The 51,294-nt window shown below is 73.8% G+C and carries 43 protein-coding genes; 31 read left to right on the forward strand and 12 right to left on the reverse strand.

Annotated elements, in window-relative coordinates:
* The 6 genes from ACFVVX_RS34275 to ACFVVX_RS34300 form a co-directional block, all read left to right on the forward strand.
* Positions 1 to 546: toprim domain-containing protein (locus ACFVVX_RS34275; protein ID WP_387951528.1), on the forward strand; the 546-nt coding region annotated here is incomplete at its 5' end.
* Positions 547 to 700: 154 nt separating this feature from the next.
* Positions 701 to 1,186, forward strand: a complete 486-nt coding sequence (locus ACFVVX_RS34280) for a DUF1453 domain-containing protein (protein ID WP_387951530.1) — start codon at positions 701 to 703, stop codon at positions 1,184 to 1,186.
* A gap of 129 nt (positions 1,187 to 1,315) precedes the next feature.
* A complete protein-coding gene (locus ACFVVX_RS34285) occupies positions 1,316 to 2,434 on the forward strand; it encodes a sensor histidine kinase (RefSeq protein WP_387951532.1) in 1,119 nt (372 codons plus the stop codon).
* Positions 2,404 to 3,141: a response regulator gene (locus ACFVVX_RS34290; RefSeq protein ID WP_387951534.1), complete on the forward strand. Its 738-nt coding sequence runs from the start codon at positions 2,404 to 2,406 to the stop codon at positions 3,139 to 3,141. Before ACFVVX_RS34285 ends, ACFVVX_RS34290 begins: the two co-directional genes overlap by 31 nt.
* Before the next feature lie 124 nt (positions 3,142 to 3,265).
* Positions 3,266 to 3,823 carry a DUF485 domain-containing protein gene (locus ACFVVX_RS34295; RefSeq protein WP_387951536.1) on the forward strand — a complete coding sequence of 186 codons (558 nt, stop codon included), beginning with the start codon at positions 3,266 to 3,268 and terminating at the stop codon, positions 3,821 to 3,823.
* Positions 3,820 to 5,499 (forward strand): cation acetate symporter, encoded by a 1,680-nt coding sequence (locus tag ACFVVX_RS34300; RefSeq protein WP_387951537.1) that lies wholly within the window; start codon positions 3,820 to 3,822, stop codon positions 5,497 to 5,499. The genes ACFVVX_RS34295 and ACFVVX_RS34300 overlap by 4 nt, the downstream gene beginning before the upstream one ends.
* A 57-nt stretch (positions 5,500 to 5,556) precedes the next feature.
* Here ACFVVX_RS34300 and ACFVVX_RS34305 read toward each other — a convergent pair whose 3' ends face one another.
* On the reverse strand, positions 5,557 to 6,246 hold the full coding sequence (locus ACFVVX_RS34305; protein ID WP_387951539.1) for a response regulator: 690 nt from the start codon (positions 6,244 to 6,246) through the stop codon (positions 5,557 to 5,559).
* Entirely contained in the window at positions 6,246 to 7,943 is a 1,698-nt protein-coding gene (locus tag ACFVVX_RS34310) for an ATP-binding protein (protein ID WP_387951541.1), read from the reverse strand. Before ACFVVX_RS34310 ends, ACFVVX_RS34305 begins: the two co-directional genes overlap by 1 nt.
* Positions 7,944 to 8,402: 459 nt before the next feature.
* Here ACFVVX_RS34310 and ACFVVX_RS34315 point away from each other — a divergent pair, with 459 nt between their 5' ends.
* Genes ACFVVX_RS34315 through ACFVVX_RS34325 form a run of 3 tightly spaced genes read left to right on the forward strand, consistent with a single transcriptional unit; the run spans position 8,403 to position 11,185 of the window.
* Positions 8,403 to 9,212 (forward strand): ABC transporter ATP-binding protein, encoded by an 810-nt coding sequence (locus tag ACFVVX_RS34315; RefSeq protein ID WP_387951543.1) that lies wholly within the window; start codon positions 8,403 to 8,405, stop codon positions 9,210 to 9,212.
* Positions 9,202 to 10,071, forward strand: coding sequence for an ABC transporter permease (locus ACFVVX_RS34320; RefSeq protein ID WP_387951545.1), 870 nt, complete (start codon positions 9,202 to 9,204; stop codon positions 10,069 to 10,071). The genes ACFVVX_RS34315 and ACFVVX_RS34320 overlap by 11 nt, the downstream gene beginning before the upstream one ends.
* A 34-nt stretch (positions 10,072 to 10,105) precedes the next feature.
* Positions 10,106 to 11,185 (forward strand): ABC transporter substrate-binding protein, encoded by a 1,080-nt coding sequence (locus tag ACFVVX_RS34325; protein WP_387951547.1) that lies wholly within the window; start codon positions 10,106 to 10,108, stop codon positions 11,183 to 11,185.
* 46 nt (positions 11,186 to 11,231) lie between these two features.
* On the opposite strand, the gene ACFVVX_RS34330 is transcribed toward ACFVVX_RS34325, so the two are convergent.
* Both ACFVVX_RS34330 and ACFVVX_RS34335 read right to left on the reverse strand, forming a co-directional pair.
* A complete protein-coding gene (locus tag ACFVVX_RS34330) occupies positions 11,232 to 12,134 on the reverse strand; it encodes a sucrase ferredoxin (RefSeq protein ID WP_387951549.1) in 903 nt (300 codons plus the stop codon).
* Positions 12,135 to 12,262: 128 nt separating this feature from the next.
* Positions 12,263 to 14,713, reverse strand: a complete 2,451-nt coding sequence (locus ACFVVX_RS34335) for a DNA topoisomerase (ATP-hydrolyzing) subunit A (protein ID WP_387951551.1) — start codon at positions 14,711 to 14,713, stop codon at positions 12,263 to 12,265.
* Between the two features lie 228 nt (positions 14,714 to 14,941).
* On the opposite strand from ACFVVX_RS34335, the gene ACFVVX_RS34340 reads away from it, so the two are divergent.
* The 3 genes from ACFVVX_RS34340 (at position 14,942) to ACFVVX_RS34350 (ending at position 19,226) form a co-directional block, all read left to right on the forward strand.
* Complete coding sequence (locus ACFVVX_RS34340; protein WP_387951553.1) at positions 14,942 to 16,285, forward strand: M16 family metallopeptidase; 1,344 nt, start codon at positions 14,942 to 14,944, stop codon at positions 16,283 to 16,285.
* A complete protein-coding gene (locus tag ACFVVX_RS34345; protein ID WP_387951554.1) occupies positions 16,282 to 17,673 on the forward strand; it encodes a M16 family metallopeptidase in 1,392 nt (463 codons plus the stop codon). Before ACFVVX_RS34340 ends, ACFVVX_RS34345 begins: the two co-directional genes overlap by 4 nt.
* Before the next feature lie 359 nt (positions 17,674 to 18,032).
* Positions 18,033 to 19,226 (forward strand): RtcB family protein, encoded by a 1,194-nt coding sequence (locus ACFVVX_RS34350; RefSeq protein WP_387951555.1) that lies wholly within the window; start codon positions 18,033 to 18,035, stop codon positions 19,224 to 19,226.
* Positions 19,227 to 19,315: 89 nt separating this feature from the next.
* Here ACFVVX_RS34350 and ACFVVX_RS34355 read toward each other — a convergent pair whose 3' ends face one another.
* Complete coding sequence (locus tag ACFVVX_RS34355) at positions 19,316 to 20,797, reverse strand: hypothetical protein (RefSeq protein WP_387951557.1); 1,482 nt, start codon at positions 20,795 to 20,797, stop codon at positions 19,316 to 19,318.
* Positions 20,798 to 20,817: 20 nt separating this feature from the next.
* On the opposite strand from ACFVVX_RS34355, the gene ACFVVX_RS34360 reads away from it, so the two are divergent.
* The 4 genes from ACFVVX_RS34360 to ACFVVX_RS34375 all read left to right on the forward strand — a co-directional run bounded on the left by ACFVVX_RS34360 (position 20,818) and on the right by ACFVVX_RS34375 (position 27,708).
* Positions 20,818 to 25,365: a hypothetical protein gene (locus ACFVVX_RS34360; RefSeq protein WP_387951559.1), complete on the forward strand. Its 4,548-nt coding sequence runs from the start codon at positions 20,818 to 20,820 to the stop codon at positions 25,363 to 25,365.
* A 223-nt stretch (positions 25,366 to 25,588) separates the two neighbouring features.
* A complete protein-coding gene (locus tag ACFVVX_RS34365) occupies positions 25,589 to 25,885 on the forward strand; it encodes a WXG100 family type VII secretion target (protein ID WP_387951561.1) in 297 nt (98 codons plus the stop codon).
* Positions 25,882 to 27,072, forward strand: a complete 1,191-nt coding sequence (locus tag ACFVVX_RS34370; protein WP_387951562.1) for a hypothetical protein — start codon at positions 25,882 to 25,884, stop codon at positions 27,070 to 27,072. Before ACFVVX_RS34365 ends, ACFVVX_RS34370 begins: the two co-directional genes overlap by 4 nt.
* A gap of 18 nt (positions 27,073 to 27,090) precedes the next feature.
* Positions 27,091 to 27,708 (forward strand): hypothetical protein, encoded by a 618-nt coding sequence (locus tag ACFVVX_RS34375; RefSeq protein ID WP_387951564.1) that lies wholly within the window; start codon positions 27,091 to 27,093, stop codon positions 27,706 to 27,708.
* Positions 27,709 to 27,877: 169 nt separating this feature from the next.
* Here the strand turns inward: ACFVVX_RS34375 and ACFVVX_RS34380 are convergent, their stop codons facing one another.
* Positions 27,878 to 28,159, reverse strand: coding sequence for an HPr family phosphocarrier protein (locus ACFVVX_RS34380; protein WP_387951599.1), 282 nt, complete (start codon positions 28,157 to 28,159; stop codon positions 27,878 to 27,880).
* Between the two features lie 290 nt (positions 28,160 to 28,449).
* Here ACFVVX_RS34380 and ACFVVX_RS34385 point away from each other — a divergent pair, with 290 nt between their 5' ends.
* From ACFVVX_RS34385 to ACFVVX_RS34400, 4 genes are all read left to right on the forward strand, one after another.
* Positions 28,450 to 31,374: a GNAT family N-acetyltransferase gene (locus ACFVVX_RS34385; protein WP_387951601.1), complete on the forward strand. Its 2,925-nt coding sequence runs from the start codon at positions 28,450 to 28,452 to the stop codon at positions 31,372 to 31,374.
* A gap of 94 nt (positions 31,375 to 31,468) precedes the next feature.
* Positions 31,469 to 32,062, forward strand: coding sequence for a DUF5998 family protein (locus ACFVVX_RS34390; protein ID WP_387951566.1), 594 nt, complete (start codon positions 31,469 to 31,471; stop codon positions 32,060 to 32,062).
* 41 nt (positions 32,063 to 32,103) lie between these two features.
* Positions 32,104 to 33,291, forward strand: a complete 1,188-nt coding sequence (locus ACFVVX_RS34395; RefSeq protein WP_387951568.1) for an alkaline phosphatase family protein — start codon at positions 32,104 to 32,106, stop codon at positions 33,289 to 33,291.
* 44 nt (positions 33,292 to 33,335) lie between these two features.
* Positions 33,336 to 33,992 (forward strand): thymidine kinase, encoded by a 657-nt coding sequence (locus ACFVVX_RS34400; RefSeq protein WP_387951570.1) that lies wholly within the window; start codon positions 33,336 to 33,338, stop codon positions 33,990 to 33,992.
* A 21-nt stretch (positions 33,993 to 34,013) separates the two neighbouring features.
* Here ACFVVX_RS34400 and ACFVVX_RS34405 read toward each other — a convergent pair whose 3' ends face one another.
* A complete protein-coding gene (locus ACFVVX_RS34405; RefSeq protein WP_387951572.1) occupies positions 34,014 to 34,763 on the reverse strand; it encodes a VOC family protein in 750 nt (249 codons plus the stop codon).
* 155 nt (positions 34,764 to 34,918) lie between these two features.
* Here ACFVVX_RS34405 and ACFVVX_RS34410 point away from each other — a divergent pair, with 155 nt between their 5' ends.
* The gene (locus ACFVVX_RS34410; protein WP_387951573.1) at positions 34,919 to 35,779 is read left to right on the forward strand and encodes a sulfurtransferase; all 861 of its coding nucleotides are present in this window, start codon (positions 34,919 to 34,921) and stop codon (positions 35,777 to 35,779) included.
* 95 nt (positions 35,780 to 35,874) lie between these two features.
* Here the strand turns inward: ACFVVX_RS34410 and sepH are convergent, their stop codons facing one another.
* Entirely contained in the window at positions 35,875 to 36,960 is a 1,086-nt protein-coding gene (gene sepH, locus ACFVVX_RS34415; protein ID WP_387951575.1) for a septation protein SepH, read from the reverse strand.
* 579 nt (positions 36,961 to 37,539) lie between these two features.
* Here sepH and ACFVVX_RS34420 point away from each other — a divergent pair.
* A complete protein-coding gene (locus ACFVVX_RS34420) occupies positions 37,540 to 38,424 on the forward strand; it encodes a hypothetical protein (protein WP_387951577.1) in 885 nt (294 codons plus the stop codon).
* Between the two features lie 2 nt (positions 38,425 to 38,426).
* Here ACFVVX_RS34420 and ACFVVX_RS34425 read toward each other — a convergent pair whose 3' ends face one another.
* Together ACFVVX_RS34425 and ACFVVX_RS34430 are read right to left on the reverse strand one after the other, a co-directional pair.
* Positions 38,427 to 39,749, reverse strand: coding sequence for a D-arabinono-1,4-lactone oxidase (locus tag ACFVVX_RS34425; RefSeq protein WP_387951579.1), 1,323 nt, complete (start codon positions 39,747 to 39,749; stop codon positions 38,427 to 38,429).
* Between the two features lie 156 nt (positions 39,750 to 39,905).
* A complete protein-coding gene (locus tag ACFVVX_RS34430; RefSeq protein ID WP_387951581.1) occupies positions 39,906 to 41,162 on the reverse strand; it encodes an MFS transporter in 1,257 nt (418 codons plus the stop codon).
* A gap of 129 nt (positions 41,163 to 41,291) precedes the next feature.
* Here ACFVVX_RS34430 and ACFVVX_RS34435 point away from each other — a divergent pair, with 129 nt between their 5' ends.
* Together ACFVVX_RS34435 and ACFVVX_RS34440 are read left to right on the forward strand one after the other, a co-directional pair.
* Positions 41,292 to 42,449 (forward strand): ferrochelatase, encoded by a 1,158-nt coding sequence (locus ACFVVX_RS34435; RefSeq protein WP_387951583.1) that lies wholly within the window; start codon positions 41,292 to 41,294, stop codon positions 42,447 to 42,449.
* Between the two features lie 26 nt (positions 42,450 to 42,475).
* The gene (locus ACFVVX_RS34440) at positions 42,476 to 43,285 is read left to right on the forward strand and encodes an inositol monophosphatase family protein (RefSeq protein ID WP_387951585.1); all 810 of its coding nucleotides are present in this window, start codon (positions 42,476 to 42,478) and stop codon (positions 43,283 to 43,285) included.
* A 163-nt stretch (positions 43,286 to 43,448) separates the two neighbouring features.
* Here the strand turns inward: ACFVVX_RS34440 and ACFVVX_RS34445 are convergent, their stop codons facing one another.
* A complete protein-coding gene (locus ACFVVX_RS34445; protein ID WP_030301315.1) occupies positions 43,449 to 43,634 on the reverse strand; it encodes a hypothetical protein in 186 nt (61 codons plus the stop codon).
* Positions 43,635 to 44,075: 441 nt separating this feature from the next.
* On the opposite strand from ACFVVX_RS34445, the gene ACFVVX_RS34450 reads away from it, so the two are divergent.
* The 4 genes from ACFVVX_RS34450 to ACFVVX_RS34465 all read left to right on the forward strand — a co-directional run bounded on the left by ACFVVX_RS34450 (position 44,076) and on the right by ACFVVX_RS34465 (position 48,182).
* Positions 44,076 to 44,729 (forward strand): response regulator transcription factor, encoded by a 654-nt coding sequence (locus ACFVVX_RS34450; protein ID WP_387951587.1) that lies wholly within the window; start codon positions 44,076 to 44,078, stop codon positions 44,727 to 44,729.
* Between the two features lie 104 nt (positions 44,730 to 44,833).
* Entirely contained in the window at positions 44,834 to 46,162 is a 1,329-nt protein-coding gene (locus ACFVVX_RS34455) for a sensor histidine kinase (RefSeq protein ID WP_387951589.1), read from the forward strand.
* 253 nt (positions 46,163 to 46,415) lie between these two features.
* Entirely contained in the window at positions 46,416 to 47,399 is a 984-nt protein-coding gene (locus ACFVVX_RS34460; protein WP_387951591.1) for an acyl-ACP desaturase, read from the forward strand.
* A 483-nt stretch (positions 47,400 to 47,882) separates the two neighbouring features.
* Positions 47,883 to 48,182, forward strand: coding sequence for a DUF4193 domain-containing protein (locus ACFVVX_RS34465; RefSeq protein ID WP_073924890.1), 300 nt, complete (start codon positions 47,883 to 47,885; stop codon positions 48,180 to 48,182).
* A 296-nt stretch (positions 48,183 to 48,478) separates the two neighbouring features.
* Here the strand turns inward: ACFVVX_RS34465 and ACFVVX_RS34470 are convergent, their stop codons facing one another.
* Positions 48,479 to 48,928, reverse strand: a complete 450-nt coding sequence (locus ACFVVX_RS34470; RefSeq protein ID WP_387951593.1) for a DUF3093 domain-containing protein — start codon at positions 48,926 to 48,928, stop codon at positions 48,479 to 48,481.
* A 202-nt stretch (positions 48,929 to 49,130) separates the two neighbouring features.
* On the opposite strand from ACFVVX_RS34470, the gene ACFVVX_RS34475 reads away from it, so the two are divergent.
* The 3 genes from ACFVVX_RS34475 (at position 49,131) to ACFVVX_RS34485 (ending at position 51,040) form a co-directional block, all read left to right on the forward strand.
* Entirely contained in the window at positions 49,131 to 49,703 is a 573-nt protein-coding gene (locus ACFVVX_RS34475) for a PaaI family thioesterase (RefSeq protein ID WP_387951603.1), read from the forward strand.
* Positions 49,700 to 50,167 (forward strand): dUTP diphosphatase, encoded by a 468-nt coding sequence (dut, locus tag ACFVVX_RS34480; protein WP_387951595.1) that lies wholly within the window; start codon positions 49,700 to 49,702, stop codon positions 50,165 to 50,167. Before ACFVVX_RS34475 ends, dut begins: the two co-directional genes overlap by 4 nt.
* 69 nt (positions 50,168 to 50,236) lie before the next feature.
* Entirely contained in the window at positions 50,237 to 51,040 is an 804-nt protein-coding gene (locus tag ACFVVX_RS34485) for a DUF3710 domain-containing protein (protein ID WP_387951597.1), read from the forward strand.
* Positions 51,041 to 51,294 lie beyond the last annotated feature (254 nt).

The following is a 51,294-nucleotide window of genomic DNA, read 5'->3' on the forward strand; positions in this document are numbered from 1 at the left end:
GCCGAGTGCGCCTCGATCATCCAGGTGATAGGGGCCGGTTCGGGCCGCACCTTCGACATCGACCAGGCCCGCTACGGCCGGGTCATCTTCATGGCCGACGCCGACGTCGACGGCTCGCACATCCGCATCCTGCTGCTGACGCTCTTTCAGCGCTACATGCGCCCGATGGTCGAGCAGGGCCGGATCTTCGCCGCCGTGCCTCCGCTGCACCGGATCGAGCTCACCAACCCCAAGCGCGGCCAGGAGAAGTACCACTACACCTACTCCGACGCCGAGCTGCGCTCCACCCTGCTGGAGTTCCAGCGCAAGGGCATGCGCTGGAGGGACCCGGTCCAGCGGTACAAGGGCCTCGGTGAGATGGACGCCGACCAGCTGGCCGAGACCACCATGGACCCGCGCCACCGCACGCTGCGGCGGATCAACCTGGGCGACCTGGAGCAGGCCGAGAAGATCTTCGACCTGCTGATGGGCAACGACGTCGCCCCGCGCAAGGAGTTCATCGTCGACTCCGCGGCCACCCTGGACCGCTCCCGCATCGACGCCTGAGCGCACCCGGCCGTCGCGGGCCCTCCACCCACGGGTGGAGGGCCCGCGTGCTGCCGGTTCCACCCCCGCTCCACCCCGGCGCCGATCACCGGGCCGGGCGGGATCCGTAGCGTCGGAGAGGTCAGCAAACCCTCCCGTCGGGACGGAGAGACCGATGACCGGCCTCGTCAACGTACTTGTGATCATCGCGGTGATCGCCCTGGTGGTCCGCCGCCAGCTGAGCGCACAGCGGGTGGACACCGACCGCCGCTTCTGGCTGCTGCCGCTGGTCCTCGCGGTGCTCGCGCTGCGCGACCCGAAGCTGATCGACCAGGCCCACCAGGGGCTCTCCATCGCGCTGCTCGCGGCCTCGGTGCTGGCGGTGCTCGCGATGGGCTGCGTCTGGGGGTGGACCGTCCGGCTGTGGCACGGCCCGGACGGCGCGGTCTGGGCGCAGGGCACCAAGGCCACCGTGGCCGCCTGGGTCGGGATGATCGCCATTCGGCTCGGCCTGTTCGGCCTCGGCGCGGCGCTGCACGTCCACCAGAGCGGCAACGCGCTGCTGCTCGGTCTGGCGGTGCTGCTGCTGGTCAGGGCGGTCGTGGTGAACTGGAGGGCGCGGAGCCTGGAGCCCTCGTACCGCGCCGACGTGACCGGCTGACCCCCACGTGGCTGACCCCACCCGGCCGACCCGGGCCGTGTGGCCGGGAACGACCTGCCGGGAACGACCAACGAGGAGGAGGTGCCTGTGCCCGGGTGGAGTCGGACCCGCTGGCCGAGCCGGGAGGGAATGGAACGCGAGGCCGAGAGCCCCGCGCGGCGGACCCTCGCCGCGCTCGGCCGGTCCGTGCTGCTGACCACGGTCGTCTGGGGCACCTTCTCCCGCGGCGAGTACGGCGGTTGGGCCGCGGTGGCCGCCGCCGCGGGCCTGCTGGCGACCGTCGCGCTGGCGGCGGCCTACCTCTGGGCCAGCCGTGAGCAGCACCTGCGCCTCGCCCTGCTGTCGGCCGCCGCGCTGGTGGGCGCCGGCTGGCTGGCCGACTGGGGGCGGGCCCACCTGCTGGCCGACTTCGCCTGGGCCGGTCTGGCGGTCATCGCGCTGGTCCGGCTGCCGCTCCCCGTCGCGCCGGTCGTCGCGGCGGCCGGCTTCGGCTCGTACACGGCCGCCAGTTGGGAGAGCTGGCTGGGCATCGCGGCCACGGTCGGCGGACTCACCCTGCTCGGCTACCTGCTGCGGCTGGACGCGGAGTCGCGCGGCACCGCCCGGCGGCTGCTGGCCCAGGAGCGGGCCGCACGGGCCGCCGAGGCGGAGAGCGCGGCGCTCGCCGAGCGGGCCAGGATCGCCCGGGAGATCCATGACGTACTGGCCCACAGCCTCTCCGCGCAGCTCGTCCACCTGGAGGCGGCCCGGCTGATGCTGGACGCCGGCACCGATCGGGAGCAGATCCGGGACCGGGTGGTGGCCGCCCGGCGGATGGCCCAGGACGGGCTGGCCGAGACCCGGCAGGCACTCTCCGCGCTGCGCGGCGAGTTCACCCCGGTCGGGGAGTTCCTGGTGGACCTGACGGGGCGCGAGCGCGCCCGGCTCGCGGTCACCGGGACACCGCGCCCGCTGGCCGCCGAGGCGGGGCTCGCGGTACGGCGCACAGCGCAGGAGGCGCTCACCAACGTCCGTAAACACGCCCCCGGCGCACGCTGCGCCGTCGAACTGCGCTACCTGCCGGACGCGGTGGAGCTGGAGGTGCGCAACACCCGCCCGCCGCGCGGCGAGGCGGCCGGTGGGCTCGCGGCCAGCGGCAGCGGATACGGTCTGCTGGGGATGCGCGAACGCGCGGAACTGCTCGGCGGCACCCTGCTGGCGGGCCCGGACGAGGGGGGATGGCGCGTGCTGCTGCGGGTGCCGGCGTGAGCGGGCGGAGTCCGATCCGGGTGCTGGTCGCGGACGACCAGACGGTGGTGCGCGAGGGCATCGTGATGCTGCTCGGACTGCTGCCCGGCATCGAGGTGGTCGGCGCCGCCGCCGACGGCGAGGAGGCCGTCGCCCTGGTGGAGCGGTACCGCCCGGACGTGGTCCTGATGGACCTGCGGATGCCGCGGGTGGACGGCGTCGAGGCCACCCGGCGGATCCGGGCCGGCCATCCGGAGACCGAGGTCGTGGTGCTCACCACGTACGCCGACGACGACTCGCTGTTCCCCGCGCTGCAGGCCGGGGCGCGCGGCTACCTCACCAAGGACGCCGGCGGCGAGGAGATCGCCCGGGCCATCGCGGACGTCCGCTCGGGCGCGGCCGGTCTGTCACCGCTGGTGCAACTGCGGCTGTTGGAACGGCTGGCGGACGGGGGGCCGGCGGCTCCCGGGGAGCCCGGTGCAGCCTCGGCGGAGCCCGGCCGGACCTCGTCCGGTGAACTCCCGGACGGGCTGACCGCCCGTGAGGCCGAGGTGTTGGCGCTGATCGCCGAGGGCCTCTCCAACGCCGAGATCGCCCGGCGGCTGTTCGTCAGCCCGGCCACGGTGAAGACGCACATCAACAACCTGTTCGCCAAAACCGCCGTCCGGGACCGGGCGCAGGCGGTCGCGTACGCCTTCCGACACGGGATCACCGGTACGCAGCAGTAGTCGGATGAGTGTCTGTCGGATCATCGATCACCTCATCGAGTGAACGTATCTGCATTGGTCGTTGGGGGTGTTCGCGGGCCACCATCATGGGAGCGGTCAGAGCGCCCTCGGCCCAGGAGCAGCAGTGCCACAGCAGCAGACGAGCGGTCCCGAGCAGGGACAGCGATTCGACTGGTGGGCCGCCGCTCCCGCCACCGCCCCCGTGCCCGACCGGCCGGCCGCGGCCCCCGCGGCTCCCGTCGAACCGGCCCCGGCCCTGGTGCCGCCCGCCGCCTCGGTGCCCGCCCGCCCGGTGCCCGCCCGCCCGGTGCCGGCTCATCCGGTGCCCGTCCGGCCAGCGCCCACCGAGCCGGACCGGGCCGGCAGCCGCAGCACCGTGGTGTACCGCTCCGTCCAGGGCAGCGACGCCTTCCAGGAGATCCGGCGCAGCTACCGGTCCTTCGTCTTCCCCACCAGCGGGGCCTTCCTCGGCTGGTACCTGATGTACGTCGCCGCCCAGGCCGGCGCGCCCGGGCTGATGCGCAGCCAGGTCGCCGGCCCGGTCAACGTGGCCTGGCTGCTCGGCCTGCTGCAGTTCGCCTCGACCTTCCTGCTCACCTGGCTCTACGCCCGCAACGCCCGGACCAAGCGCGACCGGGCCGCCCTCGACCTCCGCTGGGACACCCAGGACCAATTGCGATGACCACCGCCACCCCGCCCCCTGTCGCCCCCGCCGGGGACCACCACGACCTGGCCATCGCGCTGTTCGCCGTCATCGTCCTGGTCACCCTGGCGATCACCCTCTGGGTGGGCCGCCGAGGCAGCGCCGCCGAGGACTTCTACGCCGGCGGGCGCGACTTCACCCCGCTGCAGAACGGCTTCGCGCTCTCCGGGGACTACCTCTCCGCGGCGTCCTTCCTCGGCGTCGCCGGGCTGATCGCCCTGTACGGCTACGACGGCGTGCTCTACAGCATCGGCTTCCTGGTCGCCTGGCTGGTGGTGCTGATGCTGGTCGCCGAGCTGGTCCGCAACGCCGGCCGGTACACCCTGGCCGACGTACTGGCGCTGCGGCTGCGCCGCCGCAAGGTCCGGGCCGCGGCCGGCGGCGCCAGCGTGGTCGTCACCCTGCTCTACCTGGTCGCCCAGATGGTCGGCGCGGGCAGCCTGGTCGCCCTGCTGCTCGGCACCAACAGCGGCGAGGCCCGGACCTGGACCATCGTGGCGGTCGGCGGTCTGATGATCGTCTACGTCACGGTCGGCGGGATGCGGGCCACCACCTGGATCCAGATCGTCAAGGCGTTCCTGCTGATCGCGGGCTCGGTGCTGCTCACCGTGCTGCTCATGGTCCGCTTCCACGGGGACGTGGCCGAGCTGATGCGGCAGGCGGCCCAGCACAGCGGCGCCGGGCAGCGCTACCTGGAGCCGGGGCTCAAGTACGGCAAGAGCGTGACCAGCCGGATCGACTTCTTCAGCCTCGGCCTGGCCCTGGTGCTGGGCACCGCGGGCCTGCCGCACATCCTCTCCCGCTTCTACACGGTGCCCACCGCCCGGGCCGCCCGCCGCTCCACGATGTGGGCGATCGGGCTGGTCGGCGGCTTCTACCTGATGGCCATCGCACTGGGGCTGGGCGCCACCGCGCTGGTCGGCTCGGCGGAGGTCAGGCACGCCAACGCGGCCGGGAACACCGCCGTCCCCCTGCTGGCCCTGGTGCTCGGCGGCGGCAACGGCAGCACCGGCGGGGTGGTGCTGTTCGCGCTGATCTCGGCGATCGCCTTCGCCACCATCCTCGCCGTGGTCGCCGGGCTGACCCTGGCCTCCTCGGCGGCCTTCGCCCACGACATCTGGGCGGGCGCCTGGCGCGACCGGCCCCGGCGCAGGCGCCGCCGGCGTGCCGCCGTCCCGGCCGCCCGGACGGGCCGCGGGGACGGCGGCGAGCGCCAGGAGGTCTGGGTCGCGCGGATCGCGGCGGTGGGGATCGGCGCGGTCGCGATCGCGCTCAGCCTCTTCGCCCAGCAGCTGAACGTCGCCTTCCTGGTCGGCCTGGCCTTCGCCGTCGCCGCCTCGGCCAATCTGCCGGTGCTGCTCTACACCCTGTTCTGGCGCCGGTTCACCGCCCGCGGCGCGGTCTGGTCGGTGTACGGCGGGCTGGTGCCGGCCATCGTGCTGGTGACCTTCTCCCCGGTCGTCTCGGGCAGCAAGGTGGCGCTCTTCCCCGGGGTGGACTTCCACTGGTTCCCGCTGGAGAACCCGGGCCTGATCTCGATCCCGCTCGGCTTCCTGGCGGGCTGGATCGGCACGCTGACCTCGCCCGAGCCGGCCGACCCGGACCGCTTCGCCGAGCTGGAGGTGCGCGCCCTCACCGGCGCCGGCGCCGCGTAGCGGCCACCGCACACGAACCCCGGAGGGCGCCTCGGACCAGGCCCCCGCCGGGGTTCGTCACGTCCGGGCGGCCAGGCCGTAGCGGTGCTCGGGGCGGCCGGTGTCGCCGTAGCGCAGGGTCAGCCGCAGCCGGCTGTCGCGCTCCAGCTGCTTGAGGTAGCGCTGCGCGGTGGAGCGGCTCAGCCCGGTGGCGTCCGCGACCTCCTGGGCGGAGAGCGGCCGCCCGGCCCGCCGCAGCACCCCGAGGACCAGGTCGGTGGTGGGCGCCGAGTGGCCCTTGGGCAGCGCGGTGGCGGGGGAGGCGGCGCTGCGCAGGGTGGCGAACAGCCGGTCCACCTCGTCCTGGCCCGCTTCCCGCGCGGCCGGCCCGGCCAGGGCGTGCCGCAGCTGCGCGTACGCGACCAGCTTGTCGCGCAGCCCGGCGAAGGTGAACGGCTTGACCAGGTACTGCAGCGCGCCGTGCTGCATGGCGGCGTGCACCGTGGAGACGTCCCGGGCGGCCGTCACCATCATCACGTCGCAGGCCACCTGCCGCTCCCGCAGCCGGCGCACCAGGGCGAGACCGGTCTCGTCGGGAAGGTGGTGGTCCAGCAGCAGCAGATCCACCGGACGGCGCTCCAGCGCGGCCAGCGCCTCGCCGGCCGAGTGCGCGGTGCCGACCACCCGGAAGCCGGGGACCTTGGCCACGTACGCGGCGTGCACGTCGGCGACCCGGAAGTCGTCGTCCACCACGAGTACGTCGATCATCACGCCTCCACGAGCGGTGCGGTGCGGCCGGCGGGCGAGGTCCGGGCGGACGGGTCCTGCGCAGCCGGGGGCTGCGCGGGCGGGGTCAGAGCGGGCGGGGTCCGGGTGTGCAGCGCCTCGGGCAGCTCGACGGTGAACCGGGCGCCGCCGAGCGGGCCGGAGTCGAGCACGATCCGGCCGCCGGCCCGTTCGACCAGCCGCCGCACCATCGCCAGCCCGAGCCCGCGCGGGCGGTGCGCGGGCGCCTGCTTGCTCGTCCACCCCTCCTCGAAGACCCGCTCGCGCAGCTGCTCGGGCACCCCGGGGCCGCTGTCCGCGACCTGCACCAGCAGGGTGGAGCCGGCCGCCGCCAGCGTCACCTCCAGCCGCCCGCCCCCACCCGGCGCCAGCGCGTCCACCGCGTTGTCGATCAGGTTGCCCAGCACGGTGACCAGCGCCCGGGCGTCCACCACCGCGTCCGGCAGGTGCGCGGCCGGGGCGACCAGCAGCCGTACGCCGCGCTCGCCCGCCACCGCCGTCTTGCCCGCCAGCAGCGCGGCCACGTGCGGGTCCTGCACCTGCTCGGCGATCCGCGCCGCGACCGCCGCGTGCGAACCGGACTGCTCCGAGATGAACGCCACCGCCTGCTCGTGGCGGCCCAGCTCCAGCAGGCCCAGCAGGGTGTGCATCCGGTTGGCGTGCTCGTGGTCCTGCGCCCGCAGCGCCTCGGTGAGACTGCGGGTGGTGTCCAGCTCCCGGACCAGCGACTCCAGCTCCGTCCGGTCGCGCAGCGTCACCACCGCGCCGCGCTCGGCCGTCGCCATCCGGTTCACCACCAGTACCCGGTCGTCCCGGACGGCCGGCAGGTCGGCGCCGGCGATCCGCCCGGTCAGCACGTCGGCCAGCCGGCCCGGTGGCAGCACCCCGTCGATCGGCCGCCCGGTGCAGTCCTCGGGCAGGCCGAGCAGCCGCACCGCCTCGTCGTTGGCCAGCCGGATCCGGCCCCGCTCGTCCAGCGCCACCATGCCCTCGCGGATGCCGTGCAGCATCGCCTCCCGCTCCACCAGCAGCGCCGAGATGTCGGCCAGCGCGATGTTGTGGGTGCGCCGCTTGAGCCGCCGGGCCAGCACCAGGGTGGCGGCGGTGCCCGCCGCCAGGCCCGCGCCCGCGCAGAGCAGGATCCCGGTGAGCATCTTCAGCAGCCGCCGCCGGATCGAGTCGTCGCTGATGCCGACCGACACCTCGCCGACGATCCGCCCGTCCGCCGCCCGCAGTGGCACCTTGCCGCGCGCGGTGCGGCCCAGCGTGCCCTCCTGGATCGCGGTGACGCTGCGGCCCCCGAGCGCCGGCTCCGGGTCGGTGCTGACCCGCTGGCCGATCCGGTCGGGGTCGGTGTGCGAGAGCCGGATCCCGGCCAGGTCGGTGATCACGACGAAGCTGGCGCCGGTGGCCAGCCGGATCTGCTCGGCGTTGCGCTGCGCGGTGGCGGAGTCGCGGGCCTCGGCGGCCCGGGCGATCACCTCGTCGCCGGCGGTGGTCTGGGCGATCGACAGCGCGCGCTGCATCGCGTCGTGGTCGAGCTCGGAGCTGACCGGTGCCAGGAACAGCCCGGCGGTGACGGCGGTGACGCCGACCGTGACGACGGTCTGGCCGAGCAGCAGCTGGGCGAAGACCCGGCGGGGCCAGTGGGGGCGGCGGGGCCAGTACGGGGGCTTCATCCGGGCCTCCTCTCGGCGGCTGGGTGGACGGGAGCGGGCGGGGAGCGGGTGGGGGGGCTGGAGCGGGCGGTGGACGGGACAGGGCGGAGGGAGGCGGTGCGGTGGCCGGGCAGGTGGGGGCCGCGGGCGCATCGGGCGGTCGGTTGGCACACCCTATGTTTCCGGGGTGTGTCTGTCAGCTGCGTCCCCGCTGTTGTAGCGGAAGCAAAACGAGCAGAACAGCCCTCAACGCGGAGAACCCGCAGTACGCCGACAAGCCTCCCGCCGGGTGCCCGGCCGCTCCTAGCCTCCCGGGGCAAGCACAGACCCGGGAGGTCCAATGAGCGAGCCGAGCGCGCGAACCACGAAGCGAAGCGCGCGAACCACGAAGCGAAGCGCGCGAACCACGAAGCCGAGCGCGCGAACCACGAAGCGGGGCGCGTTGCGCGAGGCGCACGCCGAGCGAACCGGGGCGTGGGCATGAGCACCACCCCGGCGATCGAGTTGACCGGCGCGACCAAACGCTTCCGCACCCCGTCCGGGGCGCTGCACACCGCCGTCCGCGATCTCGACCTGACCGTCGCCCAGGGCGAGTTCGTCGCCGTCGTCGGCCCGACCGGCTGCGGCAAGTCCACCACGCTGACCCTGGTCAGCGGCCTGGAGGAGCCCACCGAGGGCGATGTCCGGGTGTACGGCGAGCCGGTGGACGGGATCAACGACAAGGTCGGGTTCGTCTTCCAGCAGGACGCCGTCTTCCCGTGGCGGACCGTCCTGTCGAACGTCATGGCCGGCCCGCGCTTCCGCGGCGCCCCCGCCGCCGAGGCCAGGGAACGGGCCCGGGACTGGCTGGCCCGGGTCGGTCTGGACGCCTTCGAGGACCGCTACCCGCACCAGCTGTCCGGCGGCATGCGCAAGCGCGTCGCGCTCGCCCAGACCTTCGTCAACGACCCCGGCATCCTGCTGATGGACGAGCCGTTCTCGGCGCTGGACGTGCAGACCCGCGCCCTGATGTCCGACCAGCTGCTGGAGCTGTGGGCCGGTACCGGCTCCTCGGTCGTCTTCGTCACCCACGACCTGGACGAGGCGATCGCCCTCGCCGACCGGGTCGTGGTGATGACGGCCGGTCCGGCCACCGTCAAGGAGGTCTTCACCGTCGACCTGCCGCGCCCGCGCACCGTCGAGGCGGTCCGGCTGGAGCCGAGGTTCATCGAGCTGTACCGCGAGATCTGGGCGTCGCTCGGCGAAGAGGTCCGCATCACCCGGGAGAGAGGAGCGGGTCGTGCCGCTTGAGACCGCAGTGGCCGGCAAGCAGCCGGCGGCCGTCCCCGCCGGCCGGACGGCGGCCCGCGAACGGGCGGCCCGCAACCGGAGGCTGGGGGTCCACGCGGCCCGGGTCGCGGTGCTCGCCGCCTTCCTCGGCCTCTGGGAGGTCTGCGCCCGCACCGGGGTCATCGACCCGTTCAACTTCTCCCAGCCGTCCAGGATCTGGGCGCAGATCTGGCAGTGGATCACCCACGGCACGGCCCAGGGCTCGCTCGGCGAACAGATCGGCTACACCCTGTACGAGGCCCTCACCGGCTGGGTCATCGGCGTCACCGGCGGGGTGCTGCTCGGCATCGCGCTCGGCCGGATCCGCTTCCTCGCCGAGGTGTTCGGGCCCTACATCAAGGTGCTGAACGCCATCCCGCGGATCGTGCTGGCCCCGATCTTCCTGATCTGGTTCGGCCTGGGACCGGCCTCCAAGGTGGCCTCGGCCGTGGTGCTGGTCTTCTTCCCGGTGTTCTTCAACGCCTTCCAGGGCGCCCGCGAGGTGGACCGCAACCTCGTCGCCAACGCCCGCATCCTGGGAGCCGACGGCCGCAAGGTCACCTTGCAGGTGGTCATCCCCGCCGCCACCACCTGGATCTTCACCAGCCTGCACGTCAGCTTCGGCTTCGCGCTGATCGGCGCCATCGTCGGCGAGTACATCGGCGCCACCAAGGGCCTGGGCCTGCTCGTCGCCGCCGCCCAGGGCACCTTCAACGCGGCCGGCGTGTACGCCGCGATGACCATCCTCGCCGTCGTCGCGCTGTTCACCGAAGGGCTGCTGACCCTCGCCGAGAAGAAGCTGTTCCGCTGGAAGCCCGCCGACTCCGGCGACGGCCGCTGACCCCCACCGCACTCCGAGAGAGGCACCCCCACCCATGCGCCCGAACCCGATCGGCAGATCCGCCGCAGCCGCCCTCGCCGCCGTCCTGCTGTTCCCCCTCGCCGCCTGCGCCAACGACGCCGCCTCGACCTCCCACAACGGCGCCGCCCCGGCCGGGCGGAAGGTCGACGGCCCCAAGGTCAAGATCATGGTCGGCGGCCTGGACAAGGTCATCTACCTGCCCGCCATGCTCACCCAGCGCCTCGGGTACTTCGCCGACGCCGGCGTCAACGTCGAGCTGATGAGCGAGCCGGCCGGCGTCAACGCCACCACCGCACTGCTCGCCGGGGACGTCCAGGGCGCCGTCGGCTTCTACGACCACACCATCGACCTCCAGGCCAAGGGCAAGAACGTGGAGTCCGTGGTCCAGTTCTCCCAGGCCCCGGGCGAGGTCGAGATCGTCTCCGCCAAGCAGGCCGACGCCATCAGGTCCGGCGCGGACTTCAAGGGCCGCAAGCTCGGCGTCACCAGCATCGGCTCCTCGACCGACTTCCTCACCAAGTACCTGGCCGTCAAGAACGGCACGGCGGTCAGCGACTTCAGCCCGATCGCGGTCGGCGCCGGCCAGACCTTCATCGCCGCCCTCCAACAGGGCAGCATCGACGCCGGCATGACGACGGATCCGACGGTCGCCGCCATCCTGGACAAGGGCCTCGGCAAGATCCTCTACGACATGCGCACCCCTGCGGGCTCCCGCGAGGCACTCGGCGGGCTCTACCCCTCCTCCTCGCTCTACATGAACACCGACTGGGTGGAGAAGAACAGGGACACCACCCAACGGCTCGCCGACGCGCTCGTGCGCACGCTCAGCTGGATGTCCACCCACAGCCCGGAGGAGATCGCCGCCACGATGCCCGCCGACTACGCGCAGGGCGGCGCCGAGCAGTACGCCGCGGCGATCAAGGCCACCCTGCCGATGTTCACCACCGACGGCGTGATGCCCGCCGACGGCCCGAAGACCGTCCTCGCCGTGCTCGCCGCCTTCCACCCGGACGTCAAGGGCAAGGAGGGCACGATCGACCTCGCCCGCACCTACACCACCGAGTTCGCCGCCAAGGCCGCGGCCAAGGGCTGAACCCCGTGCCGACGGTCCCGCGCCCACCCCCACGGGTGCGGGGCCGTCACCGTGCGCGCAGCGCCGCCACGTCCATCCGCGACGGAGTGGCGGCCGCCTTGCCGCAGCTCTCCGGGCGGGGCGGCTCGCTCGCGGCCTCGACGACCTCGACCTCCCAGGCCCGGCCGTCCCGGTGCCGGACGGCCACCAGCCAGCGGCCCCCGCCCACCGACTCCTGCACCAGCGTCAGCACGTCCACCCCGGTCTCCCCGGTGGCCAGCCGCACCGCGTGCTCCGCGGCCTGGCCCGGGCGCTCCCAGCCCGAGCAGCCCCGCGACCACTCCGGCACCACGTGCCCGGACGCCGTCGCCGCCAGCACCTCCTTGGCGCTCTCCGGCGTCAGCCGCCCGTACGCGTAGCCGTACGGCAGCACCAGCATCGTGGGGGAGAAGCGGTGCCCGCCCAGGTGCGTCACCTCCCACACCTCGCTGTGCCCGGCCGCCGCCAGCTCGGCCGCCAGCGGCCGGCCCAGCAGCGCGCAACAGCGGTCCCGGCGCCCGTTGGTGCACACCAGCGCCACCGGCCCGCCGACGTGCTCCGCACCGTAGCCGCCGTGCTCCCCGCCGCCCAGCGCACCGAAGTCCAGACCCAGCAGCTCCGCCGGATCCGCCACCGACCCCCGCCGCACCCAGCCCCGCCCCGGCACCGTGTGCGCCACGATCACCTCGTGCCGCGCCGCCTCCAGGCAGTCCGCGTGCCGACCGGGCCGACGGATCAGCGCGACCCGCACCCCGGTACCGGCGGCCGCCGCCTCCAGAGCACGCCCGACCGCGGAGTCCAGATGGCTCTCCGTCGCCGCCTTCGCACCCCACGGCCCGTTCTGCTCCAACAGCAGCCAGGTGGCGGCCGTCGCAGCCGTGGCGGCCAGCGGCTCGGACAGTTCACGCGACGCGGTCGCACAGGTGCTCACACAGGCAAGGCTACCCTTCGGCCCCCACCCGCCCGCCAGGCCGACACCGGCCGCGGCGCAGACCTCCACGAAGCGCGGAAAAGCAGGCGGAGGGGTACCGGACCGGTACCCCTCCGCTCGGCCGACCGCTACGCCGGGCCGGCCACCACCGTGATCGCGGCCGTCACCGGAGTGCCTGAACCGTCACGGCGCGGGTCGCGCTCCGGGAGCTCCACCGGGACGCCCTTGTCCGCGGCCGCGCGGGCCGGCGCCGCACCGGCCCAGGCGAAGGCCAGCGCGTCCTCACCGCGCAGGAAGCGCTGGCACCGCACACCGCCGGTCGCACGGCCCTTGCGCGGATACTGCTCGAACGGCGTGACCTTCCAACTGCTCTGGGCCTCGCCGGTCAGCGTGCCCGCGGCACCCGCCACCGAGACCACCACCGCGTCGACGGCCGGATCCACCGCCGTGAAGGACAGCACCCGCGCGCCGTCCGTCAGCTTGATGCCCGCCATACCGCCCGCCGGGCGGCCCTGCGGCCGGACCTGGCCGGCCGGGAAGCGCAACAGCTGCGCGTCCGAGCTGATGAAGACCAGGTCCTCCTCGCCGGTGCGCAACTCGACCGCGCCGACCAGCTCGTCACCCTCCTTGAGGGCGATCACCTCGAACTCGTCCTTGTTCGCCGGCCACTCCGGCACCACCCGCTTCACCACGCCCTGCACCGTGCCCAGCGCCAGACCCGGCGAGGACTCGTCCAGCGTGGTCAGCGCCAGCGCCCGCTCACCGGCCTCCAGACGCAGGAACTCGCCCACCGCGGCCCCGCCCGCCAGCGTCGGCGACGGAGTCGGCGGCAGCGCCGGCAGGTCGATCACCGCCAGCCGCAGCACCCGGCCCGCCGACGTCACCACACCCACGTCGGCACGGGCCGTGGCCGGCACCGCCGAAACGATCACATCGTGCTTCGACCGCTTCTCCGACAACTCGAACGGCTCGCCGTCCGCCGTCCGGGCCAACAGACCCGTCGACGACAGCAGCACCCGGCACGGATCGTCCGCCACCTCCAGCGGCACCGACAGCGACGCCGACGGCACCGCACCCGCCTCCAGCAGCACCGTCCGCCGCTCGGTACCGAACTGCTTCGCCACCGCGCCCAGCTCGGTCGACACCACGTTGCGCAGCCGGGTGTCCGACTCCAGGATCTCCGTCAGCTCGGCGATCTCGGAGTTGAGCTTCGCCTGCTCCTCCTCCAGCTCCACCCGGTCGAAACGGGTCAGCCGGCGCAGCGGGGTGTCCAGGATGTACGCCGTCTGCGTCTCCGACAGCGAGAAGCGCTCGATCAGGCGCTCCTTCGCCTGCGCCGCGTTGTCGCTCGACCGGATGATCGCGATGACCTCGTCGATGTCGACCAGCGCCACCAATAGGCCCTCGACCAGGTGCAGCCGCTCCTGGCGCTTGCGCCGCCGGAAGTCACTGCGCCGACGGACCACCTCGAAGCGGTGGTCGACGTAGACCTCCAGCAGCTCCTTCAGACCCAGCGTCAGCGGCTGACCGTCCACCAGCGCCACGTTGTTGATGCCGAAGGTCTCCTCCATCGGCGTCAACTTGTACAACTGCTCCAGCAGCGCCTCCGGCACGAAGCCGTTCTTCACCTCGATCACCAGCCGCAGCCCGTGCTCGCGGTCGGTGAGGTCCTTGACGTCCGCGATGCCCTGCAGGCGCTTCGCGTTGACCAGGTCCTTGATCTTCGAGATCACCTTCTCCGGGCCGACGTTGTACGGCAGCTCGGTCACCACGATGCCCTTGCGGCGGGCCGTCACGCTCTCGACCGACGTCGTCGCCCGGATCTTGAAGGTGCCGCGACCGGACTCGTACGCGTCCCGGATCCCCGACAGGCCGACGATCCGGCCACCCGTCGGCAGGTCCGGACCCGGCACGAACCGCATCAGCGTGTCCAGGTCCGCGTTCGGGTGCTTGATCAGGTGCCGCGCGGCCGCCACCACCTCGGACAGGTTGTGCGGCGGCATGTTGGTCGCCATACCGACCGCGATGCCCGTCGCGCCGTTCACCAGCAGGTTCGGGAACGCGGCCGGCAGCGCCTGCGGCTCCTGCTCGCTGCCGTCGTAGTTCGGCCCGAAGTCGACGGTGTCCTCGTGGATCGACTCCACCATCGCCATCGCCGCAGCCGTCAGCCGCGACTCGGTGTACCGCATCGCGGCCGGCGGGTCGTCGTTGCCCAGCGAACCGAAGTTCCCGTGCCCGTCGATCAGCGGCAGGCGCATCGAGAACGGCTGCGCCATCCGGACGACCGAGTCGTAGATCGACGCGTCACCGTGCGGGTGCAGCCGGCCCATCACCTCGCCGACCAGGCGGGCGCACTTCACGTGCCCGCGCTCCGGGCGCAGGCCCATCTCGTTGGCCTGGTAGAGGATTCGCCGGTGCACCGGCTTCAGGCCGTCCCGCGCGTCGGGCAGAGCACGCGAGTAGATGACCGAGTAGGCGTACTCCAGGAAGGAGCCCTGCATCTCGTCCACGACGTCGACGTCGAGGATCCGCTCCTCGAAATCTCCGGGCGGCGGGGTCTGCGAACTGCGGCGGGCCATCGCGGCGGGGCTCCCTTACGTCTCGCTTGCGTCTCACTTGCGTCTGCCGTCCATCAGGGCTCAGCGCCCCCATTGTGGACCCTCGCGCCGACACACCCCGCCAGCGCCCCTCTTCCGCCCCTGGCGAACGCCCTGTCCGCGCGGACACATCCACGCCCTCCGCGCGTTGCACCACAATGGGGACGCCACACGAATCCCCGACATCGACGACGGGAAGGACCCGAGCGCATGGCCAACCCGGCCCCCGCCTCCACCCGAGGCATCGCCATCACCGAGCACCGCCTGGCCAACGGCCTGCGTGTCGTCCTCTCCGAGGACCACCTCACCCCGGTCGCAGCCGTCTGCCTCTGGTACGACGTGGGCTCGCGCCACGAGGTCAAGGGCCGCACCGGGCTGGCCCACCTCTTCGAGCACCTGATGTTCCAGGGCTCCGCCAACGTCTCCAACAACGGGCACTTCGAGCTCGTCCAGGGCGCCGGCGGCTCGCTCAACGGCACCACCAGCTTCGAGCGCACCAACTACTTCGAGACCATGCCCGCCCACCAGCTGGAGCTCGCCCTCTGGCTGGAGGCCGACCGGATGGGCTCGCTGCTCGCCGCGCTCGACGACACCTCGATGGAGAACCAGCGCGACGTCGTCAAGAACGAGCGCCGCCAGCGCTACGACAACGTCCCGTACGGCACCGCGTTCGAGAAGCTCACCGCGCTCTCCTTCCCCGACGGCCACCCGTACCACCACACCCCGATCGGCTCCATGGCCGACCTGGACGCCGCCACGCTGGAGGACGCCCGCGCGTTCTTCCGCACGTACTACGCGCCCAACAACGCCGTCCTCTCCGTCGTCGGCGACATCGACCCCGAGCAGACCATCGCCTGGGTCGAGAAGTACTTCGGGTCGATCCCCTCGCACGACGGCAAGCAGCCCCCGCGCGACGGCACCCTCCCCGACACCATCGGCCGCGAGATCCGCGAGAACATCCGCGAGGAGGTCCCCTCCCGCGCCCTGATGGCCGCCTACCGCCTCCCGCACGACGGCACCCGCGAGGCCGACGCCGCCGACCTCGCCCTCACCATCCTCGGCAGCGGCGAGTCCAGCCGGCTCTACAACCGCCTGGTCCGGCGCGACCGCACCGCCGTCGCCGCCGGCTTCGGCCTGCTGCGCCTGGCCGGCGCCCCCAGCCTCGGCTGGCTCGACGTCAAGACCTCCGGCGACGCCACCATCGAGCAGATCGACACGGCCGTCGACGAGGAGCTCGCCCGCTTCGCCGCCGAGGGCCCCACCTCCGCCGAACTCGAGCGCGCCCAGGCCCAGATCGAGCGCGAGTGGCTCGACCGGCTCACCACCGTCGCCGGCCGCGCCGACGAACTCTGCCGCTACGCCGTCCTGTTCGGCGACCCCAAGCTGCTCAACGAGGCGCTCCCCAAGGTGCTCGACATCACCGCCGAGGAGGTCAAGGCCGTCGCCGAGGCCCGACTGCACCCCGAGAACCGGGCCGTCCTCGTCTACGAGCCCACCACCGCCGACGACGAGACCGCCGCCACCGACACCGAAGAGGAGGGCGCTGCCGCATGAGCACCGACTACGTCCCCGCCATGACGTTCCACCCCCAGCCCCAGCCCGGCACCCCCAGCCCGTGGGCCTTCCCGGCCCCCGAGCGCGCCGCCCTCGGCAACGGCATCACCGTCCTGCACTGCCACCGCCCCGGCCAGCAGCTGGTCGCCGTCGACGTCCTCGTCGACGCCCCGCTCGCCGCCGAGCCGGAGGGCCTCGACGGCATCGCGGGCATCCTCGCCCGGGCCCTCAACGAGGGCACCGACACCCTCACCGCCGAGGAGTTCGCCGGCGAGCTGGAGCGCGCCGGCGCCACCCTGGACGCGCACGCCGACCACCCCTGCATCCGGGTCTCCCTGGAGGTCCCCGCCTCCCGGCTGCAGCGCGGCCTCAGCCTGCTCGCCGACGCCCTGCGCGCCCCCGCCCTCCCCGAGGACGAGATCGAGCGCCTGGTCGCCAACCGCCTCGACGAGATCGTCCACGAGCAGGCCAACCCCGCCCGCCGCGCCGCCAAGGCCCTCTACGCCGAGCTCTTCGACGGCGCCGACCGGCTCTCCCGCCCCCGCGGCGGCACCGCCGAGTCGGTCAAGTCCATCGACCGGGCCGCCGTCCAGGCCTTCTACGACGCCCACGTCCGGCCCGCCACCACCACCGTCGTCGTGGTCGGCGACCTCACCGGTGTCGAGCTGCCGGCGCTGCTGGAGTCCACCCTCGGCACCTGGACGGCCGACACCGCCGCCCCCAGCGCCCACGCCCCCGTCACCGCCGACGACACCGGCCGCGTCGTGATCGTGGACCGCCCCGGCTCGGTGCAGACTCAGCTGCTCATCGGCCGGATCGGCCCGGACCGGCACGACCCGGACTGGGCCGCGCAGATCCTCGGCACCTACTGCCTGGGCGGCACCCTGACCTCCCGCCTCGACCGCGTCCTGCGCGAGGAGAAGGGCTACACCTACGGCGTGCGGGCCTTCGCCCAGCCGCTGCGCTCGGCCGCCGACGGCACCGGCCGCGCGCTGATCGCGATCAGCGGCTCGGTGGACACCGCCTCCACCGCGCCGGCGCTCGGCGACACCTGGACGATCCTGCGCACCCTCGCGGCCGAGGGCCTCACCGACGCCGAGCGCGACGAGGCCGTGCAGTTCCTGGTCGGCGTCGCCCCGCTGAAGTACGAGACCGCGGGCTCGGTGGCCGGCACCCTGGCCGACCAGGTCGAACAGCACCTGCCGGACGACTACCAGGCCGAGGTCTACCGGCGGCTCGCCGAGCTCCCGACGGCCGCCGCCACCGAGGCCGTCGTCGCGGCCTTCCCGCCGGACCGCCTGGTCACCGTCCTCGTCGGCGACGCCGCCGAGATCGCCGACCCGGTGCGCAAGCTCGGCATCGGCGAGGTCACCGTCATCAGCGCCTGAACCCCCTGCGGGCCGGGGCCCGGTGGAGCACTGCGCTCCGCCGGGCCCCTCGCTTTGGGCCGCGGTCCCGACTGCGGTCCCGACTGCGGTCCCGACCGCTGTTCCGACCGCGGGTAATTCCCTTGCGGGCCCTCGGCGCCGCGTGGGTAGATATCCCCCGGCAGCCGGTACACACACGGAGAGGAGGCGGTCACCATGCGGGTCGAGCCGACCACATCGCGCTCCCCGAGGCCGTCCTCCCGATGCCCCCTGGCCGCCTGAGCGCCGCCGGACCCAGATCTTCCCCGAGCCGCGCCGGGACTCTTCGCGCGGCAGCACACCTAGGCTTGAACCAGCCGACCTTTGGAGGTCGTTCAACCATGTCGTACACCGAGGTACCCGGCGTCCGGGTCCCGATCCGGATGTGGACCGATCCGGCCACCGTCGAGGGCCAGGCCATGCAGCAGCTGCGCAACATCAGCTCGCTGCCGTGGCTGCACGGCCTCGCCGTGATGCCCGACGTCCACCTGGGCAAGGGCGCGACGGTCGGATCCGTCATCGCGATGAAGGGCGCGGTCTGCCCGGCGGCGGTCGGCGTGGACATCGGCTGCGGAATGAGCGCGGTGAAGACCTCGCTCACCGCCAAGGACCTGCCGGACGACCTCTCCCGCCTCCGCTCCAAGATCGAGCAGGCCATCCCGGTCGGCCGCGGCCTGCACACCGACCCGGTCGACCCGGCCAAGCTCCACGGCTTCGCGACGGCCGGCTGGGACGACTTCTGGCAGCGCTTCGACGGGGTCGCCCACGAGGTCAAGTGGCGCCGCGAGCGGGCCATGCAGCAGATGGGGACGCTGGGAGCCGGCAACCACTTCTCAGAGGTGTGCCTGGACAGCGATGGGACTGTCTGGTTGATGCTGCACTCCGGGTCGCGCAACATCGGCAAGGAGCTGGCCGAGCACCACATGGGCGTGGCCCGGTCCCTTCCGCACAACCAGGGGCTGGTCGACCGCGATCTCGCGGTCTTCATCGCGGACACCCCGCAGATGGGCGCCTACCGCCAAGACCTGTTCTGGGCACAGGAATACGCCAAGAACAACCGGGCGGTCATGATGGCGCTCTTCCAGAACGTCGTCCGTCGTGAGTTCCCGAAGGCGAAGGTGGCCTTCGACGAGGTGATCAGCTGCCACCACAACTACGTTGCGGAGGAGCGGTATGACGGTGTCGACCTGCTCGTGACCCGCAAGGGCGCGATCAGGGCCGGCTCCGGCGACCTCGGCATCATCCCCGGGTCCATGGGTACCGGCTCCTACATCGTCCGCGGACTCGGCAACGAGTCGGCGTTCAACTCGGCCTCGCACGGTGCGGGCCGCAAGATGAGCCGCAGCGCGGCGAAGAAGCGGTTCACCACGCAGGACCTCGTCGATCAGACCAAGGGCGTGGAGTGCCGCAAGGACAGCGGTGTCGTGGACGAGATCCCCGGCGCGTACAAGCCGATCGAGAAGGTCATGGCCCAGCAGAAGGACCTCGTCGAGGTGGTGGCGCACCTGAAGCAGGTCGTCTGCGTCAAGGGCTGACCGCCGACACGAGGAGGGCCCCGACACGGTCGGGGCCCTCCTCGTGCTGTCCGCCTGCTCTGGACATGCGTGGGCGGCTGAAGTGGCTGCTAGCCGAGGCCGGGGGCGATGGCCAGGACGAGCTGGGTGATCGATGGTTGGCCGCTGACGACGGCTGTGACGCGGTAGAGGCCGGGTGCGGGCAGGGTGACCCGTGCTCCGATCCGGCCGTCCCGGAGGGAAGGCCAGGGGGAGGTCGCGGGGGTGTCGCCACCGGTGTCCTGGACGGTGAGGCCGACGTGGGCGGTGGAGTCGGCGCCGGGGAGGTGGAGCTGCCAGGGGACGCCGGCCTCGACCAGGTCGGGCACGTCCAGGCCGACCTGGTCGGTCCCCATGCTCGGGCCGAGTACCCGGTCGCGTTCGGTGATGACCGCGCGGACGTGGTGCCGCGCGCTGCGGTCCGCCGCGAGTGCCCCGTGCTGGAGGGGGAGGTAGGTGATGGCGTCGCCGCCGCGTGAGGCGCTGTCCTGGTGGACCGTGCCGTCGCCGGCCCGGTCGGTGAGGACGGGAATGCCGTCGCCGTCACGGACCGGCGTGTCGTCGGAGTGGCTGGTGAACCCGGCGTACTGCTCGTGGACGACGCCGTCGCGAAGCCGCAGGCTCTGCGGGGTCGGCTGGGCGGTCCCGACCACGGCTCGGTGTCGGGGCAGGGGCGCGGTCCTGCGGTGGCGGTGGGACTCCTCGGCGGCGGTGGCGAGGTGGAGGTCCCCGCCGAGGGCGGCGACGCCGGCGGGGCCGAGCCGGTGCGCCTCGGCGCCGGAGTCGACGCAGAGGAACCGGGGCAGCAGGTCGTGGACGCCGGGGAGCGTGGCGGCGAGGTCGCGCAGCGCACGGCGGGGCAGTGCCGCGGGGCCGCCGCGTCCGGAGTTGAGGATGGTGGTGGCCAGCACGGATCCGTCGAAGGGGGTGCCGAGGGTGACCACGGCGCGGGTGTCGACGGCGAGCCGGGGATCCGCGGCCATCGCCTCCTGGGTGACGAGCCCGCCCATGGAGTGGGCGACGAAGACGAGTTGGGCGGGCCGGTCGTCCGGGCGCAGCCGTCGGGCGTCGTCCTGGGCGGGGTGGGTGCGCCAGGCGGCGAGGTGGCGGCGGGCGGCGTGCGCCAGCCTGGCGCCGTTGACGGCGACCGGCAGGCGCCAGTCGTAGGCGAACTCCAGGACGGCGGCGCGGTCGGCGACCACCTCGCGGATGGTGTCCACGAGGTCGGTGTAGGGCTCGACGCCCTTGAGGAAGGGGGCCCAGGTGGAGGCGGTGAGCAGGCCGGCGGGTTCGATCCGGCCGTACCGGCCCTCGCGTTCGGCCGGGGTGAGGTGCAGGACCCGGAGGCGGTCGGGGTCGCTCCAGAACCCGGCGAGCAGTTTCGGGCTCAGGCCCCAGACGGGTTCTCCGGTGTGGGCGTTGCGCAGTGCGCTGCCCATGATGCCGGGGACGACGACGACCGCGTCCTGACTGATGTCCGGGGCGACCGGCGAGCGGCCGGTGAGGGCTCGGGTGGTGGTCGAGTGTGCGGGATCCGCTGCCGGGCTTCGCATGGATCGGCACAATAGCGTGAATGTTCTTGCCTTTGCCGGAAGTTGACCCTCCGACAGACCGCTCCGACCTGGCCCCGGACGGCGGCGACGGGATCGAACGGCTGCTGGTGACGGTGACCGTGCCCGACTACCACGACGGTGACCTGGAGTTCACCGCCGGGGTGGCGGAGCAGCGGGACACGGTCGAGCGGTGGTGGTGCGGTCCGGAGCTGGACGAGCGCGGGTTCAGGCCGGTGCACGCCGAGAAGCTCGACGGCCGCCGGGCGGTGGAGGACTTCGTGCACGAGGCGGGGTTGCGGGAGGCCGGGCCGTCGACGGCCCTGGTGCTGTACATCGCGGGCCACGGGAAGACCGCCCGGTCCGGTTACCACTACCTGCGCCTGCCGGCGTCGGATCCGCAGCGGCTGCCGGCCACGGCGTACCGCACGATGGACCTCGCCGCCGCGGTGCTGGACTCGTTGGCGGAACACGTCCTGGTGATCGTCAACACCTGTGACGCGCGCGGGGCGGAGGCGGAGCTCGCCCGGCTGCGCAACGACATCGCCGCCGACCGGCGGAGCACGGCGCGCCTGGCGGTGGTGGTCACCACCGACGTCTACGAGCCGGTCCAGGTGCGGGAGTTCAGCGAGGTGCTGGCGGAGGCGTACGAGCACCTGCGGGAGACCGGCGCGATCACCACGCCGTACCTGTCGGTGAACGACTTCGTCGGCGCCCTGCAGGATGCGGCGCGCGGGCTGTCGCTGCGGATCCCGACCGAGCTGCTGAAGGCGCAGAACGCCAACGAGGCCACGCTCTGCCTGCCGAACCCCGGGTACCGGTCGGTGCCCGCGCTGGTGGCGCCGGAGCTCAGCCAGGTGGCCGACACCCGGGCCGAGTTGGACGACTGGGTGGAGCGGGCCAGTGGCCGCACGGGGAGGCAGGACGGGGGCTGGTACTTCGCCGGCCGCAGTCGTCTGACCGCGGTGGTGGCGGACTTCCTGGCGGGCCCGGCCGGGGTGCTGCTGGTGTCGGGTGCGACGGGTACCGGGAAGTCGGCGGTGATCGCGCGGGCTGTCACGCTGAGCGACGCGTCGTTCCGTGCCGAGGAGCGGTACGCCGCGGCGGTGACGGAGGCGCCGGAACGCACCGTCCCGCCAGTCGGGTCGATCGATGTCGCGGTGCTGGCCCGGAACCTGGATGTCGCGGAGATCTTCGAGCGGGTGCTGGTCGGTCTCGGGTGCCCGCCGACGGCGCAGGTGGGTGGTGCGGACCGGGTGCTCCAGCTCCGTGAGCAGCTGCTGGCGGTGCTGGCGGGTGCCGGGCGGCTGGTCACGCTGGTGGTCGACGGTCTGGACGAGGCGCGGGCGCCGTACCAGCTGGTCACCGGGCTGATAGCCCCGCTGGCGCGGTTCACTGCCGCGGGCGGGGCTGCGGAGGGCGGGCAGGCGGGTGGGGGGCTCCGGTTGGTCATCGGGGTGCGCAGCGTGGTCGGGCGGGCGGTGGAGGACGCGGGTCTGCTGCGACTGCTGGAACGGGTGCTGCCGGGGGCGGAGGTGCTGCGGACGGACGGCGCGGACACGGCGGCGGACATCGAGTGCTATCTGCGGGCGCTGCTGCCGGAGGAGGGGGCGGTCGGCGGGCGGTACCGGTCGCACCTGACCGAGGTCGCGCGCCGGTGTGCGCCGTCCTTTCTGGATGCCCGCCTGGCCGGCCGCCAGTTGCGGGAGTCCCCCGACCCGGCGGGCCTGCTGCGGGACGAGCGGTGGTGGTCGTCCCTGGGGGAGGGGACGGTGGGGCTGCTCCGCCAGGACCTGGCGGAGGTGGCGACGCCCGAGCTTCCGGCGCCGACGGTGCTGGCGCTGTTGGGTGCCGGGGCGTTCGCCCAGGGCGCGGGGGTGCCCCGGGCGGACGTGTGGCCGCTGCTGGCGGAGGCGCTGGCCGGTGACGGACCGGTCGGGGCGACGCCGGTGCCGGACCGGATGGTCGCGTTGCTGCTCGACAGCCGGTTGGCGGGGTACCTGCGCTACGACTCGGAGGACGGCAGGGCCGTCTACCGGCCGACGCACGAGCGGTTGGCCGAGGTGCTGCGCACCGAGCCGCACCGGCTGCTGTGGTCGGCGGACGACCCGGGCCACGGCGTCGGACCCGCGGACGATCCGGCCGCCCGGGCCGCGGCCGGGGCCCCGGCGCCGCCGCCCGGGCCCTGGTGGGAGCCGCGGACGGCCCACCGCCGGATCGCCGAGGCCCTGGCCGACCGGGGGCGCGACCGGATCCCGCACCCCTACATCGCCCGCCACCTGGCCCGCCACGCCGCGCTCGGCGGGGTGCTGGACGACCGCCACCTGCCGCCGGACGTGCTGCCCTGGCACACCGGCGGCGCGGTCCGGGGGCTGCTCGGCCTGCCGGTGGCCGACCGGGAGGGCCGGCGGTGGCTGGCCGCCTGGTCGCGCATCGAGCCCTTCCTCGGGGGAGCCGACCACCGGGCGCGGGTGGCGAGTCTGGTCCTGGCCCGGCACGCCTCCGCGGACGGCCGGTCCGCCGTGGGAGAGCCGCAGCTCGCGGGGTCGTGGCTGGCCCCGGTGTGGAGCCGGTGGAGCGTGCCGGGCAACGTGCTGGCCTCGGTCCCGCACACGCCGTCGGCGCTGGCGGCCTTCACCGCGGCGAACGGGGAGACCTGGCTGGCCACCGGGGACGCGGGCGGTGCCCTGCGGATCTGGGACCCGGCGACGGGGGAGCCGGTGGGTGAGGCGATGACCGGCCACGGGGGCCGGGTGGCGGCCCTCGCGGCCGTGACCGTCCGGGACGGCCGGGTGCTGCTGGCGAGCGGGGGTGACGACGGCACGGTCCGGTTGTGGGATCCGGTGGCCGCTCTGCCGGTCGGCGGGCCGCTGACCGGCCACGACGGGCGGGTGCTGGCGATCACGGTGTTCACCGGCGTGGACGGCCGGACCCTGCTGGCCACCGGTGGCGAGGACTGCACCGTGCGGCTCTGGGATCCGGTGGCCTGCCGTGCCGTCCGCTCGCCGCTGGCCGGGCACCGGGACTGGGTGCGCTCGGTGGCGGGCTTCGCCCTGCGTCCCGACCTGGTGCTGCTGGCGAGCGGCGACGGCGCCGGCGTGCTGCGCCTGTGGGACCCGCAGCTCGGGGAGGCCGCCGGCACCCCGCTGACCGGGCTGAGCGGGGACCTCGGGACGGTGGCCGCGTTCACCGGCCCGGACGGCCGGGTGCTGCTCGCCGGGGCGGGCGACGAGGGCGTGCTGCGGGTGTGGGACCCGGACCGCAACGCACCGGTCGGCGACCCGCTGGCGGGCCACGAGGGGTGGGTCCGCTCGGTGGCGGTGGGTGCGCTGCCGGACGGCCGGGTGCTGCTGGCGAGCGGGGGTGACGACGGCACGGTCCGGTTGTGGGATCCGGTGGCCGCTCTGCCGGTCGGCGAGCCGCTGACCGGGCATGCGGGCGGTGTCCTCGCGGTGGCGGCCTTCACCGCCGCCGACGGCCGGCCGCTGTTGGCCAGCACCGGGGAGGACCGCACGGTCCGGGTGTGGGACCTGTCGGAGGTGTCCGGCCCGGGCCGGCCGGCGGTGGCTGCCGCAGTGGCGGTACCGGGTGCCGCAGGGCGGAGCAGTGCCGGGCCGGGGCCCGGGCGGGCGGCCGGGGTGGCCGCGGTGGCGGTGTGCACGGGTCCGGACGGTCGGATGCTGGTGGCGGCCGGCGGTGAGGACGGCCGGCTGCGGGTGTGGGATCCGCAGCAGGACCGGCTGGTCGGCGAGTCCCCCTGGGTGCACGCGGGCGGGGTTCGCGCGGTGGCGGCGGTGGTGTCCGGTGACGGCCGGGTGCTGGTGGCGGGCGGGGGTGACGACGGCGCGGTCCGGTTGTGGGATCCGGTGGCCGGTCTGCCGGTCGGCGAGCCGCTGACCGGGCATGCGGGCGGTGTCCTCGCGCTGACGGCGTTCCCCGGCGCCGACGGCCGGCCGCGGTTGGCCGTCGGCGGGGTCGACGAGACCGTGCGGATCTGGGACCCGATGCGCCACGGGCCGCGTCGGGTCGTCGAGCTCCGCGGCCACCGCGACTGGGTGCGCTGCCTGACGGCGTTCACCACCCCGGCGGGCCGGGTGCTGGTGGCGAGCGGCGGCGACGACGGCACCGTCCAGCTCTGGGACCCGCTCCGGCACGTGCAGGTCGAGACGCAACTGACCGGCCACGACGGCCCGGTGACCTCGGTGGTGGTGTTCGCGACCCCTGACGGCCGGAGGCTGCTGGCCGCCGGCGGCGCCGACGGCACGATCAGGCTCTGGGACGCGCTGACCGGCCGCCCGACCGGACAGATGCTGACCGGCCACGCGGACGAGGTGCACGGGCTGGCGGTACCGGACTCCGGCCCCGACGGCCGGGTCCTGCTGGCCAGCGGCGGGGCGGACGGCACGGTCCGGCTGTGGGACCCGCTCGGCGGGGGCGAGCTCCTGGCCGTGGTGACCGGTCGCCAGGTCCTGTCCCTGGCCGCCTGCGCCACCGCTGCCCGTTCGGCCCCGGCGCTGGCCTTCGGCGGTCCGGCGGGGCTGGCCGTGGTCACGCTCGATCCGGCCGGCTGACGGAGCGCGGGCCGGTACGGGAGGCCGCCCGCGCGGGGCCGGGCGCCTCCCCCGCACCGCGGGCCGTACTCGAACGCACACCGGCCCTGGTCGAACGGATTTCGAAAGCGTGTCCGACGGGTCGGGCCGGAGTGCGCGCGACGGTCTCCGAGCGGCCGTCGGCGGTGTCCGGAAGTTACGCTACGGTTGCCAGAAACCGTCGCTGACAAGAGAGTTGTGGTCGATGTTTCCACTGCTCCACCTGGACTCCGGCGTTCTGCAAGAGCACGAGGACGAGTTGACGGCGATAGCCGGCCGCCTGGCCGCCTTGACGGCCGAACTCGACCAGGGGCTGGCGCGGTTGGCCGAATCCTGGGAGGGGGAGGCTGCTTACCAGTTCCGGCAGCGCTTCGCCGCGTGGCAGGCCGGGTCGGCCGAGCTCCGGGCCGCGCTCGAACGGCTGCGGGCCGTGGTGGTGCAGGCGCAGCAGAACTACCGCACGGCCCGGGACGCCAACGACCGGATGTGGGGGGTGCGGTGACCGGTTCGGACGTCCGGCTGCGGGTGACCCTCGACCCGGAGGACCTCCACCAGGTCGCGAAGAGCCTGGCTCGCGGCCAGGACCAGGTGGACGAGGCGGTGCGGCTGCTCGTCGCCCGGCTGGCCGGCACGCCGGGGATGGCCGCCGGACCGGCCGCGGCGGTGTTCGCCCAGGCGTACGACCAGGCCGCGGCGGCCGCTCAGCGGGCGGCCGTGGTGGCCTGGGGCGCGGTGGGGCTGATGGCGGACTGCCTGGTCGCGACCGCGAACAACTACCTGCACGCCGACCACGCCAGCGACGCCGTGACCGTCCACGCGCACCCCGACCTGCTGCCGTTCCTCGTCCCGCCCGACACCCTGCGGGAGCGGACGCTGCCGCGCGCGGGCGGGCCCGGACAGGTCGGTGCCGAACTGTTGGCCCAGGCGGGGCTCGCCTGGGAGTCCGCGACAACGTCGCTCGCCGAGGCGGGTGTCGACATGGCCGTGGGCGTGCGGCTGCTCGGGGAGCGCAGCGCGTCCAGCGAGGTGCGCGCGGCCGAGCGGCACTGGTCGGCGATCTGGCGCGGGCGGGGTTACGACGGAGCGCTGCTGTCGGCGGTGACGGGGGCCACGGCGAGGCTCGGGCGGGCCTGCCTCGACCTCGCGACGGCGGCGGGCGATCCGGCGCTGCTGCCGGTGCTCGCCCTCGCTCACGGGACCGAGCTGCTCGGGGTGGAGCCGGTGCTGCGCCGTGCGGCCGAGGCGGTCCCGGTGCTGCAGGTCGTCGGGGCGGCGATCGAACGGTTCGCTGCGGTCGCGCAGTCGACGCCGGGGGGTGCGGGCGCCGGCGGGAGCCGTGCCGCACCGACCCCGCCGGCGCCCGCGCTCCCCGGCGCCGTGCTGGAGGTGGCCGCGCTGACCGGGGGCCGGGTGCTGCTGCCGGGCCAGGACCCGGACGCGGTGGTGCAGTTGGACGGTCTGGGCAAGGCCGCCGTGCACGTGATCGGCCGGGACGGATCACTGATCATGGTGCTGGGCCGCGCGAAGCCCGGCGAACTCACCAAGGTCGCCCACCGGCTGCAGGTGCTTCGGCGGGCGGCGCAGGACCGCGGTGTTCCGGCACGCGTCTACTTCGAGCGGGGTACCGCGGAACGGGTCCTCGACCAGGCACGGACCCTGCTCGGGAAGCAGCATGTGGTCGTCGTCTGAGCCACCGGGGTGTCGGCGATGAACGAGGGGTTCCTGCTCTGGTACCGCGCACCGTGGTCGCGCCGGGAGGCGGCCGTGGTGCTGCGGCGGCTGGCCGCCCTCGGCCTGGCCGCCCGCAACCCGCTGACCGGCGCCATCACCGTGATCGGGGACGCGCCGGGCGCCTGGGGCGAGCAACGGAGCGTCTCCGAACCCGAGTTGCTGGACGGCCTGGAGGCCGGTTCGCCGGGGGTGAGCTTCCAGCTCTGGCTGGACGCGGCGAGCGACGTGTTCACCGCGGTGCGCGCCACGGGGAACGGCATCGTGGTCGAGTTCGGGCTGGACGGGCTGGGCGAGCGGCAGGAGCAGGTGGTTCGGGCCCTGGTGCGGATCGTGGCGACGTTCCGGTCGGGCTGCCAGGGCTTCGTCCTGGACCGGGCCGGCCACACCTCGGACGAGGACTGGGACGGCGTGGTCGAGGGGGCCTGTCCGCGGCTGGACGACTGGCCGGACATCCTGGGGATCGGCCGGGAGCTCGCCGAGCACCTGCACGGCCCGCCGGCGCCCAGCCGCTTCCCGGACGGTGCGCTCACGGTGTTCAGCCGGGCCGTACCCCGCCCCGCCCGGCGGCTGAACCCCGCCCGGCGCGAGGGCTGAACCCGGCCCGGTCCGGTGGCCGAACACCGCCCGTAGCCGGGACCGGGCGCACGAAAGGGACCGGGCACGCGAAAGAGGCCGGGCACGCGAAAGAGGCCGGGCACGCGAAAGAGGCCGGGCACGCGAAAGGGGGCACCGCCGAAGCGGTGCCCCCTCCTCACGACGGTGCTCAGGCGGCGGCCGGCAGCTCGTCGAGGCCCTCCTGAACCAGCTTGGCGAGGCGGTCCAGGGCCTCGTCGGCGCCCTCGGCGTCGGAAGCGAGGACGACCTCCTCGCCGCCCTGGGCGCCGAGGCCGAGCAGGCCCAGCATCGAGGCGGCGTTGACCGGGTTGCCGCCCGGCTTGGCGATGGTGATCGGCACGCCGGTGGCCGTGACGGCCCGGACGAAGATGGAGGCGGGACGGGCGTGCAGGCCCTCGGCCCAACCGATGGTGACGCGGCGCTCGGCCATGAGACGTGCCTTTCCGGTGAAGCTGGTCACGGCCGTGCTGGGGGTGGCGGCCATGTTGTCTAGACCAGTGTTGCATGCAGGCGACCCCTGCGAGCCGCCGCGTTCGGGAGTTGTGATTGTTTCTTTCGGGGGCATAAGCCCCGGCCAGTGGCCCTGCCCACCCTGCCGTGGGCGCAGGTCCGGCGCCATTCGGCTCGCCGCCGGATAACCTGACGAATGTGGACGACTCCGCGGTACCGACGCCGAACCAGGACCTGCCGAAGGACCCTGGGCAGGGCCCGCGGAAGGACCTGCGGAAGGACCCGGCGAGGGACCCGCAGCAGCCCGGACCGGACTACCCGCAGCACTGGGAGGCCGACATCCTGCTGCGGGACGGCGGCACGGCCCGGATCCGGCCGATCACCCCCGGCGACGCCGGCCGGCTGGTCGACTTCTACGAGCAGGTCTCGGACCAGTCCAAGTACTTCCGCTTCTTCGCGCCCTACCCGCGGCTCTCCGACCGGGACGTCCGCCGCTTCACCCACCACGACTTCGTGAACCGCGTCGGCCTCGCCGTGGTGATCCGCGACCACTTCATCGCCACCGTCCGCTACGACCGGATCGACGCCGAGGGCCGGCCCTCCGAGGACGGGACCGATGCCGAGGTGGCGTTCCTGGTGCAGGACGCCCACCAGGGCCGCGGGGTCGCCTCGGCGCTGCTGGAGCACATCGCCGCGGTGGCGCAGGAACGCGGCATCCGGCGCTTCCAGGCCGAGGTGCTGCCGGAGAACCGCAAGATGGTGAAGGTCTTCACCGACGCCGGCTACACCCAGCACCGCAGCTTCGCCGACGGGGTGGTGCACCTGGAGTTCGACCTGGAGCCGACCGCCGCCTCGCTCGCCGTGATGCGGGCGCGCGAGCACCGCGCCGAGGCCCGGTCCGTCCAGCGGCTGCTCACCCCGCGCTCGGTCGCGGTGCTCGGTGTCTCGCGCAACCCGCAGACCGTCGGCCGGGCGATCCTGCGCGACCTGCTCGGCGGCATCCCCGAGAGCGCCCTCCCCGACAGCGGCCAGCCCGAGGCAGCCCAGCCCCCCGAGGACGCCGAGCCCCGCGAGGCAGCCGAGCCCCCCGAGGCGGCCCAGCCCCCCGGCGCCGACCGCCAGGTGTACGCGGTGAACCGCAACGCTCCGCCCGGCACCGAGCTGGACGGCGTCCCGGTCCACCGCTCGATCCTGGAGATCCCCGGCCCGGTGGACCTCGCGGTGATCGCCGTCCCCGCCGCCGCCGTCCCCGCGGCCGTCGCCGAGTGTGGCGCGCACGGCGTCCAGGGCCTGGTCGTGGTCACCGCCGGGTACGCCGAGACCGGCCCCGAGGGCCGTGACCGCCAGCGCGCCCTGGTCCGCCAGGCCCGGGCGGCCGGGATGCGGGTGCTCGGCCCGAACGCCTTCGGCCTGATCAACACCGACCCCGACCAGCCGCTGAACGCCTCGCTCGCCCCCGTCCTGCCCGACCGCGGCGGCTTCGGCATCTTCTGCCAGTCCGGCGCGATCGGCGTCGCCCTGCTGGAGGCCGCCCACCGGCGCGGCCTCGGCGTCTCCTCCTTCGCCTCGGTCGGCAACCGGTCCGACGTCTCCGGCAACGACTTCCTCCAGTACTGGGCGGAGGACCCGGCCACCGAGGTGGTGCTGCTCTACCTGGAGTCCTTCGGCAACCCGCGCAAGTTCACCCGGATCGCCCGCCGGCTGGCCACCGCCAAGCCGATCGTCGTGGTCAAGGGCGCCCGCCACACCGGCAGCCTGCCGCCCGGCCACGCCGTCCCGGCCACCGCCACCGGACTGCGCGACGCCACGGTGGACGCCCTGTTCGAGCAGGCCGGCGTGACCAGGGTGGAGACCATCACCGAGCTGTACGACACCGGCGAGCTGCTCGCCCTGCAGCCGCTGCCGCCCGGCGACCGGGTCGCCGTCGTCGGCAACTCCGACTCGCTCGGCCTGCTCACCCACGACGCCTGCCTGAGCGCAGGCCTGCGCCCGCGCACCCCCGTCGACCTGACCACCGCCGCGACCGGCGAGAACTTCCGGATCGCCCTGGACGTGGCACTCTCCGACCCGGCCGTGGACGCGGTGATCGCCGTCGCCATCCCGCCGATCGGCACCTCCGCACACGCCTTCATGGGCGGCCGGCTGACCGGCCCGGACGACCCCGAGATGGGCTCGGACGATCCGGAGATCGCCGCCGCCCTCCTCGAAGCCGGGCAGCGGGCGAAGGAGTTGGGCAAACCCCTGGTGCTCGCCCACCTGGCGCTGACCGACCTGCCGGCCCGGCTGCGCCCGGGAGGCATCCCCGCCTACCCGGCGCCCGAGCGGGCCGTCCGCGCCCTCGCGCACGCCGTCCACTACGCCGACTGGCGCCGCCGGATGGCCGAGGCCGAGGAGACCGCCAGGGTCCCCGAGCTGGACCGGATCGACGAGGCCGGGGCCCGCGCCCTGGTCGAGGCGGCGCTCGGCACCCGCACCGCGATCGCGGCCCGCACCCAGCCCGGCGGGGCGCGGATCACCCTCCCCGACGCGGACGCCGCCGCGCTGCTCGCCCACTACGGCGTCGACGTCCACCCGACGCTGCCCGCACCCGACGAGGAGAGCGCCGTCCGGGCGGCCGCCGTCCTCGGCTACCCGGTCGCCGTCAAGGCCACCGCCCGGCACCTGCGCCACCGCCCCGACCTCGGCAGCGTCCGGCTGGACCTGACCGGCGAGCCGGGCCTGCGCCGCGCCCACCGCGAACTGGACGTGCTGCTCGGCGGCGCCGCCCAGGCGGAGCTGGTGGTGCAGCGCCTCGCCCCGCGCGGCGTGGACACCGTGATCGGCGCCACCGTCGACCCGGCGGTCGGCGCGATCCTCTCCTTCGGCCTGGCCGGGGCCCCCGCCGAGCTGCTCGGCGACGTCGCCCACCGGCTGGTCCCCGCCACCGACCAGGACGTCGCCGGGCTGATCCGCGAGGTACGGGCGGCCCCGCTGCTGTTCGGCTGGCGCGGCGCCGAGGCGGTGGACACCGACGCCCTGGAGGAGCTGCTGCTGAGGGTCTCCCGGCTGGTGGACGACCTCCCCGAGGTCGCCTCGGTGGACCTCGAACCCGTGGTCGTGGCCCCGCACGGGCTGGCGATCCTGGGGGCGCGGGTACGGATCGCGCCCCTGCCGGTCCGCAGTGATCTGGGCCCGCGCGCCATGAGCACCCTGTAACCTTCCTAGGTTGCGCCCTGCCCGGGGGCGCTCTTGTCCGGAAGCTCGGCGCCGTGCCGCCCGCTTCGTCGGCGGACCATGCCAGGATGGAGTTATGGCCAAGACCGGTACCACCACCACTCAGGACCTGCGCTCGGCGATCGAGCGCAGCGGCTACTACCCGGCCCTGGTGTCCGAGGCGGTCGAGTCCGCGGTGGGCCCCGAGCCGATCAGCTCCTACCTGGTGCACCAGGAGACCACCTTCGACGCCAACGAGGTCCGCCGGCACGTGACCGTGCTGGTGCTGACCCCGACCCGCTTCGTGGTGAGCCACACCGACGAGCAGTCCGGCGGCGAGTCCGGCCCGGCCGTCCCCTACGCGACCACCTCCACCGAGAGCGTGCGCCTGGACCGGATCGGCTCGGTCGTGCTGAGCCGGATGGTCGCCAACCCGGAGACGTACACCCCGGGCACCCTGCCCCGCGAGGTGGTGCTGACCATCGGCTGGGGCGCGGTGCAGCGCCTGGACCTGGAGCCGGCCGGCTGCTCCGACCCGAACTGCGAGGCGGACCACGGCTACACCGGCTCCGCCACCGCTGACGACCTGTCACTTCGGGTCAGCGAGGCGGGGGACGGCCCGGAGACGGTCGCCCAGGCGCTGCTGTTCGCCAGGGCGCTGTCCGACGCCACGATCACCAACCGGGTCTGAGCAGAGCCCTTACCGAAAGCCAGGAAGCCAGACCCGCCACGATGTCCTTCGCACCCGCCGACGGCTACGACTCCTTCGAGATCCTCGACCCCGCCACCGCCCCCGCGCCCCCGTACGGCAGCGGTTCGCTCTGCGACCTGCTGCCCTCGGTCGCGGCCGGGCTCGGGGTGCCCGGGTTCTCCGCCACGCTGCCGATGGCGCCGGCCGACCGGGTGGTGGTCTTCCTGGTCGACGGCCTCGGCTGGGAGCTGCTGCTGCGCCACCCCGAGTACGCGCCGTTCCTCTCCTCGCTGACGGCCGGCTCGCTCGGCGGCACCGGCCGCCCGCTGACCGCCGGCTTCCCCTCCACCACCGCGACCTCGCTCGCCTCGGTCGGCACCGGCACCCCGCCGGGCCTGCACGGCCTGGCCGGGTACACGGTGGCGGTGCCGGGCGCCGGGTACCTGATGAACCAGCTGCGCTGGCAGCCGCACACCGATCCGGCGCTCTGGCAGCCGTACCCGACGGTCTTCGAGCAGACCCACGCGGCCGGGGTGGCGACCGCCCAGGTCTCCTCCCCGCTGTTCGCGCAGACCCCGCTGACCAGGGTGGCGCTCTCCGGCGGCTCCTTCCTCGGCCGGACCACCGGCGAGGAGCGGATGGACCAGGCCGCCCGCTGGATGGCCGAGCACGACCGGGCGCTCGTCTACACCTACGTGAGCGAGCTGGACGGCGCGGGGCACCGCTTCGGAGTGGACTCCGACGAGTGGCGGATGACGCTGGACGCGGTCGACCGCCTCGCCCGCAGGCTCGCCGAGCAGCTGCCGCCGCGCTCCGCGATGTACGTGACCGCCGACCACGGCATGATCGACATCGCGCCCGAGGACCGGATCGACTTCGACGAGGACTGGGAGCTCGGCGCGGGCGTCGCCCTGCTCGGCGGCGAGGGCCGGGCCCGGCACGTCTACGCGGTGCCGGGGGCGGCCGGCGACGTCCACACGGTGTGGAGCGAGGTGCTCGGCGACCGGATGTGGGTGGCCACCCGGGACGAGGCGATCGCGGCCGGCTGGTTCGGCCCGGCGGTGGACGACCGCGTCTACCACCGGATCGGCGACGTGGTCGCGGCGGCCCGCGACGACATCGCGGTGATCGCCTCCCGCAACGAGCCCGGCGAGTCCGCGATGATCGGCCTGCACGGTTCGATGACCCCGGTGGAGCAGTTCGTGCCGCTGCTCGAAGTGCGCCCGTGACCCGCGCCCGAACCTCCCTGATCTGAAAGGCCTCTGCACCACCCATGGCTGAACTGGTGTTCTTCTCGGGCACGATGGACTGCGGGAAGTCGACGCTCGCGCTCCAGATGGACCACAACCACGCCGCCCGCGGCCGGCAGGGGGTCATCCTCACCCGCAACGACCGGGCCGGCGCGGCCACCATCTCCAGCCGGCTCGGCCTGCAGGCCGAGGCGGTCGAGGTGGCGGACGACTTCGACTTCCACGCCCATGTCGTGCACCGGCTCTCGGCCGGCGGCCGGGTGGACTACCTGATCTGCGACGAGGCCCAGTTCTTCGCCGCCGAGCAGGTCGACCAGCTGGCCCGGGTGGTCGACGAACTCGGCATCGACGTCTTCACCTTCGGCATCACCACCGACTTCCGCACCCGGCTGTTCCCCGGCTCCCAGCGGCTGATCGAACTCGCCGACCGGGTCGAGGTGCTCCAGGTCGAGGCCCTGTGCTGGTGCGGTGCCCGCGCCACCCACAACGCCCGTACGGTCGGCGGGGTGATGGTGGTCGAGGGCGCCCAGGTCGTGATCGGCGACATCACGGTGAGCGAGGACGAGGTCGGCTACGAGGTGCTCTGCCGCCGCCACCACCGCCGCCGGCTGACCGCCGCCACCGCCCGCGCCTCGGTGCTCTCCCCGGACGTCCTGCCCTTCGAGGAGCAGCAGGCCTGAGGCCCGGCCACCGCGACCCGGCTACCGCGGCTCGACCACCGAGAAGTGGCCGCCCCGCGGGTCGGCCAGCCGGGCGACCCGTCCGCGCCCGGTGCCGTGCGGCTCCACCAGCACGGATCCGCCCAGCTCGACGGCCCGACGGGCCGTCAGATCGGCGTCCCGCACGGCGAAGTGGACCCGCCAGCGCGGCGGGTGGCCGCGCAGTTCGCGGCCGTGGCGGATCCCGGCCACCGGCCGCCCGTCCACCAGCAGCGCGGCGTCCTCCCCGGCCGGCGCCACCGGTCGGCCGAGCACGGTGGAGTAGAAGGCGGCCGCGCCCTCCTCGTCCGCGGCGAGCAGTTCGACCCAGGCCGGACCGCCGGGCTCGGGGCCCGCCTCCCGGCCCAGGTGCTCCTCGCCCTGCCAGAGTCCGAACACCGCGCCGGACAGGTCGGCGGCGATCGCCAGCCGCCCGGCCCGCTCCGACTGCAGCGGCCCGACCGCGACCGTGCCGCCGCACTCCCGCACCCGCTGGGCCACCTCGTCGGCGCTGTCCGCCGCGAAGTACGTGGTCCACTGCACCGGGAAGCCCGCCACCGAGGCGACCCCGAGGCCGGCGACCGGTGCGCCGTCCAGCTCCGCCCGGACGTAGTCGCCGAGCCCGGTCGGCCCCGGGGTGTAGGTCCAGCCGAGCAGCTCGCCGTAGAACGCGCGGGCACCGGCCAGGTCGTCGGTCATCAGACTGACCCAGCACGGCGTGCCCTGGGCCAGACGGAGCTTCACCGCGGGCATGCGGGCCTCCTCAACGGGCGGTCGGCGCACGGAACTGCGCACGTGGGGGTGATGCTTCCACCCTGGGGCGCGTCGAACCCTCGGGCCGCGCGGAAAGTCCGGCAAAGACCGCACAAAGAGCTCCGGGGCCGCTGCGCTGCGCGAGAATGACCGCCATGACCACCAACAACGACGGTTCCCCGCTGATCTCGGCGGCCGCGCTGAACGAGGCGCTCGGCTCCGCCCGCCCGCCGGTCCTGCTCGACGTGCGCTGGCAGCTCGGCGGCCCGCCCGGCATCGAGGACTACGCGGCCGGACACCTGCCCGGTGCCCACTTCGTCTCCCTGGACGGCGAGCTCGCGGCTCCGGCCGGCCCGCCCGGGCGGGGCGGGCGCCACCCGCTGCCGGACACCGAGGAGTTCGGCGCCGCGCTGCGCCGCTTCGGCGTCTCGGCCGACCGGCCGGTGGTGGTGTACGACGGCGCGACCTCGCTGGCGGCCGGGCGGGCCTGGTGGCTGCTGCGCTGGGCCGGGCATCCCGATGTGCGGGTGCTGGACGGCGGGTTCGCGGCCTGGCAGGAGGCCGGGCTGCCGGTGGCCACCGAGGTGCCGCCGGTCGAGGCGGGCGACTTCAAGCCGGTGCCGGGGCAGCTGCCGACGGTGGACGGCGACGGCGCCGCCGCGCTGGCCCGGACCGGGCTGCTGCTGGACGCCCGTGCGGGGGAGCGGTACCGGGGCGAGACCGAGCCGATCGACCCGCGCGCCGGGCACATCCCGGGGGCGGTCTCCGCGCCGACCACCGAGAACGTCGGCCCGGACGGGAGGTTCCGGCCGGCCGCCGAACTGGCGGAGCGGTTCCGGGCGCTGGGCGCGGGGGAGCGCGAGCTCGCGGTCTACTGCGGTTCGGGTGTGACGGCCGCGCACCAGATCCTCGCCCTGGCGGTGGCGGGCCTGCCGGCCACCCTGTACCCGGGTTCGTGGAGCGAGTGGTCCAGCGACGAGAGCCGCCCGGTGGCGGTCACCGACCAGCCGGGCTGACCTCCGGCGCCGGGGCGGACCGGCGCGGCGCACGGAAAGGGAGCGGGAGGTCGGCGTGGGCCGACCTCCCGCTCCCTTCCTGCCTGTTGCTCCTGTTACTCCTGCTTCTTGCGCCGGCTGCCGAAGACGATCTCGTCCCAGCTCGGCACCGTGGCCCGGCGGCCCGGCCGGACGCCGTCCGCCTCGGCCTGACGGTCCGTCGTGCCGACCAGCCGCTCCCGGTGCGGGGCGACCGCGCGCGGCATCAGGATGTCCGCGTAGGCCGAACCCGCGCCGACCGCCGGGGCGGCGGCCGCCGCGGCCGCTGCCGGCTCCTCCGCCTCCTCGGCGACCTCGACGGGCACCGGTTCGATCGGGGCGGGGCCGACCGCGAGGTCACCGCGGAAGGCGGGGACGACGTCGAGCAGGCTGGTCAGCGAGTCCCGGTTGTCGGCGGTGGCCTCGCGGGACTCGCGTACCTCGCGGGCCGACATGATGCGGTCGGCGGAGGGCCGGTCGATCATCGGGCGCAGCGGCCGGTCCTGGGGGAGCCGGGCGATCCGCGGGATGAACGGGAAGATCGACTCCTCCTCCCGCTCGACGTTCTCGCCGATCAGCGCACGGGCCTCGTCGTCGTTCGGCTGGACCAGGCGCCGGGGCGGGTCGTACGTCCAGGACGCACTGCGGCCCTCGTCGTCGGCCCGGTAGGAGAGGATGACCTCCCAGGTGCCGTCGTCGCGCCGCCAGGAGTCCCAGCGCTCGGTGTCCTTCTCGGCGCCGCGCAGCGCGAGCCGCTCGGCGACGGCCTCGCCCAGCTGCGGTCCGGTGGACTCGCCGTGACGGCGGATCGCGGTCTTGCGGGCCCGCTCGGCCATGAAGGCGCGTTCGGCGAGCACCGGTCCCTCGAAGCGGCGGACCCGGTCGACGGAGATGCCGGCGGCCTGTGCGACCTCCTCGGCGGAGGCACCGGCTCGTATCCGGGCCTGGATGTCACGGGGGCGGAGGTGGCTCTCCACCTCGATCTCGATCTGGCCGAGGCGCGGACGGTCACCACGGATGGCGGCGCGCAGCCGCTCGTCGATGGGGAGGGTGTACTCCGTGCTGTCGGCGGCCTTGAGCACCAGCCGTGTGCCGTCGTTGCTGACGGCCACAACCCGCAGTTCGGGCACGGTTACCTCCCGGGTGGTGCCTGCCGACGTCACCTGCGTCGCTGCTCCCGTACTGAGTGTGGCCTGCCCACTCGCGACTGGCCACAACCTTGCTGAGTTCCCCGGCGTGTCGGGCTTACGCCCGAGAACGCCGCTGTGGCACGGTTGCCTTTTTGCCACGTCATCCGTCGACGTCGCGTCTGGGTGTCCCGGCCGTCCTCGCACGCGCAGTGACGCGACGATCCGGGACGGGCGTCGCCGTGCGTGCCTGCACCGTGGCTCTTTGTCAATATGCCAGTTGATAGGCAGTCGACAAGTCGACCCAAGGCTCAGGCTTTACGAACAGTACTCCATTCGTGGCATCCGGAGGGGCGGCTCGCCGCTCAAGTCTCCCGTGATTCACGGGAATCTCAAGAGCGTGCACACCCCATGGCCGACGACTGGCCGCTGCACGGTGATCATCTTCACATATATCGAGCGCGCAGAACCGCATTTTCGACCCTTGTGTCCTTCTTTGGGCAAGATGGAGTGACTTGTTCGAAGAGCAGTCGTACTGACCGAGGGATGTCGATGCCGAAGGAGAAGCCCGCCGAGGAGGGGGGCAGGGAAGGTCGCAGGCGAATTGATCTGAGTGTGGCTCAGGTCGCGGCGAGTGCGCTGGCCGCCGTGGTGGGGGCGGTACTCGCCTCCGAACTCGGCGTCTACGGAACGATTCTGGGCGCGGCGGTGGTGAGTGTCGGAGCGACCACCGGCGGTGCGCTGTTCCAGCACCTCTTCCGGCGCACCGGCGAACAGCTGCGCGAGGCGGTGGACCGCGTACCCGTGCAGACGGTGAACGGCCTGCGCCAGGTGCCTGCCGAACCCGCCGGACCCGCCGCCCCGGCCGGGCCGACCGACCGGACCGGCCCTGCGGTCGGGAGGCCCGCGCCGGCGCTCTCCTCGGAGTGGAGCGAACCGCGGGTGGTCCGGGCGCGTCGGCGGTGGACCTGGAAGACCTACGCGGCGATGTCCTCGCTGGTGTTCGTGCTGGCGATGGCGCCGATACTCGCCTTCGAACTGGCCACCGGCCAGCCGGTGTCGGCCACGGTGCAGGGCGGGTCGGGCAGCGGCACCTCGCTGGGCGGCACCGTCGGCCCGAAGTCGGCGGACCGGCCGGCCGGCGACCCCTCGCACGGTCCGTCCGCCGTTCCGTCCGGGGCGTCTTCGGGTGCTCCGTCCGGTGCGTCGTCCCAGGGCGGGAGCGGTTCCGGGGCGTCGCCGTCCTCCGGAGCGAGCGGCGGGGCCTCGGCCCCGGCCTCGGAGCGGCCGGAGCCGAGTGCGAGTGCGAGCGCGAGCCGGAGCGCGGGGAGCAGCGGCCAGGCGTCGCCCTCGGCCGGTCCGAGCCCGACGCCGTCCGCCGGTCCGTCCGCCGGGCCGTCCCCCTCGGGCGGCGCCGCCTCGCCGGCCGCCGGCCGGCCGACCCCGCAGCCGCCCGCCCCGAGTGCCGCGGTCGGTGCGGGCGTCGGGGCCACGCCCTAGGCTCAGCCTCCCAGCACCCGGCGGAGGTAGTCGTTGCCGAACACGCGCCGGGGGTCGAGCTCGTCGCGCAGGGCCGTGAACTCGGCGAAGCGCGGGTAGACCCCGGCGAGGTACCCGGCGTCGCGGGTGTGCAGCTTGCCCCAGTGCGGGCGGCCGCGGTGGGCGGTCATCAGCTTCTCCACCTCGGTGAAGTAGCCCTGCTCGGCGGTGCCCCGGTAGAGGTGGACGGCGATGTAGGCGGTGTCGCGGCCGTGGGCGGTGGAGAGCCAGAGGTCGTCGGCGGGGGCGAACCGCACCTCGACCGGGAAGCTGATCCGCCAGTCGGAGCGCTCGATCATCGTCCTGAGCTCGCGCAGCACCTCGGCGACGGCCTCGCGCGGTACGGCGTACTCCATCTCGATGAAGCGGACCTTGCGCGGGCTGGTGAACACCTTGTACGCGGTGTCGGTGAAGGTGCGCTCGGACCAGGCGCGGCTGGCGAAGGAGGCGATCGAGGGCACGGCGGCGGGGAACCGGCGGCCGATCCGGCAGACCCCCTCCCAGACGGTGTTCGAGAGGAAGTCGTCCTCCAGCCACTCCTTGAAGCGGGGCAGCGGGGCGGCCGGCCCCTGGCTGCGGTTGTTGCGCTTGGTGGAGCAGCGGTCGGTGTGCGGGAACCAGTAGAACTCGAAGTGCTCGTTGACGGCGGTGAGGTCGTCGAGCCGGTCGAGCACCTCGTCGAAGCGCATCGGCTGTTCGTGGGCGGTGAGCAGGAAGGCCGGTTCGACGGCGAGGGTGAGCGCGGTGATCACGCCGAGCGAGCCGAGGCCGAGCCGGGCGCCCTGGAACAGCCGGGGGTCCTCGGTGGCCGAGCAGCGCCGCACGCTGCCGTCGGCGAGGACGATCTCCAGCGCGCGGATCTGGGCGGCGAGCGAGCCGGAGTCGCGGCCGGTGCCGTGGGTGCCGGTGCTGGTGGCGCCCGCGACGGTCTGCACCTCGATGTCGCCCATGTTGGCGAGCGAGAGGCCGGCCGAGGCGAGCACCCGGTTGAGCCGGGCCAGCGGGAGGCCGGCCTCGACGGTGATGGTGCCGGCCTCGCGGTCGATCCCGCGGACGGCGGTCATCGCGTACGGGCGGACCAGGACGCCGTCCCCGGGCGCGGCGATCGAGGTGAAGGAGTGGCCGGAGCCGACCGCCTTGACGGTCCGGCCCTGGTCGGCGGCGCGCAGGATCTCCTTGGCCAGCTCCTCCGCGGTGCCAGGGGTGACCACCTTGGCCGGGTGGGCGCTCTGGTTGCCGGCCCAGTTGGTCCAGCGGGTGCGGGGTGCGGTACTGGCCTGGGGCATGCGGTGCCTCCTGCTCCGTGGCCGAACGTGTCGGCGCGCTCCGGGGGCGGCCACGGCCGCCGAGGGGTCCGGTGAGGACCCCGGCGAGCCCGGCGGGGCCCGCACCGGACCTCCTACCCGCGGGTAGACCCGCGAGTAGGCAGGAGAGTAGTCAGTTCACCGTTCGAGGTCTACGGTCTGCGCGGAGTCCTGTCCGGCCTCGGCGGAGGACAGACCGGCCCGCAGGCGGCCCAGTCCGACCAGGGCGGTGAGCACGCCGAACGCCCCGGCCGTCACCGGGACCCAGTATCCGGCGGGGGCGCCGGCCGCGTCCACGACCCAGCCGCCGGCCGAGGAGCCGACCGCGACGCCGAGGGCGAGCCCGGTCGTCGTCCAGGTCATCCCCTCGGTCAGCTGGGAGGCCGGGACGAGCCGCTCGACCAGGGCCATCGCGGTGATCAGGGTGGGGGAGATGGCGATACCGGCGACCAGCAGTGCGGCGCCGACCGCGATCAGCCCGCCGACCCCGTGCACCGACTCGGCCACCAGCAGCAGCGGCGCCATGCTGAGCGCCATGAACAGGACGCCGCCGAAGAAGCGGCCGGCCATCGAGCCCTTGAGCTTGAGCGTTCCGAACACCACGCCGGCCACGCAGGAGCCGAGCGCCCAGAGGGCGAGGACCACGCTGGCGACCGGCTTGTGGCCCTGGGCGTCCGCGTAGGCGACGGTGACGACCTCGACCGAGCCGAAGATCGCGCCGGTGGCGACGAAGGTCAGGATCAGCACCTGCAGGCCGCGGTTGAGGATCACCGAGCTGCCGGCGTGCCGCGCGGCCGGGTGGACCGGGGGCTCGGTGGAGCGCTGCCCGGCGAACAGCACCACGCCCACCGCGAGGAAGACGCCGGCGAGCAGCACGCCGGCCTCCGGGAAGACGGCGGTGGCCAGCCCGATGGAGAGGATCGGACCGACGATGAAGCAGATCTCGTCGACCACGGCCTCGAAGGAGTACGCGGTGTGCAGCTTGGGCGCGTCGTCCCGGTAGAGGTGCGCCCAGCGGGCCCGGACCATCGCGCCGGTGCTGGGCATCACGCCCATGCCGGCCGCGAAGACGAACAGCGTCCAGTCCGGCGCCTCCAGCCGGGCGCAGAGCAGCAGCCCGACCGCGGCGACGACGGTGACCGCGGTGGCGGGCAGGACGATCCGGCGCTGTCCGTGGCGGTCCACCAGCCGGGAGACCTGCGGCCCCAGCACCGCGGCGGACACCGCCAGCGTCGCCGAGACCAGGCCCGCGACCCCGTACGAGCCTCTCAACTGGGAGAGCATGGTCACGATGCCGATGCCGGTCATGGAGATCGGCAACCGGGACACGAATCCGGTGGAGGAGAAGGCCAGACTGCCGGGGGCGGCGAATATCTGGCGGTAGCTGGACAGCACGGGAGCTCCGTCGGGAGTAAGGAACGAGGCTGGCCCACACAGCTTACGTACCTTGGCAAACGGTATTTTCCGGACACCCGGCGCGGCCCCGCCCACGCCGTCCGGGCCCTCAATGGCAGGATCGGTCCCATGTCCGACGTGCGCAATCCCTCACCCCCCGGCGCCGGTTCCGCTGCGACGAAGCCCTACGACGCCCTGCTTCTGCTCTCCTTCGGCGGGCCCGAGGCCCCCGAGGACGTCGTCCCGTTCCTGGAGAACGTGACCAGGGGCCGGGGCATCCCGAAGGAGCGGTTGAAGGAGGTCGGCAAGCACTACTTCCTGTTCGGCGGGGTCAGCCCGATCAACGAGCAGAACCGGGAGCTGCTGGCCGCGCTGCGCAAGGACTTCGCCGAGCACGGCCTCGACCTGCCGGTCTACTGGGGCAACCGCAACTGGGCGCCCCACCTGGTCGACACCCTGCGCGAGATCGCCGCCGACGGGCACCGCCGGGTCGCCGTCCTCGCCACCAGCGCCTACGCCGGGTACTCCGGCTGCCGCCAGTACCGGGAGAACCTCGCCGACGCGCTCGCCGTGCTCGCCGAGGAGGGCCTGCCCGAGCTGCGGGTGGACAAGCTGCGGCACTTCTACAACCACCCCGGCTTCGTCGAGCCGATGATCGACGCCACCGTGACCGCACTGGCCGCACTGCCCGCCGAGGTCCGGGACGGCGCCCGGCTGGCCTTCACCACCCACTCCATCCCGGAGGCCATGGCCGAGAGCTCCGGGGCGCCCGACGACCCGGCCCGCGGGCGGCCCGGCGGGGCGTACGTCGCCCAGCACCTCGACGTCGCACGGCTGATCGCCGCCGGCGTCGCCGAGCGCACCGGGGTCGCCGACCGCCCGTGCGAGCTGGTCTTCCAGAGCCGCAGCGGGGCCCCGCACACCCCGTGGCTGGAACCCGACATCTGCGACCACCTGGAGGCCCAGCACGCCGACGGCGCCCCGGCCGTGGTGATGGTCCCGATCGGCTTCGTCTCCGACCACATGGAGGTGAAGTACGACCTGGACACCGAGGCCGTCGCCAAGGCCGCCGAACTCGGCCTGCCGGTCGGCCGAGCCGCCACCGTCGGCGCCGACCCCCGCTTCACCGCCGCCGTCCGCGAACTCGTCCTGGAGCGGGCCGCCGCCGAGCGCGGCGAGGACCCCGCCCGCTGCGCCCTCGGCCGGCTCGGCGCCGGCCACGACGTCTGCGCGGTGGCCTGCTGCCCCAACCCGCGCGCCCCGCGCCCGGCCGCCGCCGAGCGCTGACCCCTTCCCGTCCTCCGGAGGACCCCGTGCCCACCGTGCCCAGCCCCGAACTGCTCGACGAACTGCTCGACGTCGCCCTGGACGCCGCCCGGCAGGCGGGCGCCCTGCTGCGCGACGGCCGCCCGGCCGACCTGGGCGTGGCCGACACCAAGAGCAGCCCGGTCGACGTGGTCACCGAGATGGACCTCGCCTCCGAGAAGCTCGTACTGGAGCTGATCACCCGCCGCCGGCCGGACGACGGCTACCTCGGCGAGGAGGGATCCGAGCGCCCGGGCACCAGCGGGGTGCGCTGGGTCGTCGACCCGCTCGACGGCACCGTCAACTACCTCTACGGACTGCCGTCCTGGGCCGTCAGCGTGGCCGCCGAGCTGGACGGCCGGGTGGTCGTCGGCGTGGTGTACGCCCCGGTGCGCGGCGAGCTGTTCCACGCGGTGACCGGCCGCGGCGCCCACCTGGACGGCCGGCCGGTCGCCGTCCGCCCGGCCCCGCCGTGGGGCCAGGCGCTGATCGGCACCGGCTTCGGCTACGTGCAGTCGGTGCGGGTCCGGCAGGCCGAGGTGCTGCTCGCGCTGATGCCCGAGGTGCGCGACATCCGGCGCGGCGGGGCCGCCGCCGTGGACCTCTGCGACGTCGCCGCCGGGCGACTGGACGGCTACTACGAGCGCGGCCTCGCCCCCTGGGACCGCGCGGCGGGCTGCCTGATCGCCGCCGAGGCCGGCGCCCTGGTCGGCGGCCGCCCCGGGCACGGCCCGGACGGCGAACTGACCGTCGCCGCCGCCCCCGGCGTCTATCAGCCGCTCCAGGACCGCCTGGCGGAGCTGCGCGCCTGGGCCTGACGAGCCCGGGCCCGACGCGGCCGCCCCGACCCCGCCGGTACCGTCCGGGCGGGGTCGGGGCAGCGAAGAGCCCTGGCATGCGGGAGATGCCAGGGCTTGGGGTTTCGCACGGCCCCCACAGGGCCGCTGGTGCCGGGAGGACCGGCGTCGGGTCGGTGGGCGGTCAGGCAGCGGTGCGGTGGCGCTCCAGTACCGTGTCCACGCCGTGTTCGGCGGCGAGCCGGCGGAGGTCGTCCAGCTCGGACTGCTCCACCTCGGCCAGGAATTCGTCCCCGGCCTCGATCGCGCGGTGCAGGTCCTGCTCGGCGTTGGCTATGCGCTGCAGGATTCCGGCGGTGAAGGCGTCCATACGGGCCCCCTTACTGTGTCGGACGTGCACGTTCGTGCGTCCCCCGCCCCGGGACGCGGTGGTCAGCGGACGCGTCCGAGCCGGCAGGTGGAGATCTCCGGTCGGGCGCGGAGACGGCCCGTGGCCGCTCCCGGTGACGCCCCAGCCCCAGGGCCGGCGCGGATGAACGCACGGCGGGTGGGTGCGATCGGCCGATGGCCAGATCGCGGGTGTGCAGCTGTCCTCCCCGCCCCGGGGTCGGGGAAACCTCCCCGGGCGAGAAAGTTGCCTGTGTCACAGTCCAAGCGGACTGTTTCCGGCACGAACCGTGGGCGGGACCGCCCGCGCACCCGTGCCTCCGGGGCAGCTTATCGCTGCTTTACCGCAGGACCAGGCAGGATGGAGGCACCGTCGGAGCCGCGCGTCCGTTTCCGGGGCCGGCCTGGAGAAGGGACAACGACCGTGCGGGTTCTCGTCGTCGAGGACGAGCAGCTGCTCGCCGAGGCTGTCGCCACCGGCCTGCGCCGCGAGGCGATGGCCGTCGACGTGGTGTACGACGGGGAGGCCGCGCTCCAGCGCATCGCGGTCAACGACTACGACGTGGTCGTCCTCGACCGCGACCTCCCCCTGGTCCACGGCGACGACGTCTGCCGCAGCGTGGTCGACCAGGGCCTGGCCACCCGGGTGATCATGCTGACCGCCTCCGGCGACATCAGCGACCGGGTCGAGGGCCTGGAGATCGGCGCGGACGACTACCTTCCGAAGCCGTTCGCCTTCAGCGAACTCGTCGCCCGGGTAAGGGCGCTGGGCCGCCGGGCGACCGTCCCGCTGCCGCCCGTCCTGGAACGCGCGGGCATCTCGGTCGACCCCGGCCGCCGCGAGGTGATCCGCGACGGCCGGACCGTCCAGCTGGCCCCCAAGGAGTTCGCCGTCCTGGAGGTGCTGATGCGGGCCGGCGGCGCCGTCGTCTCCGCCGAGCAGCTGCTGGAGAAGGCCTGGGACGAGCACACCGACCCGTTCACCAACGTCGTGCGCGTCACCGTGATGACGCTGCGCCGCAAGCTCGGCGACCCGCCGGTGATCGTCACCGTCCCCGGGTCCGGCTACCGGATCTGACCGGATCCGACCGGAGCCACCAGCCGAACCGCCGGATCCGCCGGATCCGCCGGATCCGCCCGTGCCGCGCCCGCCCCCCCGGCGGACGCTCGGAGAGGACAACCATGACCACCCCGCCCCCGGCCGGCGGGCCCTCCGGCGCGCCCGCCGGCGGCCCGCGAGCCGTGCCGCCCAGGCCCGCCGCGCCCACGTCCGTCCCGCCCAGACCCGCGCACCCGCCGCGTGCGCCCCGGCTGGACCAGGCCTCGGACGAGAGCTATGTCCCGGGCGACGGCATGCTCGCCTGGCTGCCGTTCCGCCCGACCATCCGGATCCGGCTCACGCTGCTCTACGGCGGGATGTTCCTGATGGCGGGCGTGGTCCTGCTGCTGCTGATGTACTTCTTCGTCCGGCAGGCCCTGCACGACGTCCAGCCGCCGCCGTTCAAGTTCGACGGCGACATCTACGTCAACCGCGTGCCGATGACCTCGGACCAGTTCAACCAGGTCATCGCCAACAGCCACGGCCTCAAGTCCAACGCGGCCCTCAACACCCTGCTGCGCAAGTCCCTCACCGTGCTGGTCTGCCTCGCCGTGATCGCCTTCGCGGCCGGCTACGCGATGGCCGGCCGGGTGCTGCGCCCGCTCGGCCGGATCACCCGCACCGCCCGCGAGGTGGCCACCTCCGACCTGCACCGGCGGATCGAGCTGGACGGCCCGGACGACGAGCTCAAGGAGCTCGCCGACACCTTCGACGACATGCTGGACCGGCTGGACCGCTCCTTCGACTCCCAGCGCCGCTTCGTCGCCAACGCCTCGCACGAGCTGCGGACCCCGTTGGCGATCAACCGCACCCTGCTGGAGGTCCAGCTCTCCGACCCCGCGGCCTCGCCCGACCTCCAGCAGCTCGGCAAGACCCTGCTGGCGACCAACGAGCGCAGCGAACAGCTGGTGGAGGGCCTGCTGCTGCTCGCCCGCAGCGACAACGAGCTGACCGACCGCCGCGCGGTCGAGCTCTCCGAGGTGGCCGCCCGTGCGCTGGAGCAGACCCGGGCCGAGGCCGGCAAGCGGGAGGTCGAACTGCGCGCCGAGCTCAACCCGGTCGCCGTCTCCGGCAACGGGATCCTGCTGGAGCGGATCGCGCTCAACCTGCTGCAGAACGCCGTGCGCTACAACGCGGCGGACGGCTGGGTCGAGATCACCACCGCCGAGGTGCCCGGCGGCGGCGAGCTGGTGGTCTCCAACACCGGCCCGGTGGTGCCCGGCTACGAGCTGGAGCACATCTTCGAGCCGTTCCGCCGGGTGAAGGGCGCCGACCGCACCCGCAGCGACAAGGGCGTCGGACTCGGCCTCTCCATCGTCCGCTCGGTCGTCCGCGCGCACGGAGGGGTCATCGAGGCCACCCCGCGCCCCGGAGGCGGCCTCACCATGCGCGTCCGCATTCCGGGCGCCTGACCGGCCCCCGGGGCCCCCACACGCCCCGCCACGCCCTTCGGGGCGCCCTGCACTCCGTGCGCTCCGTGCGCCGACCATCCCGAGCCGCCCCCGCCAGGCCCGTCAAGACGACATAAGGCCTGGCGGGGGCGGCTTGTCTTTTCCGGTCCAGTAAACTTACGGTGTCGTAACCTACGCAACCGTAAGTGCGTCCTCCGACGTGCCGCCCTACGCGCCGGTCCCAGCGCGTGCCCGTCCCCCAGGAGCAAGACTCGTGACCATCGCCCCCGTGCAGCGCACCGCCTCGCCCGGCTCGAGCACCTGGACCGACGCGCGGCTGATCATGGCCCTCGAAGAGGTCGTCGAGCAGGAGCTCAACCGCCACCTGAAGGTCGCCAAGGACTGGATGCCGCACGAGTTCGTCCCGTGGAGCCAGGGCCGCGACTTCGACGGCGTGCTCGGCGGCGAGGCCTGGGCGCTGGAGCAGTCCCAGGTGACCCCGCTCGGGCGGGTGGCGCTGGTGGTCAACCTGCTGACCGAGGACAACCTCCCCAGCTACCACCACGAGATCGCCACCATGTTCGGCCGCGAGGGCGCCTGGGGCACCTGGGTGCACCGCTGGACCGCCGAGGAGGGCCGGCACGGAATAGCCATTCGCGACTTCCTGCTCGCCACCCGGGCCGTCGACCCGAACGAGCTGGAGCGGGCGCGGATGAGCCACATGTCGGAGGGCTTCGAGTCCGACAACGCGCACAGCATGCTGCACTCGGTCGCGTACGTGGCCTTCCAGGAGCTCGCGACCCGCATCTCGCACCGGAACACCGGCCACTTCGCCGGCGACCCGCTCTGCGACCAGCTGCTCGCGAAGATCGCCAACGACGAGAACCTGCACATGGTCTTCTACCGGAACCTGCTGAAGGCCGCCCTGGAGATCGCCCCGGACCAGGCCATGCGGGCCGTCTCGGACGTGGTCACCCAGTTCCGGATGCCCGGCCACGGCATCCCCGGCTTCGAGCGGGCCGCCGTCCAGATCGCCATCGGCGGCGTCTACAACCTGCGCATCCACCACGACGACGTGCTGCAGCCGGTGCTGCGCCACCTCAGGGTGATGGAGATCGGCGGCCTCGGCCCGGAGGGCCTGCAGGCCCAGCAGGAGCTCGGCGCCTTCCTCGACGGGCTGGACACCCAGGCGACCAGGTTCGACGAGCGCCAGGCCGCCCTGCTGGCCCGCCGGGCCGCTCGCGAGGCCGCCAAGTAGGCGATTCGCGGCCCGTGTCCGGGGCTGTTCCGGTTGGGTGGATTTTCCGCGATTTGCCCCGGAAGATTCAGAACGTGACCAAGGTCACACCGCGTGGCTCCGTGGGTTGGTATGCTCTCGGAGCGTGATCATGATTCCGGAGCCCCCGGTTGCCGTCCGTGATCGGATCGGCGGCCGGGGGCATCCTGCTGGGTTGACGGATGCCCCTGGTGGGCAAGGGAATGGGCAGGCGGCCGCAGGGCTTCCGATCACTGTGAGTGTCCGCCGGCGAGGCTGAGCCGGAGGCCGGCGATGGCCCAGCGTGAGGCCCTTCGAGCCCGATTCGATCACCCCGACGGACCCCTGGCTGAGTGTCGATTGAGTAACAGGGCTTGAAGTAAGGCAAAATCTCCGCCTCGGGTCGGGCACAAGACCGACCCCCCATGCGTTACGTGCGCTGGAGATACCGCACACACCGCACAACCCGGAGGGGGAGAGCGAAAAATGGCAACGGACTACGACACCCCGCGCAAGACCGATGACGACCTCAACGAGGACAGCATCGAGGAACTGAAGGCTCGGCGGAACGAGAAGAGCACCAGCTCGGTGGACGTCGACGAGTTCGAGGCTGCGGAAGGCCTCGAACTCCCCGGCGCCGACCTCTCGAACGAGGAGCTCTCCGTCCGGGTGCTGCCGCGCCAGGCCGATGAGTTCACCTGCATGAGCTGCTTCCTCGTGCACCACCGCAGCCAGCTGTACAGCGAGAAGAACGGCAACCCGATCTGCCGGGACTGCGGCGCCTGAGCACCTGGGCGGCCATGGTCCGGGTCTCGCGGCCTCCGCGAGTCCGGCACACCGCCCCTTCCGGCCCCGGGCAGCGGGGCCGGACGGCAGTTTCGGCGGACGCCGAGGCGGACGCACCGGCAGTACGTGGTCACGCAGGACCGGCGCAGCACGCAGTGCCGCGCAGGGCAGTAGGCAGTACGCAACACGCAGTACGGAGTGTCTGGGACGGTCCCGCGAAGGCGGAACCGTCCCTCTCCGTTTTCCGGGCCCGTACGGGGCTCTCCGGGGCGCGTACGGGCCCGAGGGGGCGGGGGTCAGGCCCGGGCGCCGCGGCGGGCCTCGTCCAGCGCCTCGGCCAGCCTCATCGGCGACCGGGTCGAGAGGTAGAGGTACGGCGTCGGGTCGGCCGGGTCGCTGACCTCGACCCGCAGCGCGGTCGGGACGTAGCTGCGCAGCAGCATGAAGGCGCGCGGATCGGACTTCGGTCCGCGCCAGGCCACGGCCTCGGCCGGGCTCAGCGGGTGCGCGGTGCCGAGGGCGTCGACCGGGATCCGGGCCGTGCCGGCCACCAGGGAGCCCTGCACCACCCGGATCCGCGCGGAGCCGTAACTGCTGATCGCGGCGGCGCCGGCGGCGATGCCGACCACCAGCCCGACCAGCGCGCCCACCGCGCTGAGACGCAGCAGGATCAACGCGAGCGTGAGCCCGATCGCGACCGGGAGCAACCACCAGGAGCGCGGCACGGTGAGGCGTTCGTCGTACATGCCCCCATTGTGGGCGCCGCAACGGACGGCACGGGACCGCACCCCCGCCGACCCGTCGGCTACCGGTCGGTAGGGTGCTCCCGTGACCGGTTCCATAGCCTCTCCGTCCGTGCCGTCGGCCGCGCAGTCGTCGGTCCCGCAGGCCCCCGCCGCGCAGGCTCACGCCCCGCAGGCCCCCGCCGCCCCGCCGGAGGCCGTCCGGCTGTCGCCGACCTCCCCGCCGCCGGAGGCCGTGCTGCCGGCCCGCGCCCCGGAGGCTCCGGCCCCGGGCACCCGGCTCGGCTCGCACTACGAGCACTGCTTCGGCTGCGGCCCGCAGCACCCCGGTGGCCTGCGGATCGACGCGGTGGCCGGCGAAGGGCTCGACGTCACCGCCGAGTTCACCGTCGGCCCGGAGCACCAGGGCGGCCCGGGCCTGGCCCACGGCGGCCTGCTGACCACCGCGATGGACGAGACCCTCGGCACGCTCAACTGGCTGCTGCACGCCCCCGCCGTCACCGGCCGGCTGGAGACGGACTTCCTCTGCCCGGTGCCGGTCGGCTCGGTCCTGCACCTGAGCGCACGGGTCACCGGCGTGCACGGCCGCAAGATCTACAGCGCCGGCGAGGCACGCATCGGTGGACCGGACGGACCGGTGGCGGTGCGCGCGCAGGCACTCTTCATCCAGGTGAAGCTGGAACACTTCACCAAGCACGGTCGTCCCGAGGACATCGACAAGGTCCTGGACGACCCCGACCTGATGAAGCGCGCCCGAGCCTTTGAGGTGAACCCTTGAGCACCACCCCCCGTCCGCCGGTGGACGTCCTGATCAGGCGAATCGACGCCGAGCTGCCGCTGCCCGAGTACGCGCAGCCCGGTGACGCGGGAGCCGATCTGCGGACCACCGTCGATGCCGAACTGGCCCCCGGCGAGCGGGCCGTCCTGCCCACCGGCGTGGCCATCGCGCTGCCGGACGGCTACGCGGCCTTCGTCCACCCCCGGTCCGGGCTCGCAGCTCGTTGCGGAGTTGCTCTGGTGAACGCCCCAGGGACGGTCGATGCCGGGTACCGTGGAGAGATCAAGGTGATCGTCGTCAACCTGGACCCGCGCGAAGCCGTCAGCTTCCGCAGAGGGGACCGGATCGCCCAGCTGGTCATCCAGCAGGTCGAGAAGGCCCGCTTCCACGAGGTGGCCGAACTTCCCGGGTCGGCACGCGCCGAGGGCGGGTTCGGGTCGACCGGTGGCCACGCCGCGGTCTAGGCTGCCCGCGGCCTCGCAGGAAGCCGAGCAGGTATTCGCATCGGTCTTGGACCGGGAAGGACAGTGACCGTGTTCCGTCGTCGCCAGAAGAGCGAGGACGCTGTCGAGCAGCTCGCCGACGACGCCATCAGCGCCGACGAGACGGCCGATGACGTCGAAGGTTCCGCCGAGAGCGAGAACGTGACCGAGCTGGACCCGACGGACCGGGTCGGTCTGCCGCCGGCCCCGCGTCCGGACGGCCCGTGGGACTTCTCCGAGCTGGAGAATCCGGAGGAGGGCCGCGTCGACCTCGGGGGCCTGCTGGTTCCCGGTGTCGAGGGCATGGAACTGCGTGTCGAGGTGGCCGGCGACTCGATCGTGGCCGCGACCCTTGTCCTCGGCAACAGCGCCATCCAGCTCCAGGCCTTCGCCGCCCCGAAGTCCGAGGGCATCTGGGGCGAGGTCCGCGAGGAGATCGCCAACGGCATCACCTCCCAGGGCGGCATCGTCGAGGAGGAGGAGGGCCCGCTCGGCTGGCACCTCCGCGCGCAGGTCCCCGTACAGCTCCCGGACGGCACCCAGGGTGTTCAGCTGGTCCGCTTCGTCGGCTGCGACGGACCGCGCTGGTTCCTGCGCGGTGTGATCTCGGGCCAGGCCGCCGTGCAGCCCGAGATGGCCGGAATTCTGGAGCAGGTGTTCCAGCAGACGGTCGTCGTGCGCGGCGAGATCCCGATGGCGCCTCGCGACCCGATCGTGCTGAAGCTCCCCGAGGACGCGCAGATGGTCGCCGACGGTGGCGGGGCAGCCGCCGCTGCCGGCGAGGGTGACGGCCGTTTCGGCACCACCGCGCTCGACCCCTTCGCCCGCGGCCCGGAGATCACCGAGGTCCGCTGAGCACCTCGATCGCCCCCGCCCGGAAGCCCGGGCGGGGGCGATTTGCTTGTGACGGTCCCGTCCCCGTACAGTTCCGGAGTCGCACCGAGAGGGGCGGCGGAAAGCAAGTCCGATGAATGAAACTCCGGAAAACGGAGCGGAAAACATCTGATAAGCTTCAAACACGAAAGAACGAAGCGCCCGGAGGGCCTGCTGGAAGGCAGACCGAAGGAAGTGTCCGTTCCTTGAGAACTCAACAGCGTGCCAAAAGTCAA

Source organism: Kitasatospora sp. NPDC058170 (assembly GCF_042883905.1).
In the GTDB taxonomy this organism is placed as follows: Bacteria; Actinomycetota; Actinomycetes; order Streptomycetales; family Streptomycetaceae; genus Kitasatospora.

Coding starts and splice junctions, on each gene's coding strand:
- ACFVVX_RS34280 (WP_387951530.1), top strand. CDS start 701: ATGACCGGCCTCGTCAACGTACTTGTGATCATCGCGGTGATCGCCCTG.
- ACFVVX_RS34285 (WP_387951532.1), top strand. CDS start 1,316: ATGGAACGCGAGGCCGAGAGCCCCGCGCGGCGGACCCTCGCCGCGCTC.
- ACFVVX_RS34290 (WP_387951534.1), top strand. CDS start 2,404: ATGGCGCGTGCTGCTGCGGGTGCCGGCGTGAGCGGGCGGAGTCCGATC.
- ACFVVX_RS34300 (WP_387951537.1), top strand. CDS start 3,820: ATGACCACCGCCACCCCGCCCCCTGTCGCCCCCGCCGGGGACCACCAC.
- ACFVVX_RS34305 (WP_387951539.1), bottom strand. CDS start 6,246: ATGATCGACGTACTCGTGGTGGACGACGACTTCCGGGTCGCCGACGTG.
- ACFVVX_RS34310 (WP_387951541.1), bottom strand. CDS start 7,943: ATGAAGCCCCCGTACTGGCCCCGCCGCCCCCACTGGCCCCGCCGGGTC.
- ACFVVX_RS34315 (WP_387951543.1), top strand. CDS start 8,403: ATGAGCACCACCCCGGCGATCGAGTTGACCGGCGCGACCAAACGCTTC.
- ACFVVX_RS34325 (WP_387951547.1), top strand. CDS start 10,106: ATGCGCCCGAACCCGATCGGCAGATCCGCCGCAGCCGCCCTCGCCGCC.
- ACFVVX_RS34335 (WP_387951551.1), bottom strand. CDS start 14,713: ATGGCCCGCCGCAGTTCGCAGACCCCGCCGCCCGGAGATTTCGAGGAG.
- ACFVVX_RS34340 (WP_387951553.1), top strand. CDS start 14,942: ATGGCCAACCCGGCCCCCGCCTCCACCCGAGGCATCGCCATCACCGAG.
- ACFVVX_RS34345 (WP_387951554.1), top strand. CDS start 16,282: ATGAGCACCGACTACGTCCCCGCCATGACGTTCCACCCCCAGCCCCAG.
- ACFVVX_RS34350 (WP_387951555.1), top strand. CDS start 18,033: ATGTCGTACACCGAGGTACCCGGCGTCCGGGTCCCGATCCGGATGTGG.
- ACFVVX_RS34355 (WP_387951557.1), bottom strand. CDS start 20,797: ATGCGAAGCCCGGCAGCGGATCCCGCACACTCGACCACCACCCGAGCC.
- ACFVVX_RS34360 (WP_387951559.1), top strand. CDS start 20,818: ATGTTCTTGCCTTTGCCGGAAGTTGACCCTCCGACAGACCGCTCCGAC.
- ACFVVX_RS34365 (WP_387951561.1), top strand. CDS start 25,589: ATGTTTCCACTGCTCCACCTGGACTCCGGCGTTCTGCAAGAGCACGAG.
- ACFVVX_RS34375 (WP_387951564.1), top strand. CDS start 27,091: ATGAACGAGGGGTTCCTGCTCTGGTACCGCGCACCGTGGTCGCGCCGG.
- ACFVVX_RS34380 (WP_387951599.1), bottom strand. CDS start 28,159: ATGGCCGAGCGCCGCGTCACCATCGGTTGGGCCGAGGGCCTGCACGCC.
- ACFVVX_RS34390 (WP_387951566.1), top strand. CDS start 31,469: ATGGCCAAGACCGGTACCACCACCACTCAGGACCTGCGCTCGGCGATC.
- ACFVVX_RS34395 (WP_387951568.1), top strand. CDS start 32,104: ATGTCCTTCGCACCCGCCGACGGCTACGACTCCTTCGAGATCCTCGAC.
- ACFVVX_RS34400 (WP_387951570.1), top strand. CDS start 33,336: ATGGCTGAACTGGTGTTCTTCTCGGGCACGATGGACTGCGGGAAGTCG.
- ACFVVX_RS34405 (WP_387951572.1), bottom strand. CDS start 34,763: ATGCCCGCGGTGAAGCTCCGTCTGGCCCAGGGCACGCCGTGCTGGGTC.
- ACFVVX_RS34410 (WP_387951573.1), top strand. CDS start 34,919: ATGACCACCAACAACGACGGTTCCCCGCTGATCTCGGCGGCCGCGCTG.
- ACFVVX_RS34425 (WP_387951579.1), bottom strand. CDS start 39,749: ATGCCCCAGGCCAGTACCGCACCCCGCACCCGCTGGACCAACTGGGCC.
- ACFVVX_RS34435 (WP_387951583.1), top strand. CDS start 41,292: ATGTCCGACGTGCGCAATCCCTCACCCCCCGGCGCCGGTTCCGCTGCG.
- ACFVVX_RS34445 (WP_030301315.1), bottom strand. CDS start 43,634: ATGGACGCCTTCACCGCCGGAATCCTGCAGCGCATAGCCAACGCCGAG.
- ACFVVX_RS34455 (WP_387951589.1), top strand. CDS start 44,834: ATGACCACCCCGCCCCCGGCCGGCGGGCCCTCCGGCGCGCCCGCCGGC.
- ACFVVX_RS34465 (WP_073924890.1), top strand. CDS start 47,883: ATGGCAACGGACTACGACACCCCGCGCAAGACCGATGACGACCTCAAC.
- ACFVVX_RS34470 (WP_387951593.1), bottom strand. CDS start 48,928: ATGTACGACGAACGCCTCACCGTGCCGCGCTCCTGGTGGTTGCTCCCG.